Origin of the sequence: Martinezella lusitana (genome assembly GCF_900094565.1) — a bacterium.
Classification (GTDB): Bacteria; Pseudomonadota; Alphaproteobacteria; order Rhizobiales; family Rhizobiaceae; genus Rhizobium; species Rhizobium lusitanum.
The window spans coordinates 1-57,671 of sequence record NZ_FMAF01000011.1; the positions used below are offsets into that span (position 1 = coordinate 1).

General features: G+C 59.7%; 48 protein-coding genes and 2 pseudogenes (1 of these 50 running past the window's edge). 24 read left to right on the plus strand and 26 right to left on the minus strand.

Annotated features, from left to right (window positions below; genetic code table 11):
* Nucleotides 1-492 precede the first annotated feature (492 nt).
* The gene (locus GA0061101_RS39865) at nucleotides 493-669 is read left to right on the plus strand and encodes a hypothetical protein (RefSeq protein WP_179613316.1); all 177 of its coding nucleotides are present in this window, start codon (nucleotides 493-495) and stop codon (nucleotides 667-669) included.
* Nucleotides 670-676: 7 nt separating this feature from the next.
* Here the strand turns inward: GA0061101_RS39865 and GA0061101_RS21145 are convergent, their stop codons facing one another.
* The 14 genes from GA0061101_RS21145 to GA0061101_RS21205 form a co-directional block, all read right to left on the minus strand.
* Nucleotides 677-1,603 carry an ArdC family protein gene (locus GA0061101_RS21145; RefSeq protein WP_028753473.1) on the minus strand — a complete coding sequence of 309 codons (927 nt, stop codon included), beginning with the start codon at nucleotides 1,601-1,603 and terminating at the stop codon, nucleotides 677-679.
* A 300-nt stretch (nucleotides 1,604-1,903) separates the two neighbouring features.
* Complete coding sequence (locus GA0061101_RS21150; RefSeq protein WP_028753474.1) at nucleotides 1,904-2,491, minus strand: hypothetical protein; 588 nt, start codon at nucleotides 2,489-2,491, stop codon at nucleotides 1,904-1,906.
* A gap of 364 nt (nucleotides 2,492-2,855) precedes the next feature.
* The gene (locus tag GA0061101_RS39870) at nucleotides 2,856-3,263 is read right to left on the minus strand and encodes a hypothetical protein (protein WP_028753475.1); all 408 of its coding nucleotides are present in this window, start codon (nucleotides 3,261-3,263) and stop codon (nucleotides 2,856-2,858) included.
* A complete protein-coding gene (locus tag GA0061101_RS21160) occupies nucleotides 3,260-3,607 on the minus strand; it encodes a hypothetical protein (RefSeq protein WP_037135796.1) in 348 nt (115 codons plus the stop codon). Before GA0061101_RS21160 ends, GA0061101_RS39870 begins: the two co-directional genes overlap by 4 nt.
* Entirely contained in the window at nucleotides 3,607-4,491 is an 885-nt protein-coding gene (locus tag GA0061101_RS21165; RefSeq protein WP_028753476.1) for a DUF7007 domain-containing protein, read from the minus strand. Before GA0061101_RS21165 ends, GA0061101_RS21160 begins: the two co-directional genes overlap by 1 nt.
* Entirely contained in the window at nucleotides 4,488-4,964 is a 477-nt protein-coding gene (locus GA0061101_RS21170; protein WP_015341932.1) for a hypothetical protein, read from the minus strand. Before GA0061101_RS21170 ends, GA0061101_RS21165 begins: the two co-directional genes overlap by 4 nt.
* Before the next feature lie 92 nt (nucleotides 4,965-5,056).
* Entirely contained in the window at nucleotides 5,057-6,841 is a 1,785-nt protein-coding gene (locus tag GA0061101_RS21175; RefSeq protein ID WP_015341931.1) for a ParB/RepB/Spo0J family partition protein, read from the minus strand.
* Nucleotides 6,842-7,389: 548 nt separating this feature from the next.
* Nucleotides 7,390-12,483, minus strand: a complete 5,094-nt coding sequence (locus tag GA0061101_RS21180) for an N-6 DNA methylase (protein WP_028753477.1) — start codon at nucleotides 12,481-12,483, stop codon at nucleotides 7,390-7,392.
* 145 nt (nucleotides 12,484-12,628) lie between these two features.
* A complete protein-coding gene (locus tag GA0061101_RS21185) occupies nucleotides 12,629-13,201 on the minus strand; it encodes a DUF1419 domain-containing protein (protein WP_028753478.1) in 573 nt (190 codons plus the stop codon).
* Between the two features lie 63 nt (nucleotides 13,202-13,264).
* Nucleotides 13,265-14,296: a DUF3991 and toprim domain-containing protein gene (locus GA0061101_RS21190; protein WP_028753479.1), complete on the minus strand. Its 1,032-nt coding sequence runs from the start codon at nucleotides 14,294-14,296 to the stop codon at nucleotides 13,265-13,267.
* Between the two features lie 199 nt (nucleotides 14,297-14,495).
* Complete coding sequence (locus tag GA0061101_RS39500) at nucleotides 14,496-14,672, minus strand: hypothetical protein (protein WP_015341926.1); 177 nt, start codon at nucleotides 14,670-14,672, stop codon at nucleotides 14,496-14,498.
* 654 nt (nucleotides 14,673-15,326) lie between these two features.
* Nucleotides 15,327-15,968 (minus strand): dihydroxyacetone kinase subunit DhaL, encoded by a 642-nt coding sequence (gene dhaL / locus GA0061101_RS21195; protein ID WP_013984746.1) that lies wholly within the window; start codon nucleotides 15,966-15,968, stop codon nucleotides 15,327-15,329.
* 10 nt (nucleotides 15,969-15,978) lie between these two features.
* Nucleotides 15,979-16,971, minus strand: a complete 993-nt coding sequence (locus GA0061101_RS21200) for a dihydroxyacetone kinase subunit DhaK (protein ID WP_004130028.1) — start codon at nucleotides 16,969-16,971, stop codon at nucleotides 15,979-15,981.
* A 21-nt stretch (nucleotides 16,972-16,992) separates the two neighbouring features.
* The gene (locus GA0061101_RS21205) at nucleotides 16,993-17,844 is read right to left on the minus strand and encodes a sugar phosphate isomerase/epimerase family protein (protein ID WP_028753480.1); all 852 of its coding nucleotides are present in this window, start codon (nucleotides 17,842-17,844) and stop codon (nucleotides 16,993-16,995) included.
* A 230-nt stretch (nucleotides 17,845-18,074) separates the two neighbouring features.
* Here GA0061101_RS21205 and GA0061101_RS21210 point away from each other — a divergent pair, with 230 nt between their 5' ends.
* Nucleotides 18,075-19,004: a LysR substrate-binding domain-containing protein gene (locus tag GA0061101_RS21210; protein ID WP_028753481.1), complete on the plus strand. Its 930-nt coding sequence runs from the start codon at nucleotides 18,075-18,077 to the stop codon at nucleotides 19,002-19,004.
* A gap of 71 nt (nucleotides 19,005-19,075) precedes the next feature.
* Here the strand turns inward: GA0061101_RS21210 and GA0061101_RS21215 are convergent, their stop codons facing one another.
* Nucleotides 19,076-19,924, minus strand: coding sequence for an alpha/beta fold hydrolase (locus GA0061101_RS21215; RefSeq protein WP_004130049.1), 849 nt, complete (start codon nucleotides 19,922-19,924; stop codon nucleotides 19,076-19,078).
* Nucleotides 19,921-20,889: an NAD(P)-dependent oxidoreductase gene (locus GA0061101_RS21220; protein ID WP_015341921.1), complete on the minus strand. Its 969-nt coding sequence runs from the start codon at nucleotides 20,887-20,889 to the stop codon at nucleotides 19,921-19,923. The genes GA0061101_RS21215 and GA0061101_RS21220 overlap by 4 nt, the downstream gene beginning before the upstream one ends.
* A gap of 394 nt (nucleotides 20,890-21,283) precedes the next feature.
* Here GA0061101_RS21220 and GA0061101_RS21225 point away from each other — a divergent pair, with 394 nt between their 5' ends.
* The 3 genes from GA0061101_RS21225 to GA0061101_RS21240 all read left to right on the plus strand — a co-directional run bounded on the left by GA0061101_RS21225 (nucleotide 21,284) and on the right by GA0061101_RS21240 (nucleotide 25,788).
* Nucleotides 21,284-22,300, plus strand: a complete 1,017-nt coding sequence (locus GA0061101_RS21225) for a TRAP transporter substrate-binding protein (RefSeq protein WP_004130054.1) — start codon at nucleotides 21,284-21,286, stop codon at nucleotides 22,298-22,300.
* 9 nt (nucleotides 22,301-22,309) lie between these two features.
* A complete protein-coding gene (locus GA0061101_RS21230; protein ID WP_028003112.1) occupies nucleotides 22,310-24,175 on the plus strand; it encodes a TRAP transporter large permease in 1,866 nt (621 codons plus the stop codon).
* Between the two features lie 614 nt (nucleotides 24,176-24,789).
* On the plus strand, nucleotides 24,790-25,788 hold the full coding sequence (locus tag GA0061101_RS21240) for an MBL fold metallo-hydrolase (protein ID WP_004130059.1): 999 nt from the start codon (nucleotides 24,790-24,792) through the stop codon (nucleotides 25,786-25,788).
* Nucleotides 25,789-25,965: 177 nt separating this feature from the next.
* On the opposite strand, the gene GA0061101_RS21245 is transcribed toward GA0061101_RS21240, so the two are convergent.
* Nucleotides 25,966-26,223: a hypothetical protein gene (locus GA0061101_RS21245; protein ID WP_041678048.1), complete on the minus strand. Its 258-nt coding sequence runs from the start codon at nucleotides 26,221-26,223 to the stop codon at nucleotides 25,966-25,968.
* Nucleotides 26,224-26,476: 253 nt separating this feature from the next.
* Between GA0061101_RS21245 and GA0061101_RS21250 the strand changes: the two genes are divergently transcribed.
* On the plus strand, nucleotides 26,477-26,806 hold the full coding sequence (locus tag GA0061101_RS21250; protein ID WP_004130061.1) for a hypothetical protein: 330 nt from the start codon (nucleotides 26,477-26,479) through the stop codon (nucleotides 26,804-26,806).
* Between the two features lie 19 nt (nucleotides 26,807-26,825).
* Here GA0061101_RS21250 and GA0061101_RS21255 read toward each other — a convergent pair whose 3' ends face one another.
* Nucleotides 26,826-29,270 carry a beta-glucosidase gene (locus GA0061101_RS21255; protein ID WP_028753483.1) on the minus strand — a complete coding sequence of 815 codons (2,445 nt, stop codon included), beginning with the start codon at nucleotides 29,268-29,270 and terminating at the stop codon, nucleotides 26,826-26,828.
* A gap of 460 nt (nucleotides 29,271-29,730) precedes the next feature.
* On the opposite strand from GA0061101_RS21255, the gene GA0061101_RS21260 reads away from it, so the two are divergent.
* From GA0061101_RS21260 to GA0061101_RS21285, 6 genes are all read left to right on the plus strand, one after another.
* Entirely contained in the window at nucleotides 29,731-32,247 is a 2,517-nt protein-coding gene (locus GA0061101_RS21260) for a methyl-accepting chemotaxis protein (RefSeq protein ID WP_015341915.1), read from the plus strand.
* Between the two features lie 84 nt (nucleotides 32,248-32,331).
* On the plus strand, nucleotides 32,332-33,225 hold the full coding sequence (locus GA0061101_RS21265) for an MBL fold metallo-hydrolase (protein ID WP_015341914.1): 894 nt from the start codon (nucleotides 32,332-32,334) through the stop codon (nucleotides 33,223-33,225).
* 12 nt (nucleotides 33,226-33,237) lie between these two features.
* The gene (locus GA0061101_RS21270; RefSeq protein WP_013984731.1) at nucleotides 33,238-34,362 is read left to right on the plus strand and encodes a zinc-dependent alcohol dehydrogenase family protein; all 1,125 of its coding nucleotides are present in this window, start codon (nucleotides 33,238-33,240) and stop codon (nucleotides 34,360-34,362) included.
* A gap of 21 nt (nucleotides 34,363-34,383) precedes the next feature.
* A complete protein-coding gene (locus tag GA0061101_RS21275; RefSeq protein ID WP_028003113.1) occupies nucleotides 34,384-35,160 on the plus strand; it encodes an N-acyl homoserine lactonase family protein in 777 nt (258 codons plus the stop codon).
* Between the two features lie 151 nt (nucleotides 35,161-35,311).
* On the plus strand, nucleotides 35,312-36,001 hold the full coding sequence (locus GA0061101_RS21280) for a GntR family transcriptional regulator (RefSeq protein WP_004130085.1): 690 nt from the start codon (nucleotides 35,312-35,314) through the stop codon (nucleotides 35,999-36,001).
* A gap of 108 nt (nucleotides 36,002-36,109) precedes the next feature.
* Complete coding sequence (locus GA0061101_RS21285; protein WP_015341911.1) at nucleotides 36,110-37,342, plus strand: alpha/beta fold hydrolase; 1,233 nt, start codon at nucleotides 36,110-36,112, stop codon at nucleotides 37,340-37,342.
* Between the two features lie 374 nt (nucleotides 37,343-37,716).
* Here GA0061101_RS21285 and GA0061101_RS21290 read toward each other — a convergent pair whose 3' ends face one another.
* A complete protein-coding gene (locus GA0061101_RS21290) occupies nucleotides 37,717-38,484 on the minus strand; it encodes an SDR family oxidoreductase (RefSeq protein WP_004130089.1) in 768 nt (255 codons plus the stop codon).
* Between the two features lie 129 nt (nucleotides 38,485-38,613).
* Here GA0061101_RS21290 and GA0061101_RS21295 point away from each other — a divergent pair, with 129 nt between their 5' ends.
* The 12 genes and pseudogenes from GA0061101_RS21295 (at nucleotide 38,614) to GA0061101_RS40235 (ending at nucleotide 49,685) form a co-directional block, all read left to right on the plus strand.
* A complete protein-coding gene (locus GA0061101_RS21295; RefSeq protein ID WP_013984728.1) occupies nucleotides 38,614-39,123 on the plus strand; it encodes a flavin reductase family protein in 510 nt (169 codons plus the stop codon).
* Between the two features lie 89 nt (nucleotides 39,124-39,212).
* Entirely contained in the window at nucleotides 39,213-39,614 is a 402-nt protein-coding gene (locus GA0061101_RS21300) for a carboxymuconolactone decarboxylase family protein (RefSeq protein WP_018328914.1), read from the plus strand.
* A gap of 55 nt (nucleotides 39,615-39,669) precedes the next feature.
* Nucleotides 39,670-40,794, plus strand: a complete 1,125-nt coding sequence (locus GA0061101_RS21305; RefSeq protein WP_028753484.1) for an LLM class flavin-dependent oxidoreductase — start codon at nucleotides 39,670-39,672, stop codon at nucleotides 40,792-40,794.
* Nucleotides 40,795-40,922: 128 nt separating this feature from the next.
* Nucleotides 40,923-42,092 carry an ABC transporter substrate-binding protein gene (locus GA0061101_RS21310; protein WP_013984725.1) on the plus strand — a complete coding sequence of 390 codons (1,170 nt, stop codon included), beginning with the start codon at nucleotides 40,923-40,925 and terminating at the stop codon, nucleotides 42,090-42,092.
* 43 nt (nucleotides 42,093-42,135) lie between these two features.
* Nucleotides 42,136-43,386, plus strand: coding sequence for an LL-diaminopimelate aminotransferase (locus GA0061101_RS21315; protein ID WP_244441500.1), 1,251 nt, complete (start codon nucleotides 42,136-42,138; stop codon nucleotides 43,384-43,386).
* Nucleotides 43,387-43,388: 2 nt separating this feature from the next.
* Nucleotides 43,389-43,787, plus strand: coding sequence for a GFA family protein (locus GA0061101_RS21320; RefSeq protein WP_028753485.1), 399 nt, complete (start codon nucleotides 43,389-43,391; stop codon nucleotides 43,785-43,787).
* Nucleotides 43,788-44,292: 505 nt separating this feature from the next.
* A complete protein-coding gene (locus tag GA0061101_RS21325) occupies nucleotides 44,293-45,852 on the plus strand; it encodes a sugar ABC transporter ATP-binding protein (protein WP_028753486.1) in 1,560 nt (519 codons plus the stop codon).
* Nucleotides 45,852-46,820 carry an ABC transporter permease gene (locus GA0061101_RS21330; RefSeq protein WP_015341907.1) on the plus strand — a complete coding sequence of 323 codons (969 nt, stop codon included), beginning with the start codon at nucleotides 45,852-45,854 and terminating at the stop codon, nucleotides 46,818-46,820. The genes GA0061101_RS21325 and GA0061101_RS21330 overlap by 1 nt, the downstream gene beginning before the upstream one ends.
* Before the next feature lie 12 nt (nucleotides 46,821-46,832).
* Nucleotides 46,833-47,846 carry an ABC transporter permease gene (locus tag GA0061101_RS21335; RefSeq protein ID WP_015341906.1) on the plus strand — a complete coding sequence of 338 codons (1,014 nt, stop codon included), beginning with the start codon at nucleotides 46,833-46,835 and terminating at the stop codon, nucleotides 47,844-47,846.
* Nucleotides 47,847-47,862: 16 nt separating this feature from the next.
* Entirely contained in the window at nucleotides 47,863-48,372 is a 510-nt protein-coding gene (locus GA0061101_RS21340; protein ID WP_015341905.1) for an NADPH-dependent FMN reductase, read from the plus strand.
* Between the two features lie 15 nt (nucleotides 48,373-48,387).
* Nucleotides 48,388-48,987 (plus strand): annotated as a pseudogene (ribB, locus tag GA0061101_RS21345) (3,4-dihydroxy-2-butanone-4-phosphate synthase); the annotation flags it as partial.
* A gap of 219 nt (nucleotides 48,988-49,206) precedes the next feature.
* Nucleotides 49,207-49,685, plus strand: a pseudogene (locus tag GA0061101_RS40235) (hypothetical protein).
* Nucleotides 49,686-50,770: 1,085 nt separating this feature from the next.
* On the opposite strand, the gene GA0061101_RS21365 reads toward GA0061101_RS40235, so the two are convergent.
* The 7 genes from GA0061101_RS21365 to GA0061101_RS21395 all read right to left on the minus strand — a co-directional run.
* Nucleotides 50,771-52,033, minus strand: a complete 1,263-nt coding sequence (locus GA0061101_RS21365) for an NAD(P)/FAD-dependent oxidoreductase (RefSeq protein ID WP_028753487.1) — start codon at nucleotides 52,031-52,033, stop codon at nucleotides 50,771-50,773.
* A 75-nt stretch (nucleotides 52,034-52,108) separates the two neighbouring features.
* Nucleotides 52,109-52,420: a putative quinol monooxygenase gene (locus GA0061101_RS21370; protein WP_015341900.1), complete on the minus strand. Its 312-nt coding sequence runs from the start codon at nucleotides 52,418-52,420 to the stop codon at nucleotides 52,109-52,111.
* 11 nt (nucleotides 52,421-52,431) lie between these two features.
* The gene (locus GA0061101_RS21375) at nucleotides 52,432-53,532 is read right to left on the minus strand and encodes an NAD(P)-dependent alcohol dehydrogenase (RefSeq protein WP_015341899.1); all 1,101 of its coding nucleotides are present in this window, start codon (nucleotides 53,530-53,532) and stop codon (nucleotides 52,432-52,434) included.
* A gap of 62 nt (nucleotides 53,533-53,594) precedes the next feature.
* The gene (locus tag GA0061101_RS21380; RefSeq protein WP_028753488.1) at nucleotides 53,595-54,593 is read right to left on the minus strand and encodes an ABC transporter permease; all 999 of its coding nucleotides are present in this window, start codon (nucleotides 54,591-54,593) and stop codon (nucleotides 53,595-53,597) included.
* 5 nt (nucleotides 54,594-54,598) lie between these two features.
* The gene (locus GA0061101_RS21385; protein ID WP_004129665.1) at nucleotides 54,599-55,540 is read right to left on the minus strand and encodes an ABC transporter permease; all 942 of its coding nucleotides are present in this window, start codon (nucleotides 55,538-55,540) and stop codon (nucleotides 54,599-54,601) included.
* Between the two features lie 9 nt (nucleotides 55,541-55,549).
* On the minus strand, nucleotides 55,550-57,076 hold the full coding sequence (locus GA0061101_RS21390) for a sugar ABC transporter ATP-binding protein (protein ID WP_028753489.1): 1,527 nt from the start codon (nucleotides 57,074-57,076) through the stop codon (nucleotides 55,550-55,552).
* Nucleotides 57,077-57,131: 55 nt separating this feature from the next.
* Nucleotides 57,132-57,671, minus strand: partial view of an ABC transporter substrate-binding protein gene (locus GA0061101_RS21395; RefSeq protein WP_004129668.1) — the final stretch only. Its footprint extends 549 nt past the window's final position; the window shows 540 of its 1,089 coding nt (coding positions 550-1,089); its start codon lies beyond the right edge, outside the window; its stop codon occupies nucleotides 57,132-57,134.

A 57,671-nucleotide genomic window follows, 5' to 3' on the forward strand; every position in this document is an offset into this window, starting at 1 on the left:
CCGTTGAAGCCGGTTTCGGAGGTGGTGAAGGTGCCGATGGTTGCCATTGTCGTATTCCTTTGCTGTTTCGGGCCGCGCCCATCGCGGCCTCGATGGCTGTCGCAAGGATCGGGGACGATCGGACCGCACCTGAAAGGCCGGAATGAAATGGAGGGCGGCCAGGAGAAGCTTTGTTGCTTCGCGAGGAATGAGCGCATCGCGCTCAGGGGAAGAAAGTTTCGCAAGGCCGTTGCGGGAAGACGATCGAGGTGAAGCCGGTCTTCGATCAGACATGCCTCATCGAGCCCGCGAAGGTCGTGGCCTGGTGCAGTAGTCGAAGGGATATGGCAATGGCTGCCAATCCACGAATGCCCGTCCGACCGTTACAACCATCGCTCCGCTGTCCTGTCCACATGCCAGACCCAAGCCTCGCTGAACCCCCGAGCGTAGGGCGTTGCATTGCCCATCCTCCGCGCTATCGTCGCGCCTTGCGATTCGTCGCCGGGAGGATTTATGCGTCAGCAGACAAAACCGTTTATCGTTGAAATCAAGCCGTCCCGGAAGCTCAAGCCGATTGACCGGAAAACCTCGATCTGGGGCAAACTGGACCTTGCAACTGATCGTGACGCGCCCACCGCGGCTGACGACCGAGAGTTGCCGGTCGCTGGCGAGACCAACGACCGGCGCTGACAAGTCGTTACGCAGCAAGGCGCTCGTCGGCTGAGTCGGGCTGCAGCGAATGCAGGAACGTTACGGCCCGTTGCGCATGCGCTGCCGCCTGGAAGATCGCCCGTCTGTCGTCGGTCAGGACCTTGAGCCAGGAGTCAAGATAGGACGCATGATCGGGTCGTGGGTCGAGTTCGGGAACAATGCCGAGGTCGGCGCAAAGGAAGCAACTGCCGAGCTCGGCAATCAATTCCTCGCGCGCACGCTCGCTCTTGTCCTTGGCGTAGCGGCTGAGGTCGCGACCGACACGGTGGTCCGGCGCGGTCCAATGGGTGACCTCGTGACTGAGGGTTGCATAGTAGCTTGCAGCGTCCTTGAAGCTCTCGAACAGCGGCATCTGAATGAGGTCGGCGGCCGGCGAGAAGAAGGCCTGGTTGCCGCCGTGGCGAATGGAAGCGCCGGTGTTGCGGAAGAACCAATCGGCATGCTCGATGCGCTGGACCGGATCTGGAACCGGTGCGGGCCGCTGATGATTGTAGTGGTCGGGAAGTCCGTCGATCTGCTCGATGTTGAACACGCTATACGCCTTCAGGAAGGGGATTTCCCGCTCGACTTCGCCGCCGTTCCCGTCGGTTTCGGACTTGGTGAACCGGCTGGCGAAGACGACGGTCGTGCCGGTCTCGCCTTTGCGCACCGCGGCGCCCAGTTCAAGGGACTGCTTGAACGTCATCCATGTGGATGACGTATAACCCCGTGCGATGCCCTCCGACCATAAAAGCAGTACGTTGACGCCAGAATAGGGTTGCCCGTTGTAACGCAGCGGCCGGGTAATGCGGCCTGCCGTGTTCGCCGCATTCCATGGTTTCATCCAGGGCCGCACGCCCTTCGCAAGATCTTCGATGATCTTGTCGGTGATGCGGGTATAAAGATCGCCCCTCTGATTTTCTGTCCTGCTCATATCAAAACCTCCGTTTCGAGGCCGCGCCCGTCGCGGCCCGTTGCGGAGGGTCGAAGGCAGGAGCAGGTCAGTCGGCGGATGCACCGGAACGGCCGCAACAAAGTGGAGGACGGCAAGGCCGTTGCGTCCGCCGGCGGCTCCTGCAGACCCGACGAACGGAACGGGCTGCGCTGCGCGCGCCATCGGCTTCATTTCATGTTGCTCGTTTCCGCCTCCGCGACACGAAAAAAGCCGGTCCCGCCATGGAACCGGCCGTTCTTGTGTCGACTGAAAAGCCGGGCGGAGCCCCGCCCGAGCTATCTAATCGAAGGCTGAGATTTGCGCTTCGGCCGCCTTGCGGCTGAGCGACGTGCCCGGCTGCTCGACCGGCCGGTCGAAAGGCTTCCAGGTCTCGCCGATGACCTGGGCATAGGCAGCGACGGCACCTTCGGCTGCCATTCTGAGCGAATGGGCCTGTATGCCCATGTCGGCGGCAAACTCCCGCTTACGCTGGGCGGCGCTGTCATAGCCGACGGGGCCGTCGAGGTCCTCGTCACGGGCATCGTTCGCGGCCTTGGCCGTGGCATCGCGCGCTTCGGTGACGGCGCGGCTGTAGAACTGGCCGGCGCCATGGGCAGAACCGACATAGGCGCCGACGATCCGCTGCAGGTGGATCTGCATGGCCTTGTCGCCAAGGCCATCGCCGAGCGCATCGGCTGTCTCGATGATCAGGCGCTCATGCAGGTCGCGGATGCCGTCGCTGTCGATGACGGCGGTCCCGAAACTCTCGGCGATCTTCAGCGCCTGGCTGGCGTCGGGGCAGGTGAGCCGGACCATTTCGACGGTGGCGCCCTTGCGAAGTTGCACGACGCGTGGGGATTGGCGAGGAGAGGATGCGGGCTTGGCCATGGTCGTTTCCTTTCGAGGTCGTCCGAAGCGGCTGCGGCCCATGCCGGCTTGCCCTTCGGTGCGGTCAGCCCGAACCGGCGGAAAGACGGGCGCTTCAGGGTCCGGCCCCACCTGGACGAGCGGAGCCGGTTTGCGTGCGAAGAGGGCAAGCTGCCCTCGACGGAGCACGCGAGCCTGCTCCGAGAAGGACGGCGGGGTCCGGCCGCACCGCGGCGCGACAGCGGCCTTGAAGCGCACGGCCGCCGGTTCAGACCGCAGCAAAACCGAAGGGCAAGCCGGCGTGGAGAGGGAGACGACGTCCTCGAAACGAAACTGGAGGCTCCCCCGCAAACTCCGTCTTCCCCACGCGGGCGTGAATGCTCGCCTACCGCTCGGGCGGCTTGGGCAACCGGTAGGATTGCAGCCAGCTCGGACCGTGCGAGTTGCGAAGGCCCCGCAGCAGACCGCCGTCATCATGCGGCGGACCGCCCATCCACGCATTGCTGAGGATCGATTTCCAGCGGCGGCCATGCTTGGCGGCATAAGCCTGAAGCGCCGCTTGCTGATCCGCCGTCAGGGGCGGCATTACTTCATGGCGAAAACGGGCAACACGCGTCTTTGGCGAGGCCTCGGACACTGCTTCCCTGGCCGCGATCAGGCGCCTGAGTTCCGCAACCCCCGCGTTGACGCAGGCTTCGCCCTCGAGGTGATGGAACTGGCGCCAGAATGCGGTTCTCTCGGCTGGCGATGTGCCGATACCGGCTTTTCGCTCCAGTTCTCCGATCGTGCTCATAGCGACGCTCTCCGGGCGGTTGCGACGGGTGGATCGGATTCTACTCGCGCCCGAAATGCCGTGATTGCCGCATCCTGCCGGGCAAGTTTTCGGGTAAGCGCGTCGAGCTCGGGCTGGCGCTCGGCCGTCAGAGCTGCCAGGTTCGCGCGGTAGCGTTCGAGGAAGGCGCCCGGCTCCGGCGGCTTGCCCCGGCGAAAGCCAGCCTGACGTCGGCCAAGCTGCGGAATGAGCGCTGTCATGCGGCGCGTAATCTGCCGCTCGATGAGAGCGAGCTGGTGCTGTGTCTTTCGCCGCGCCGCTTCCATTCTGGCAAGCGAGCCGGCCTGTCGTTCGGAACTGGCCATTACGACGCCCTCCCACGCCAACCGGCGAAGCTGGAGGGTCCGTCATAGACGGCATGCCTCGCCTCATCGATGACAAAGCCGAAGCGGCCGATTGCATACTCATCGCTCGGCACCAGGAAGCGACGCTCTTTCACGCGCTCGCCGCGCTTGCCGCCGATCGTGGCGATCACCTCGGTCATGCCGGCGTTATGGTCTGACCGTAGCGCCGAGATGACGATCCAGTCGCCAGCGTGCTGCCGCGCGAAGGCTCGGGCATCCTTCTCGTAGCACTCGCCGGGTGCAAGGGGGCGACCGGAGATCGCCTCCCAGACATCCGGCCAACTGTCGCGGATCGTCTTGTCCGAGCACTTGCGTTCGTAGGCCGTGAACAGGTCCGGAAAGGTCAGGGCGACGACCGCCCACGCGGCATCCTCCTCGTACCAGCCGCCGTCTGCCCTCAGCATCGGATGGACCCTGGCGTTGCGAGCAGAGGAGAGTTGGAAGCCGCCATGGCCAGCCGTTGTGTGGGAGACGATGCCGTCGGCGTAGACGGTGGCGCTCTGGGACGCACCCCAAGGCGTGCTGCAGGTCATTCGCACGCTCTGTCGGGAAAGCAACCCCAACTCGCGGCTGTGTTCCGCCTGTTCGATCATACGGTCGCGAAACGCCGCTTCGTCGGCGACCGCGCCATGGTGGGAATAGAAATCATCGCGCTTCAGCGCGGCAAGCGGCCGCGACACGCGCCATGCACTGGCGAGCAAATATTGCCCGCCACCGGCAGGAACCATTGCGAAGACGAGATCGCCGATCCGCGCGACAGCCATGTCGTCGGCGGCTCTGGCGAATTCCACCCCTAAATCTTCAGGGGTGGAGGCCTCTATTTGGGGCGTGTGTGCCGGGTTCATGCCGCAGCCCTCCCTTCCATGTGATCGGCAGCAATCTCATCCTCAGTCACCTCGTCGAGAACGGCATGAGGATAGCCGTGCTGGGTGAGCCATTCCTCGGCCGCGTGCCGATCAACGGCGAGATGCACGAGCTCGGCATTGGCGCCGGCGCGATCGAAAACGCGAACCGATCCGAGCGGCGGCCGCTCGATCACTTTGAATGTCAGCGTGCTCTCGAGCGAGAAGGTGCGGTGGATGCGGATGGCGATCACGCCACTTGCGCCGAGATCGCCCTCGTGAAGCGTAAAATTGGGCGACAGGCTCGTGGCGCCGAGGCTGCGCTCGCCCTCCTTGCGGACCAGCCGGCCCTGACTGTTCCGGGTCTTCCAGGCGGCGAGCTTCTTGCTGAAACGCTCGGGCGGTCGGGGAGTGCCATCCGACCAGGCGACGATGGAACCAACAGGGGCGAGGTCATAGATCAGAGACGCGGACATTTGCGCATCCTCCTTTGAGTTTTGATGGTGGTGGAAACGAAACCGCCGCCGGGGCGGCCGGCGGCGGAGGATCATGCGGAGAAGAGGGTCTGCTATTCCGCCGCGATCGCGTAGGCGGTTTCCTCGTCGCTGGAGGGGTCATCATTTGTCGTCACCGCATCAGCGTCAGGATCCCCGTGATCCAGATCCTGTGCGTCTGAAGCGTCGGCGTCGTTGCGAGCGTCCGGCTGCGCATCGCCGCCGATATCGCCGATCGCCTCTTCGACCGGGGCATTCTCCTCGTCGAAGCAATCGCGATGTTTCAGGAGATCGGCGATGTCCTTCGGGTCAGGCGCAAACAGCGCCGCCGGATGGACGAAGGTTGCCTCAGTCGATGTGAAGTGGTCGACGAGGGCTGCGCGGGTTTCGCGGACCCGCGCCCGGGGCTGGAGGTTGGCCTCCTTTGCCGCAGTCTCCAGGGCCTGGCGCGACAGGCACAGAAGGAAGTCCTCTGTTCCCATATTCGGTAGGAAGCCTTCGGCGCCGATCGCCTCGCCGGCGATCCTGGAGACGACGCCGCTGTTCGACATACCACGGCGGCAAGAAAGCACGTCGATGAGGACCGAACGGGCGGCGACACGCACGCTGTCCATATCAACCGACAGCCTGCCATCGGCGGAATAGAGGCGCGCGGCATGACGTTGGAACCGCCTCAGTCCGAACATGGTGTCGTTGGCGCCGGAATCGACCCGGACATTGGTGCCGGCAAAGGCCATGACCAGGAGAGCCATCAACATGTCGTCCTCGATCGGCGCGCGGGCCAGCGCCTCATGCAGCGCATCGGTCCGGAAATCACCGATCATGTCGAAGCCCTTCTGCGTGACGTCGGGCCTTGTCTTTCCGGCGACCGCCGCCTCGTCGTTGGCCTCCTCCGTCCCATCGGCCGCGGTGCCGGTCTGGCCGGCGGACTTCCTGACCTCCGGCATCCGGTAGTGAACGCTCTGCACCTTGCCCTCGCGATCGAGGTACATTGCGGTGCAATCGCCTTTGCCTGGCTTGCCGTAGACGCGTTCGGCCTTCTTCGGCAGGTCCGGCTGGCCCCAATTGTTGACCTCGACGATCGCACCCTTCTTCGGCAGGTTGCTTGCCATCCACTCCTGCTGGGCGCCGAGGAACGCCTCGACATTTGTGGTGTAGCGATTGTCCTGATCGGCCGGGCCGAACAGGTCCTCGGACCACTCGATACCGTAGGCCAGGCGAAGATCATCGCCGAAGCTTGCATCGCGAGCGTACATGCGGGTTTTCGACAGCCCGTTGGCGATCTGCCACCAGGCTGCCGTATCGCCCTTCTTCGGCTTGTGGGCTTTCCAGACCTCTTTCTGCTCCTCGGACGAGGCAGCGGCGATCGTCCTCAGCTGCTGCTCGTTCGGCATATCTCCCTTCGCCATCTGGTCGAGCATCGAAGGCAGAACGTTGGCGAGCAGACGGAGCTTGCGGATCTGGCGGACGGGGAGGGCAAGCGCTACGGCGATCGCCTCCTCGGTCCAACCAAGCGCGACCAGCCGCTCGATGCCGCGCCATTGGTCGACGGGGTTCAACGGCTCACGCGCGATGTTCTCGATCATCGAGCGCATGGCGCCATTGTCGTTGGCCGCCTCGACGACGATCACGTCGATTTCCTCGAGACCGGCGGCGACCGCCATGCGTGTGCGCCGGTGACCCGCTTCAATGACGTAGCCGTTGCCACCGGCTTCCGGGAAAATGACGGGCGGCTGGATAACGCCTACAGCCTTGATGGTCGCCAGAAGCAGGGCGTCGGCCTGCGGCGTCGACTTCGACTGACGCGTGTTGTCGGGGTTGTCCTTCAGCGCACGCGGATCGACCTTCATGAGTTGCATGGGATGCTCCTTCTCGGGGATTTGGACACGGCCCTTCTGCCTGTCCTTCTCGCGTCTTCATTTTTCCGAAGACATCTCCCGGACCGCGGAGCGGGCGGCCGGGTGCAACTGCGGCCGAGCATTGCTGCCGCGAAGGACGAGCGGGGCTGACAGCCCTGCGAAGGCGAGTGGCCGGGATGCGGAGGCGGCGGTTGAGCGGAAGCGGCGACCGGCGAACTGCTCTGCGACGATTCCTCTTCCTTCCTTCCTTTCTCCCTTGCTTCCTTCTCGTGTCGGCGGCAGAAGCGGCGGCTTGCACGCGACTGGACGTCGATTTTGATAAGATGGAAAATAAAAAAATGGGCCAGCGGAAACCGCGGCCCTTGAAGTGTGAAGGTCAATAAACCTCCAGAGGGGAACAGCTGCTGCGGCGGCACTGGGAGGAGAGGCCGCCATGTGCATCAGCTGCGTGCGGTATGAACATTATTTGAGCAGACGGAAGTCATTTATTGTGCAATGCAGCTATGCACATGCTGCACCGCATCCAAAAGACCGCAATCGGCCGATGGTCAAGCTGCCTCTGGCCTGGCGGCCGCTTCCTCGCGCGCCGTAGTCGCCAATTCCTCCTCAACGTCTCGAAGCTGCCGGCGCTTGTCGGTAAGCTCATCTGCAAATGCGAATACGCCGCCTTCGCGCGAGCGATAGGCGCCAAGACGCCGCTCGGCTTCATGCAGTCGATGCCGATACCGCGCCTGTTCATCATCAAAGCCGGCAAGCGCGTGCTCCAGCCGCGAGATCGCGCCGATCGGCGTCACGGTGACGGCAAGATCGACCTCCTGGGTGGCGCCGGTACGCTGGAGGAGGGTGGCGTAGTGATAGCCGTCACCCTTACCGAACCGCTCGCCGGAATAGATCACATCGAAGCCGCCGATCGAAGCAATGGCGACATCACCCTCCTGTTGAAGCTGGACGAGGGTCAGGATTTCCTTCATCAGCGCCCGGCCGGCAAGCTTACGCTCCTCATAGGTCTCGCCCTTGACCACCATCACGAAGGCATCGCCAGCAGTCGGAATGAGCTGTTCGATGTCCCTGGCAATCTCGCCGATACGCCGGATCGAAACCTCGATGTCGCGCTCGGCATCACGGATCTGCCGGCGCACGGCATACTGATCGTCATCATGAGCGGCGCGCAACCGTTCGAGCCGGGCAATGTCGGCCTCGAGCCCCGCCTTCTGCATTAGCCGTTCGTCACCGCTCGCGATCGCCTTGGCCATGGCGAACTGGTTGACGGCTCCTTCGCCGAGGTCTTCCAAGCGGCGAATCGAAGTATCGCCTGAAAGTGCCGCGGCAATGAAGCGGGCCTTGCGCTCGTTGTTCTGCCACATAGCAGCGTCGAGCGAGCCCTGGGTGGCATAGGCGAAGATATCGACCTCGTCATGCTGATTGCCCTGGCGGACGATCCGGCCCTCGCGCTGTTCGATCTGCGAGGGCAGCCAGGGAACGTCCAGATGATGCAGCGCCTTGAGACGAAGCTGCGCGTTGACGCCGGTCCCCATGGTCTCTGAAGAGCCGATGAGGAAGCGGACCTTGCCGGCGCGCACGTCGGCGAACAGACGCTGTTTCGCGTCGCTCTTCTTGTAATCCTGCATGAAGGCGATTTCGGATGGCGGAACGCCCATCCGGACGAGTTCGTCGCGGATCCATCGATAGGCGGAAAAGCCTCTCGTCTTCTCGACATTGATGGTGCCGAGATCGGAAAAGATCATCTGCGCCGCCCCGGGCAGATCGAACTGCTTGCCGTCCGGCCGCAAAAAGGTCCGTTGTGACGTCTCCTGCCAAATACGGAAGGCGTTCTGGACCAGCAGGTTGAGCTTGTTTTCCGGCTCGTTCTCGCTGTCGGGGTCGACCAGGCGGAGGTCAATGGCGGCATGGCGCCCATCGGTGATGACGGAGAGCAGAATGTCATCGCCGGGCTGCGCCGGCCCTTCGCGCATCTCGATCGCCTTGATACGGGCGTCGAGGATGGTCTGGTAGTTCTTGAAAGCCTGCGTCGGCTTGGCGGTGAGAATTTGCCGCCGGCCGGTGGAGATATCAGGCACCCTGACGTAATCGCGCAGATCCTCGGGCATCACCACGTCAGCGAAAGACCGGAACATGGCGATCAGTTCGGGGACGTTGACGAAGGAGGCAAAGCGGCTGACAGGCTTGTATCTGCCCGACGGCTGGATCTCGAGTTCGGTCGTCGTGTCGCCGAAGGTCGAGGCCCAGGCGTCGAATTCATGCAACCCGCGCTCGCGCAACGCGTCGGATCCGAGCAGGCGCTGGACCGAGAACATTTCGCCAAGCGTATTGGTGATCGGCGTGCCGGAGGCGAGAATCAAGGCCCGGCCGGGATTCTTCGTCTCGATGAAACGGGACTTGACGTAGAGGTCCCAGGCACGCTGCGAGCCGTTCGGATCGATGCCTTTCAACGTCGACATGTTGGTGGCAAACGAAAGCTTGCGGAATTCCTGCGCCTCATCGACGATGATCTGGTCGACGCCGATTTCAGAGATCGTCAGCAGATCGTCCTTGCGGGTCGACAACGCCTCCAGCCGTTCCTTCAGACCTTCCTTGAGCCGCTCCAGCCGCTTGCGCGAGACCCGATCCTCGCTGTCGACCTTGGTCAGCAGATCCTCATATAGCTCCAGCTCGTCCTGGATCATCTGTTGCTCGAAGGCCGATGGCACGGCGATGAACCGGAATGCCGAGTGCGTGATGATGATGGCATCCCAGGTTGCTGTTGCAGCGCGGGACAGGAAGCGAGCGCGCTTGTCCTTCGAGAAATTGGTCTCGTCGGCGACGAGAATGCGGGCGTTGGGATAGAGCGCCAGGAATTCGCGGGCCGCCTGCGCCAGGCAATGGCCCGGCACCACCAGCATCGCCTTGGCGATCAGTCCGAGGCGGCGCTGCTCCATGATGGCGGCCGCCATCGTCATCGTCTTGCCGGCGCCGACGGCATGCGCCAGATAGGTCGCTCCCGACGAGATCATGCGCCAGATGCCACGCTTCTGGTGCCCATAAAGAATAAAGGCGCCAGAGGCGCCGGGAAGTTGGAGGTGGGAGCCGTCGAAGCGCCTGGGCGCGATGTTGTTGAAGCGGTCGTTATAGACCCGCGCCAGCCGGTCGGTACGATCGGGATCGGTCCAGACCCAGTTCTGGAAGGCTTGCTTGATTTTCTGCAGCTTGTCGCGGGCGGCTTCGGTATCGACGACGTTCAGTACCCGCCGCTCGCCGTCTGCGTCCTTGAACACGTCGAAGATCTGCGGCACCCGGCTGTTCAGCGCATCGGCAAGCAGCTCGCCGGCGTGACGCCGGTCGGTGCCCCATTCCGATGTGCCGGCCGCCGTCCATCCGAGCTGTCGCGCCTCGACGGTCCATGAACCGAGCTCCGGCAAGTGGTGGATCCTGATCTCGGCGCCCATGGTCTCGTGGACGAAGTCGACGATATCGGTCGCTGGGATCCAGGGTGCACCCAGCCGAGCGGTGATGTCCGAGGGGCGTAGATCGGCGGGCTGTACTGCTTCAAGCCCCCGGACATTGCGCTCGTAGACGGGATCCAACTCGGCCGCGGCTTTTGCGACCGCGAGTTTCGTGCGCACGGCGCCGGAGAGATAGGCGTCCGCGGTCTGCCAGGAGCCATCGGCGGGATCGCGAAAGATGGCATCGCCAAGCTCGTGCCGAACGTCGTCGGTGTCGCGATGCAGGAGTTCGGCGATGTGGTCGAGGTCGATACGACCGCGCTCGTTGAGGACGACGGCCAAGGCATCGGCGGCCGAGGTGATGACCGGCGGGGCAGGGGGCGCGATGACGCGTTCGGAGAAAATCGCTCCGGGCCTGGCGGTATCGGTTTCGAGGTCATAGTCCTCGATCGACGCGACCAGCCAGCAATCCGGATCGTCGAGAAACGGAGCAAGGTTCGGGCGACGGTGAGTTTCGCGAACTTCTCCGCTCCCGTCATCCTCGCTGATAGACACCGTCGTATGATTGATCGGCCCGAAATCGCGCACGAAACTCGACCAGGCGACCCTGAGTCGCACCTGGCACTCGCGCCACGGTCGATCGAGTTCCTGGGCCTTCAGCACCTCGCGCACGGCGTCTCGGATCGGAATGAGCTTCTTGATGATCCGGACATGCTTTTCCCGAATGCCGTCGGCGCTGCGGCCACTGCGAATTTTCACCGCGACCGGTGCGCCATCGATCATCTGCATCAGGCCGTGCCTGGTGTCGAGGAAGAAGCTGCCCTCCCGAATCCGGCTTTGGTCAGGCTTCAGATCGAGGATTTCCGCCAGCTCTTCTTCGAGGTCGCGATCGATTTCGGTCGGTTCGCCATCGTAGATGCCCTCCGGAAGGCGCTCGATAGCCGCAAGAAGTACCGCCTCCAGGCTTTCGCCCGGCCGCGCCACGCAGGTATAGGTCTCGCCGAAGGGGCCGGAGACCAGGGCATGATCGCCGAGCACAGTATCCGCATGCTGCGCGAACCAGCGGTTCACACGGATGGCTCCGTCCTCCGCGGTCGCCGGGCGAATTTCCTCCAAATCAAGCCAGCCGAGATCGTTTGCGGCTTCGCCCGTCTTTCGTTTGCGAAAAAAAAGAATATCGACGACCACATCGGTGCCGGCTTCCCGCCGAAAACTGCCTTCGGGAAGGCGGATGGCGCCGATAAGGTCGGCGGTTTTTGCAACATGCGCCCGGCAGGTGCGGTCGGCCTTGTCCATGGTGCCGGCGCTGGTGACGAAGGCGGCGAGCCCGCCAGGTTTCAGGAGATCGATCGCCCGCGCGATGAAATAGTCGTGCAGCCTGAGACCGAGCGCGCGATAGTGCCGGTCGGAACGAACCGTGCGATCGGAGAAGGGCGGGTTGCCGATGGCAAGATCGTAGATCGCATTGAGGTCCGTGCGCGCGAAATCGCCGTTGATGATGCGCGCCTTCGGCTGCAGCAGTTTCGCGATGCGGGCCGTGACGGGATCGAGCTCGATGCCGGTGACGTAGCTCAGTTCGCGATACTGTTTCGGCATCAGCGCCGGAAACAGGCCTGTTCCGATCCCCGGCTCCAACACTCGGCCGCCGCGCCAGCCGAGACGATGAATGCCCGTCCAGATTGCCCGAATGACGAATTCAGGGGTGAAGTGTGCATATTGGGTGCAACGGGCGAGCGACGCGTATTCGCCCTCGCTGACCACTGTTTCCAGCGAGTTGCCGAGATCATCCCAACCTGTGCGGAAGTCGGTTTCCCCAGGCCGCCGGAACATGCCGTTTGCCAGCTCGCCGGCGCCGAAACCGGTGAAGCGGATCAGCCTCGCCTGGGCGGCCGGAGTCGCCGGCAGATTTTGCCTCTCGATTTCGTTTGCGGTGAGGATGGCCGCGACATTGATGCGTGCTCGCTCCTTCCAGGTCGCGGCGAGATCGCGGTCGCCATCGTCGAGATAGAAGTTGGCGCGCTGCCCCTGCTTTCGCTGGACCGGCCGGTTGGTCGCCGGCAGAGCCCGCGCCGGAGAGGGTGGGGTCGGGTCGGGCTCGTCGTCGTTGGCGGCAAAACCGCCGAACGCCGTGACGCCAAGACCAAGTCCTGATGACAAAGCGCTGCTACCAAACATATCAAGGGTGAATGGATCGGTGCTCATCGAAAGCTCCTTGTGAGCGAGCGTCATCGATCCGCCGCAAGCGACAGTCGAGGAACGCGAAGGGGTGGAAGGGGCGCCTGCATGGGCTGCGCAGCTATCGTGGGCCGGGCGCGATTGCTTCGCGCACGGATGCAATCGGAAACTCTCAAGCCGCGATCGGCGAGGGGAGGTGGCGCAGTTGTACCGGCAGCTTGGCGGCGATCTCGTCGTCGCTGAGGCCTTCCAGCAGCTTCAGAACAGTGCCGTCTTTACCGCCGTAGATCATCACAGTGCGCTTGCCGCGCGAGGCCTCCGGCCAGCGCTCGTCCGCATAGCCGCGAAAGTCGTCCGCCGTGCTGCTCCAGATGTGCTCAAGGCGTTCCGCGCGCGTTAAAACCCGGACCGGGCGGTTCTCGCGCTCGATAATCGGAAGGCGCATGGTCTCGACGGACGCTTTTTCGGAAAGGTCGCAATAGCCGTGAAAATAGCGGATCGCCTCATCGATCCGGAGTGCGAAGAACACTGATGTCACCGAACCGGTCAGGAACTCGCGCATCGCAAACATCGAACCGCAGATCCAGAGCGGCGGCAGGATTTCGAACCATTCGCCGTCATAGAGCGGTGTTGCGTCGTCTCCCCAACGGTTGGGCCGCTGGAGATGACGGTCGAACATGCGGAACATCTGCGGTCGGCTTGGGACGCCCTGGAAGACTTTTCGGATTGCGGGGTAGGGGTTCATCTGCACTCCTTCGGAGGTTTCGGGCCGAAGCGCGGCACTGTCCTATCGACCTTGCCTTCCTCTTCAGTCCTTCATGACCCCTTGGCTGCCGCCGCCATCGCGGCCGTCAGGGTCAAGGGCCGGCTCCGCCGGGCGAAGCCTCCCTTGACGCGGACGGCGCGCATGCGGCACGCCTCCTTCTTCCATCGTTTCCCTCTTTTCCTTTTCCCTGATCTTCAGGGTTTCGTTCCAATCCTCCTCGGACGGCCGAAGTCGAAGCCAGTCGCAGCCTGCATCGTCGGCAAGCGTCCGCAGCCGTTCGGCAAACATCTCGCCCTGCGGATTGGCGTCCGTCGCCGCTACCATCTGGACGGCGGGCTTCGCCGCTAACTTCCGCAACGCTGCCTCCGTGGTCGGCGACCATCCGCCGCCAGTGCTGAGATAAAGCGTCCCCTCCCGCAAATCTTCGATCGCCGCGAGGCTCATGGCATCGATCGCCGCTTCCGTGACGGCCAGGCGCGAAGCGCTGTCCGAACCGAGACGGAAGAGAACCTTGGTTCCTCCGGATGCAAAACCCCGGTATTGCGGACCCCGCGCTTCCCAGCCGGTCAAGACCCCGGCCTGGTCCCGGTGCGCCGCCCACATGCTGCCTTGCGGGCCTTCGCGCAGAAGGTCGCCTTTGACGGTCGCTCGCAGCACGGTCGCTGGCAGATAGCGCTCGCCGTTGAGGTACCGCCACGACGAGGAACCAGGCCAGGGTCGCCTGCGGGACTGCCAACGATCGGGAAGAGAGAGGTCGGATCTCTGACCATCTTTCGCGGGCTGCCACTCCGGCCCCGTGATCTGAAACCCGACCAGAGCCGCGACCCGTTCTGCACCTTCGGGAAAACCGACCCGATCGAGATGCTCGACGAGCCGGAACACATCGCCTTTCGCGTCGGACAGGGGATCGAACCACCCACGCCCTTCATAGGTGACGATAATGATCTCGCCGCCGCGGCGGAACTTGACTGCCCGTCGCGTGCTTTCCTTCGCGTCTATTGCAAAACCGGCATGCTCAAGCACTGCCGCACAACTGACCTGATCGCGCAGCGCTTCAATCTCTCTTCTCTTCATTTTTCATTCCGATCGCCCAGCGATCGGCCTCCATAATCCTTCCTTGCCCGTCGGTTCACCGACGCCTTTCGGCAGGCCCCGAAGAGCAAAGACCGCAAGGGCGCGGCTGGCAATTGTCGGATCATGCAAGCTGACGTCGGACGCGGCGAAGCCCCCCTTGCGGCCTGCCGCTCGCAAGGGGCACCCACGCGGCGCCGGCTCAATGAGCCGGCCATGGCGTATACTCGTGCACGATCGCCAGATCGTCGTCGGCGTCGATCTCGTCAGAAGGAAGGACGCCGTATTCTCCGTCGACCTCGAAGAGGGTGACCGGGACCATCAGGTCACGGGAAAGCTGGAGGGCGTGGGACTGTGCGAGAGAGAGATCGTGCGACATTTGAGAGGCTCCTACGGGAGCGGGCCAATTCCCGCTCGATGGCTCCTCAAAAGGCACGGGGTCCGGGCGCGATCACCGCGAGGCGAAGCCGACGCGGCCGCAGCTTGCTAGCGGACCCTTTATGGGTTGATCGTGGAAGATCCGGAACCGGGCCAGGACGCCATCACAGACAAGCGGGATTGGCTTGCTTCCGTTTGGGCCACCGTTCGACGCACGATTTTCGAGCTTCGTGCCAGGTCGTCGCTGCCCGCAGGCCGATTACTCGTGTCTTCGATTTAGCGGGTCAGGTGTTGGCTGAGCGAAGGACTCTGCGTCGCCGCGTGACCGAATGTCGCGTCAGCTTCAGTCGTGGCACCGCCTAAGTTGCGATGAGTCGTGCCTTTCGCGGTTTGCGGAACCCGACCCTGCAAGCGAGAGCGATGGTGCCCGGAGACCGAATGCATAGTTCGCCGCCGACCCAATCTGTCCGCCAAATTTGATTCCCGGATGGCCGCGAAAGCGGGTGTCCACCCTCGGGCGGCACACGAGGACTGTCGCCGGATTTCTATCGCGGCGCGTTTCACATCAATAACCGAGCGGCACTCTGGATTGGCTTCCCCTTAAGCTCGGCATCACTTCGGTTCTCACTATGATCACGCTCAAGAAGCGATGACACTATTGAAGCCTATTACGGGTTCCCTCAGACAACTCCTTGAGGATCAGCGCGCAAGACGTCGCACCAGCATCCAGCACGCCGAGCGATCGTTCGCCCAGCCTGCTGGCTCGGCCGATCCGCGCGATCAAGTTCACCGTCGAATCGCGGCCACTTTCGGCTGCCGCAACGAGGAGTTCCAATGCCTCGTCGAAGGATTTCCCTTCTGATGTCGCATTGTCAAAAGCTTCAACAGCAGGCACCAACGTGTCAAGCAATGTCTTGTCGCCGACTTTGGCCGAACCAATTTGTTGAATACCCGTCAAGCCAGCATGCAGCATTCGGCTGAACGTCTTGTTGTCGATCTGGTCGACCTGATCGATCTGCTGGGCAAACTCGGTGAACATCACACCGTAAAGCGGACCCATAGATCCGCCGATCTCGGTCATCAGGACTGTTCCGAGGGTCTCAAGCGCTTTTGCGAGCGATAGCTCCTTGCCGCGTATCCGGTCGGCCACTAAACCGAAACCTTTCGCCATATTTATTCCGTGATCGCCGTCGCCAATCTTGCCGTCGATCTCGCTGAGGTAGGCGCGGTTATCGATGATCGCTCTTGCCATGGAGACTACGATTTCTCCGGCTGCCGCGTTATTCATTTTTTGCATTGTTCCCTCCTTAAAGCGTCGCCGCGCAGCGAACCTCGACCTCCAGTAGCGACTTTAGCTCTTCATCGAGCGCCATGACCGTCAAAGTCGCTCCAACCATCTCAAGAGACGTGAAGTAGTTACCAACATACGCTTTGTGGATCCTGAGGCCGCGGCCGGAGATTTCCTCCTCGACTGTGTCGAAGAGAATGTAAAGTTCGTTCAGCGGTGTCGCGCCAAGGCCAGATACCAGTACGGCCACTTCTGTCCCCGAGCCGAGATCATGATCATCCAGCACGATCTGGCACATATCCTTGGCGACCTCTGATGCGCTCTTGAGCGCTTCTACTCGCACGCCCGGCTCGCCGTGATGGCCGATACCGACTTCAATGGTGCCAGGCTCGATCTGGAAGTTCGGATGTCCGACCGCTGGAAGAGTGCACGGCCCCAATCCGACACCGACCGAGCGGCAATTGTCGATGGCCTTCTGCGCTGCGTCACGAACCTCGGATAGGCTGGCGCCCATCGACGCTTTCGCTCCGCCGACCTTCCACATGAAGATCTCTCCGGCAACGCCTCGGCGCTTCTCCCGCTCCTCGGCGGAGGCGGAGCACACGTCATCGTTCGCAACCACCGTGGCAACCTCGATGCCGTCCTTCGCGGCGAGTTTCATCGCCATTTTCACGTTCATGTTGTCTCCGGCATAATTTCCGTAGAGGACAACGACGCCGTTTCCACCATTCGCTTCGCGTATGGCATCATGAAAGCTCTTTGCCGTTGGCGACGAAAACAGCTCGCCGACCGCGACCGCGTCGAGCATGTTGCGGCCTATATAGCCAATGAAGGCAGGCTCGTGTCCGGAGCCACCTCCAGTTACGACACCCACTTTTCCTTGCGCGGGCCGGTCAATCGCCGTCACCACGCGTTGGTTTTCGGCGAGGCGCACGATGTCTCGGTGTGCCTTCACAAAGCCCCTGATGGTATCTTCCACGACCTCATCGCGGTTGTTTACAAAACGTTGCACTGCGTCCTCCTCCAGACACGGTCATTGATTGTGGTTGAGCGCTCGCCGGACGACCTTGAGCGACCGAGCCAGCGAGTCCTCGATCGTTGACAGCGGCACGGGATCTTGGCGGCGAACGGGCTGCGCCTGCCGATTGCGATGCAGTCTCAAGGGAAGTTCAATACTGACCGGGAGGCTGTCGAGCTTTGCGATTGCAGCCAGGAGGCGCTCGCACCCGACCTTGCCGTCGCCGATATCGCAGAAAAACCAACCTTCGTCGGTTTCACGGACATCCTTGATATGGGCGTGCGCCGATTCCGGCAGCGCCAGGATTCCATCACCTGCGAGATCGTCCATGTCCGGTCGATGTGACGCCGTGTTTGCAGCGTCGTAATTTAGCTTTAGAAAGGGCGATCCGAATTCCTCAACAAGAGAAATACCGTCCCGCGCGGTGTTGATCAGGCTATCGCTGCCGTCTCCTGGGTTTTCCAGGCCAACGATGATATCAAAGGCTTCCGCTCTTCTCAGTATGGTTTCGACGTTGCGACGGAATGTTGCCTCTCTTTGTCGGGCGGCCGCGTTGGTCGCAATAACTTTGGCTCCAATCGCCGCGGCGAATGCCATGCGGCCCGTGAACACTTCGACCGAATCTTCGAAACCGAGGTCGATGTGCGACGACATTGCATGACACAAGAGCCCCGAAGACCTAAGCGCGCTGCGCCAACTGGTCATCTCGGAAGGTGTGAAGGCGGTCTCATCGAAGGGTTCTGTATATCCAACGATAAAGGCCGGCTCGAAATGGGTGAACCCGAGGGTTGCCGCGCTCTCCAGTGCGGCCTCTCTGCTATGCCCGTCGTACGGCGCGCCGGACACGGAGATCACCCGTTCAGCCATGCATTCCTCCCTTAGCAAAGAACGGCGCAAAGGCCGTTCCGAAGGGCAAAGTGTTAAAAACGCTTCATCCGGACAAGCGAATTCAATCGGTCAATACATGAATGCATCTCAACAAATGCATCATTTGCGTTAAATTTCCTCATGGAATATAGAGGAAGGGCGTCCTCCAGCGTACTGAATGTCTCAAGTAAGAACGGTGGCGAGGCACGCATAAACGGGGAGGAGGGGTGATGAGCGCGTTGGAGTTTCCTTCGCTGCGATCGCTACAGGTGTTGGAAGCTGTCGCACGTCTTGGATCTTTTGGAAAAGCCGCCGAGGAACTAAGCATCAGCCCCTCGGCCGTGAGCCATCAAATGGCCGCGCTGGATTCGGAGCTCGGAATTGCTTTATTTCATCGCTCCGGGCGTTCAATCATGCTGACTGACGCGGGAAGGGCTTACGCTGAAGAGATCAGCGCCTCCTTTCGAAGGATCGAGAGCGCCACTCGCAATTTCACGAAGAAGGGCAAAAGTGACATTCTGAATATCCATTCGGTTGTCAGTCTCGCTTCGCAGTGGCTCATGCCTCGCCTCGCCCGGTTTAGCGCCCGCTATCCGGAGATCGATCTTCGACTGCACGCTTCTGGTGACCCGGCCGAGCTCAGGACCGGCAACGTCGATATAGACATCCGCTACGGAACGCAGCCCGTGGAGGTTGGCATCGCCGTCGAGCCCTTCCCGCCCGAGCCAATAGTGGTCCTGTGCGCCCCATCGTTGGTCGAGGGCGCAAACGGAATACGCTCACCGCAGGATCTCGCCAGATTTCCGCTCATCCACTCCGAAGTGAACCTCTATCGCTGGCAGGATTGGGCCGACGACCACGGTGTGAGGCTCAACATGGATCGGGGGCTGCGTTTCGATAGATCTTTCATGTCCATCAATGCGGCCGCGGATGGACTTGGCGTTTGCCTGGAAAGCCTCATACTCGTCCGCCAAGATCTGAAAAGCGGGAGGCTCGTTGCGCCGTTTGGCCTGAAAGGCCCCAGCATCAATTGCCATAGTCTCGTGTACTTACGGTCCAGGGCAAGAACGCCAAAGATCGCTCTGTTCAAACGTTGGATCGAAGAGACCCTGGCTGGCGACGCGGTTTCTGCGAGTGAGATCGACGTCGGCGGGAGGTGAGTTATGCGCAATCGGGGTCGGTGATGCGCGACTGGTGGATCAGACGCGCATCCCCGACGTCAGGCAGTGGTTTAGCCGAAGAATTTCCCGAGTTCGTTCGCTATGAATTCGGGAGCTTCTTCCGCAACCCAGTGACCCGAGCCCGGGATCAATCCGCCTCGAACGTCACTTGCCACCCGCTGCAGTGATTCCATCGTCTCCATGCCGCGGCCAAAACCACTGTCTCCGCCCAGGGCGAGGACCGGCATTTCGAGCTTGCCATCCCTCTCGAGGAATAACTCGTTGTCTTTGACGTCGGTTGGAAAGCCCCGATAATAGGCGAGAAGTGTGCGCAGGCCACCCGGTTTCAGGTAGGTACGGAAATACTCATTCTTGTCTTCCTGAGATAGCACGTTTGCCCGGCTGCCGTAATTGTCAAACAACCATTCCAGATAGATATGCTCGCGACCGCCGAACATCGCTTCCGGCAAATCCGGCGTCCTGAAGAAAGGGTGGTGCCAACGGCGGCCGCCTTGCGACATGTCCGCTCCATCGCCAGGAATGGTAACGTCCAGGATCGCGAGCTTGCTAACAGCCCCCCGGTGCTGCGCGGCCAGGGCAAACGCCACCGGGCCGCCCCAGTCGTGTCCCACAAGATTGAAGCGATCGATCTTCAGATGTTCAGAAAGAAGCTCCCACACGTCCTCGGCAATCGTTTTCTTGTCGTACCCATCGGCGGGCCGGGAAGTGTCGCCGAGGCCCCGCAGGTCCGGCGCGATGATCGCGTACTTGTCCGCGAGGAAGGGGATCACGTGCCGCCATTCGTGCGAACTCTGCGGCACCCCGTGAAGGAGAACCAGCGGCTCACCGGATCCTGCGGTCAGGTAGTGCATGGTGATGCCGGACAGTCGCGCGTAATTGCTTTTGATCTCGGCACTCACTTTTTTGCCTCCTTCTGGCCCGCGGTCATTCCCCGATACGCACGAATGACCTGACTGTCATCTGCCGAGCCTGACCCCTGCCCAGACGCGGCAAGGAAGAACTGATGCGCAACGGAGGCGAGCGGCAGGGCGGCCCTGGCAGAGGAGCCGGCGGCAAGCACGATACCGAGATCTTTCACAAAAATGTCTACCGCGCTCGTTACCTCAGGGTCTTCCAGAAGCATCCGCTGGCCACGATCGTTGAGCATCCAGCTGGCGGCCGCCGAGCCGGACACGATCTCGAGTACCGTTGAGGTGTCGAGGCCAGCCCTTTCGGCGAGCGACAGCGCCTCAGCCGCTGCCGCCAAGTGTACGCCGCACAGCAACTGGTTGACTGCTTTGGCAACCGATGCCTGGCCAGGCCGCTCTCCGAGATAATAGATCTTGGAGCCGAGCACGTCGAAAAGATTGCGGCTCATCTCATAGGTTTGCCTGTCACCAGCCACCATGATGGAGAGCGACGCGTCGCGCGCTCCGGCGACGCCGCCGGAAACAGGCGCATCCAGAAACCGGTGACCGCGAGCAATAACGGCCTCGGCGAGCTGTTCAACCTCGCCGGGAGGGCATGTTGACATCAGGACGACGACGCTGGCCCTGGTTGAATTTGCCAGGGCGCCCCGTTCGAAGAGGGCTTGGTGCGCCTGGTCGATGTTGACTACCATCAACATCAAGACGTCAGTCTCGCTGGCCGCTTCTGTAGCGTCTGGATAGGCAGTCCCGCCACTGTCAGCGAAGCTTCTTAGAGCATTCTCCGAGATGTCAAACCCCTTGACCCTGAAGCCGCTTTTTAGGAGATGCGACGCCATCGGCAATCCCATCGAGCCGAGACCGATAAAACCGATTGTCGGTTTTCCCGGTCCTCGTGCCGGGCTCGGCTTTGTTTCTAAAGCTTGGTGCAATTCCGGTCTCCTCCGCGATACTGGCACGTCATAGGCCGGCACATCCCACCGGAGTGCCATGCTCGCATGCAAAGCGGTTAGCATGGCGGCTTCCTCCACATCAAAAGAGTTTGCGCAAAAAACATGTGACCTGGATTCATGTTGCCTGGCGCGTTCTCCCAGAAAAACTTTGCCTCCATCGCGGGTCACGCCGAACTCGCCTGAGTTCAACTCACCATTGGCCGGAGGCAATTCATTTGCGGACGTTTGGCGCAAGCGCCTAATTTACGTCCAGCCGCACAGTGGGAGGCTTCCGGCTTCAGCGACATCAGTCCAAGGTCTAAGCAACCTGCACGAAACTGAGGACGCTTACGAGGAAAGCGCCTGCGCTGGAGGCTCCTAAAAACATCGACATAGATCAACACGGTTAGAGGAGGAACCAATGATCAGAATGAATCGCCGTACCCTTATTATGAGTTCCGTGGCGATGACCGCCGCGCTTGCGGCACCGCGCATCATGCGTGCGAGTTCGCCTGAATTCTCGTTTAAATTCGCCAACATCATGCCGGTTGATCATCCGCTCAACACGCGGATGACCGAGGCTTCCGACAAGATCAGCCAGCAGACAGACGGCCGCGTGAGCATTCAAGTGTTCCCCGCGAGCCAGCTCGGCACCGATGCTGATATGCTCAGCCAGCTTCGATCAGGTGGCCTGGACCTTCTTGCGCAGACAGGCCTCATCGCAGCGACACTCGTCCCGCCGGCGGCCATCACCGGTGTAGGATTTGCCTACCCCGACTACGCGCAGGTGTGGAAGTCGGTGGATGGTGAGCTCGGCCGGAGCATCCGGACGGCTTTTGAGAAGGTCAACCTGATCGCCTTCGAGAAGATGTGGGACAACGGCTTTCGGCAGACGACCTCGATCGGGAAACCGATCAAGTCGCCCGAGGACCTCAAGGGCTTCAAGATCCGCGTCCCTCCTGCGCCGCTCTGGACATCGCTTTTCAAGTCTCTCGGCGCCGCGCCGACGTCGATTCCATGGGGCGAAACTTATTCCGCACTCCAGACCCACGTCGCCGACGGTCTCGAAAACCCGCTCGCTGGCATTTACTTTGCCAAGATGTACGAGGTTCAAAAGTATCTCTCCCGGACCAACCATATGTGGGACGGCTTCTGGATTCTCGCCAATCGGGACAACTTCGAGATGCTGCCTGAGGACTTGCGTGACATTGTCGTCACCGAGATCAATCGCTCGGCTATCGTGCAACGCGCTGATGTCGAAAAGCTGAATTCCGAACTCCAGGCAGAGCTGACGAGCAAGGGTCTTGAATTTATCGACGTCGATGTTTCCAAGTTCCGCGCGACGCTGCAAGCTTCGTCGTTCTACTCCGATTGGAAGGGGCGTTTTGGCGAGGAAGCATGGGCGTTGCTGGAGTCTACCTCGGGCAAATTGATCTGAGGCGTTGACATGGCTACTTCTGAAAATGTCAGCCCCCCGGTGATCGGCGCGTGGCCAGTCCTGGCGAAAGCTGAAACGCGCCTGGTGCGCCTGATTGAATTGATCGCCGCAGCACTTGTTGTTGTCGAGGTACTCGTGCTGTCGGCGGGCGTCTTCGCCCGCTATGCATGGGGCGAGCCGCTCATCTGGTCGGATGAGCTCGCCTCCATGTTGTTCCTCTGGCTTTCGATCGTGGGCGCGGTCCTCGCTTTTCACCGCGGACAGCACATGAGGATGGGCGTTATCGCGGACGCGATGCCGCCCGTCGTAAGGGCAAGACTGGAGGTGGCTGCACTTGTCTTTTGCCTTTCGGTCTGCGTGCTTCTTCTGCCCAAGGCCACGGCCTACGCTCTTCATGAAGTTCCGGTCGTCACTCCCGCGATGGAAGTTTCGGTCGCATGGCGTTCTTTTGGTCTTCCGATCGGACTTGGCCTGATGCTTATCCTTGGCGTGACCAATGCCCTTCAGCGCATCACGCTGAGCGATTTCCTGATCGGGGTCCTTGTAGCCGCATGCTTGATAGGGTTGGCGATTGCGGCGAAACCGTTGATCATGGCGATGGGCAACTGGAACCTCGTGCTTTTCTTCGTAGTCTTCATCGCACTAGGTGTGCTGAGCGGCGTACCAATCGCGTTCGTGTTCGCTCTCGCTGCCATCAGTTATGTGGCTCTGGGTACGAGCCGTCCGATAAGCGTGATCGCGGGTCGGCTTGATGAGGGAATGTCGCATCTTCTCCTCCTAGCGGTCCCGCTGTTCGTGCTGCTGGGTATGCTGATGGAGGTTACGGGCATGGCAAAAGCGATGCTGAACTTCCTGGCGTCCTTGCTCGGACATGTCAGAGGCGGCCTGTGTTACGTCCTCGTCGCGGCAATGTATCTGGTGTCTGGGATATCGGGTTCGAAGACCGCCGACATGGCTGCTGTCGCCCCGGCACTGTTCCCGGAGATGAAAGCGAGAGGATCAAAGCCCGGCGATCTCGTGGCCCTGCTTGCGGCTACGGGTGCGCAGACGGAGACGATCCCGCCGAGCCTCGTATTGATCACCATCGGATCGGTTACGAGCGTATCGATTTCGGCCCTGTTCATAGGCGGTCTTTTGCCGGCGTTCGTCTGCGGATTGATGCTTTGCGTTGTCGTCTGGTGGCGCTATCGCAACGAGGACATGTCGGGTTTTCGCAAGCCGCCAGCCAGGGAGATCTTTCGCACATTCCTGATTGCGCTTCCGGCTTTGGCCCTACCTTTTATCATCCGTACAGCGGTTGTCGAAGGCGTTGCTACCGCCACGGAAGTCTCGACAATCGGCATTGCCTACTCGCTGCTGGCAGGCCTCCTCATTTACCGCCGGTTCGACTGGAAGCGGGTGGGTCCGATGCTGGTGGAAACGGCGGTCTTGTCCGGAGCCATCCTTTTCATCATCGCGGCGGCAACGGCTGTGGCCTGGTGCCTGACTCAATCGGGTTTTTCGCGTGGGCTGGTTCAGACGATGGCGGGTCTACCCGGAGGAGCGCCGATCTTTATGATCGTGTCGATCGTCGCGTTCATTGTGCTCGGTAGCGTGCTGGAAGGCATTCCCGCGGTGGTTCTGTTCGCACCCCTGGTATTTCCGATCGCCAAGGGATTAGGGATCCACGACGTGCACTATTCGATCGTGGTCATTCTCGCCATGGGAGTGGGCTTGTTCCTCCCGCCGTTCGGCGTCGGTTATTATGCCGCCTGTGCAATCGGCCGTGTGAACCCAGTGGAAGGCATAAAGCCGCTGTGGGGGTACATGATCGCCCTGCTTCTCGGGCTTGCGATCGTCGCAGCGGTGCCCTGGATCTCGATCGGCTTCCTATGACGTGCGACCGTAGGCGGCCGGTAGAGAAGTCGGCCATTCTACGGTCGTAACCATGTCGGATAAGGCGGAATGCCGGGCTGGCAACGCGCTTCAGAAGCATGCTGCTGGCTCCGCAATATGCCCGGGAAGAAATGTAGCGCCCACCCGAAGATCGTTACGTCCTCGCGGTTTTCCGTGGCTTCTTCCTCAGGAGCGGTGCGCTCTTCGAGGGAAGAGGTAACATCTATCCTCCGACCGCTTAATGAACACCGTTGGCGACCTGACGCAGAGCCACTCACATAACAATGAGGCAGCCAAGGCGATCCACGATAATCTTGCCGATATTCGGATGCGAGCCGCGTCCCGCAGTCAGGGAGCCAAGAGTTCTTTCGAACTCACCGAAAGCCAACGAGATCTGATGGCCGGACCAACGCGGTACCCCGAAACCGGTTGTTTCGATTGATGAATCGCAGGTCCGAGCGAGATCATTTGTTGAGCGATGCTCATTGAAATGGACTCGCAATTCAATTGTCCTAGACCTGCCACTTGATACCTTTCCGATGCAGACAAAGCCGAAATCCGTCGCAAGACAAGCGCGGTCTGCAGACGCATTTTTACAAATGGGGAGGAGTGAAATGGGAAATGAACGTTTCGAGATCGACCGCCGCAACTTACTATTGGCAGGGGGAGCTGCTTTGAGTGGAGCCGTTTTGGGTGCGAACAGTGTAGCGGCTCACGCTGGGGCGAGCCCCGTTTCCGGGGCACAAGCTCCGGACTTTTATCGATTTGCCATTGGGGACGCCCAGGTAACCATCGTATCAGACGGCCCACTTCCGCTCGGCGACCCGACACAAAGTTTTCTCGGCGTCCCGGCCGACGAGATAAGATCCATGCTAAACCACAGCTTCCTGCCCACGGATGAGGTCGTTCTCGCTCAGAACGCACCTGTCGTAAACATCGGTGGCAAGCTGATTTTGTTCGACACGGGGATGGGATCGCTTAAGCAATTTGGCCCGACGACTGGCCGTCTCAAGTCTTGCTTGGCCGCCGCGAATATTGCGCTGGAAGATATTGACGCTGTCGTCTGTTCGCATGCTCATTGGGACCACGTCGGCGGAATCTGGGGCGACGACGGGAAACCAACGTTTCCAAATGCCCAGGTGTACATCAGCCAAACCGACTACGATTTCTGGACCGACGAGAAAAAACTTGGAGGCGATCTCAACGGTCTAGTTAAAGCCGCGATCCACAACCTCAAACCCGTGCGGGACCGCATGGTTTTTTTCCAGGACGAACAAGAGTTTCTTCCTGGTATTCATGCCATTAGCGCTCCTGGACACACACTCGGCCATAGCTGCTTTATGATTGAGTCAGCAGGAAAGACAATGTGCTATGGCGGCGACCTCACTCATCATCCTGTGCTTCTGTTCGAAAAGCCTTTGATGGAATTTGCGTTCGATACCGATCCCAAACTGTCAGCTCAATCGCGTGTGCGCATTCTGAAAATGCTGGCCTCCAATAGAATACCCTTCATGTCCTACCACTTCCCATGGCCGGGCTACGGGCACGTTGGCATAGCGGGAGAGGGCTTCGCGTATTTTCCTGAGCCACTACATCTTAGCCTGTTGGACTGAGTGGTAGAGAAGGGCGCGAGGGCAATGCCTTCGCGTCAATCCTATCCGGAGGGCAGTCGAACGAAATCATCACATGGCGGAAGTTACGCAACAAGCAATGTGCGCCTTCATCGCGTTGCTAGACATCAAGTCACGCGGGAACGCCAACTGAAATCAAGAGCGATCGGCGGACCGCACCTAAAGGCCATTCCTGATCGGAAACATATCCTCGCCGTAGTGGTGAAGCCTTGTGTGATGCCGTCGGCATAACCAGCGCACCTTTAAAGGGTCGTCGTATTGATCATGATGGGCGTCGACCGTTTCAATCCCGCAGACCTCACATGTTTGCTTTTCCAGCTCGCCTGCCTTTACGGCTCGCTGTACAGCAAGATGAGCATCATATTTCGCTGGATTAGCACGGCGCCAATTTGCTTGGCGGGTGTCGGTTTTCAGCATCGCCGCATCCTGTGCCTGTAATTTTGCGCTCTCGACCGATAGATACCTGGAGAGGGCTGCAGGCTCAAGTTTCCGCACAGAGCGACGGCGTCTGTCCGTGGCTCCGCGTCCGAAAACAAGATTTCGCATTGCCAGGAATGATCAGGGTTGGGCCATCGAGATCCAAGTTTGCTGCCCGCAATCTTCGCACGGTGGATACGATATCGCTCGTGTCGATCGGTGCTCCCGATCGTAGCGCGCTGGATGACTAAGCTTGAAATTTCTGCTCGATACATATGTCCTGAAGGAGATCGGTCGAGCCGAACTGCACGAGAATGTGGCAGCCCTCGATACGATTGACGATTCCGATCTCGCGACAAGCGTGAGCTCAGTTCGAGAGACTGCGAAAGGCATCAAAAAAATTGTAGGACCGACGCTGTCGCGAACGTGTCCGCCAACGCTTCCGACGCCATCTTCGCCGCCTATGAAGGTCGGTATCCTTCCTGTCGATGACAATATCGCCCGTCTTGAGCCATTCTTTCACTCATTCACCGAGCTTCACCGCACTGCGCTCATTTTAGGACTCAACCACCACCAAACGTAGTCTTTGATTCTCTGCACGATTAGAGCGCTAAGACAGCGCCCTTTTGCGTGACAGTTCCACTCAAACGGATGTCGGTGGCCGAGAACCCAGCCATAACTGCAAATTCCCCCGTCTCTATCCGCCAGCACCGCTCGGTCGTGTCGAAGAAGGCAAATGTTCGGGCGTCAAGAATGAAACTGAGCCTTCGTTTCTCACCGGGTTCCAGGGCGATTTTCGAGAAGGCTTTCAGTTCTTTGACCGGTCTGGGTACAGATGCTTCAACATCGCCGACATAGATTTGCACCACTGCCGAACCTGGCCGCTCGCTGACGTTGGTCAATCCCAGTGTCGCTGTCACCGCGCCGGCAGCATCCGGCAGCCCTACCGTCAGCTCTGACATCGCAAAGCTTGAATAACCAAGACCATGACCGAAGGGGAACAGTGGCTTAATGTCCTGGCGATCGTAGTGCCGATATCCAACGAACACACCTTCGTCATATCGCACATGGCCATTCTTGCCTGGATAGACCGCGTCATCCTCGGTATGTGTGGGATTGTCAGCCCAGCGCACGGGGAAGGTCTGTGCCAGTCGGCCCGAAGGCTCGGCCTTGCCGAGGAGGACATCGGCGATCGCGTTGCCAGCTTCCTGGCCGGGATACCAGCATTGCAGTACTGCACGAGCACTGGAAAGCCAGGGCATTTCCACCGGTCCACCAGTTTGCAGGACGACAATCGTGTTCGGATTGGCCGCAATTACCGCCTCAACAAGCTGGTCCTGCAGACCGGGAAGCGCAATGCCGCGGAGATCGGAGCCCTCGGTATCCCAGTCGCCCGTTCTGCCCACGAAGACTACCGCATGATCAGCCTTCGCGGCGACGGCTGCTGCCTCGGCAATCTCCGCTTCGGCCGAAAACCTGCCTATTCCTACCCGAATTGCGGCGATATAGAGGTTGACGTGATCGTGCCGGGCGTACTCGGCGACGACCTCGTATTTACGGCCGGCTTCGAGCGTGATTTCACCCACGACCTCCTCGCAGCCTTCTTCAAAGAATGTGGTACCACGTGTCCAGGAAGCCCAGGCGTCCACCACAAGCCTGCCGTCCACATAGACACGGCCAAGCCCCGCCGAGGTCAGGCCGACGCGATAGCCGCCGGCTTCTGAGGCTGTGAAGACGGTGCGCATTCGGGCGGAAAAGCGATGCGGATCGACGGTGCCCCCGGCCACGGGGGGCAACCATACACCGAGGCTCGACGGTTCCTCGATAACATTCACGGGCTCGCCAGCAAGCTCCCTCCCTTGGAAAAATTCGAAGGTTGTCGGGTTTTCGATCAGCGGCTGAAACCGATAGTTGCTGCAACCTTGAGCGTAGAACACGTTCTCCTCACCCAGGGCGTCCGCCAGCCCCTGCCACGGACTGACGACATAGTGGGGGTTCAACTGCGCCGAGCCGCCTCCCATAATCTGCGCGATCTTGGCATTGGGTCCAATGATGGCGACCGTACCTTGCTGAGCCAATGGCAGGATGCCGTCATTCTGTAGCAGAACTGCGCTTTCCGCTCCCGCGCGCCTGATGAGTGCCCTATGTTCCGGCCGATTAGTGGCGTACTCCTTAAACTCGCGATGATCGTTGATTGCGCCGGTGCGTTCCATCAGGGTCAGGATATTGTGCACACAGGCGCGGACGGTCTCGACACTTACCTCGCCCGCGTCGATCGCCGCCAGAAGCTTGGAGCCGCGGTCGCGGGTCGGGCCCGGCATCTCCAAATCCAGCCCAGCATTCACGGTGGGTGCGGTCGAACGCGAGCCGAACCAGTCCGACATCACCACGCCGTTAAAACCCCAGCCACCGCGCAGTACCTCGTTCAACAGCCAATGGCTTTCCGCCGTGTAAGTACCGTTTAGTTTGTTATATGAAGACATCACGGCCCAGACCTTTGCCCGCTTCACCGCCGCCTCAAAGGGTATTAGGTAGACTTCGCGCAGAGTGCGTTCATCGATATCTGAAGAGATGGTTGTACGTTCGATCTCGGACTCGTTGCCAGCGAAATGTTTTATCGTGGCACCCACTTTCTTGGACTGCAGACCTTCGATATAGCCGACGGCAAGTTCCGCCGTCAGTATCGGATCCTCAGAGAAACACTCAAAGTTTCGGCCGTTTGTGACGCTGCGCTGGATGTTAACGGTCGGCGCCAGCGAGACATGGGCCCCTTTGGAAAGAACCTCGTCACCTAGCGCACTGCCGATTTCCCTGGCTAGGTCCGGGTTCCAACTCGCTCCGATGGCAATGCCTACCGGGAAAGCCGCTGCAGTCACACCCCCGACAAAAGACCCCGCCCCGCGGGCGCCGTTGGGGCCGTCCGTCAAGCGCAATCTCCCTACCCCTAGGCGGTCGATGGGCGGTAAAGACCAGAACGTATCGCCGGAAAGTAGCGAGACCTGCTCGGCCAAGGTCATATTATCGAGCAATGCTCTCGTATCAGTCATCTTCTCTGCTTCCTCAATCTCAACACTTACCGTTCCCAGATCGGGCATCTCGATATGCATATTGGGAAAGCTGGTGAGGTCGGCGTCATCCGTGGAGCCGTCCATCCATGAGAAGGACCCGTTTGTTCCCCAAGGCGCCGTCACCACGACGACGACATGTTCGCAGTCTTCACATGGCCGAGATGCCGTCACCGCTTTCCACTGAAAACAAGGACATCGCGGTTTGATCGATGTAAGCGGTGAAAGTTGTGCCGGCTGCGGCAGCGCCGGTTCTGGAGTTATTCCTGCGCAAGTTCGCGAGACAATTTGATAAACCTAAACATGCTTTATCAGACAATCTGTTGACAGACAATCCTCAGTCGCGCAGCCTCGTGTCGTCATTGATGATTCGATGCTTCCATCGGAGGCGGATCCCGATTGATGAAGCTTCTTCACCGCCTATGGACAAGGATGGACCACAATGGACAGGCTGTTGTCCCGTTTCCGGCTACAGACAAAAGTAATCATTTTCGTACTGCCTTTCATAATCAGTATTTGCGCGGTGGGGTTTTTGGGGCACTACGCCGCGGGTCTCCTACAAAGCCGCCTGGAAACCTCAAGCCAGGTGATGCAGGTGCTCTCGGGTTTCCGTGACGTCTCCGCCTCGATGAGAGAGTTTCTCGACGAGGCGTCGGAAGAAAGGCGCGATCGCGTGAAGGCTGACCTGCTCGCGCAGCAATCGCATCTGCAGGCTTTGGTGACGAATGCCGGAGCTACGGCGGAAAGCGAAGGCCTCCAGTCGGCAAACGCGATTATGCTGGACGTGGTGAACAATTTTGGTTCTCTCTGGAGCATCCATGAAAGCGAAGAGAAACTGATAAGCTCGATCGCCAATCATTCTGAATCGCTGGTTTGGTCGCAGAATGAAATGCTCAGGCTAGCAGACGAGTTAAGGAAGTCCGGCGAGCAGTCCGAGGGCGCCGCCAAATCGATGTTGCGCGATGCCGACAGGGTGACAGGCTATGCAACCTTCTTCCTTGATCTTGCCGCGGGCTACCAATCCGCCGGAACGACCGAGCTGAAACTCAAATATTTGGGCGGCAAAGTGGGCGAGTTGCGTCGGAGCGCCCGAAATCTGCGGGCTTCCTTGCCATCGGACGCCACAAAACTGTCGAGCTCGGTCGATGGCGCGGTGAAAAGCGTAACACAACTTCTGTCGCAGGGCGCTTCATCGGACAACACCGTAGGCCTCGACACCGCAATGTCCGCGTTCAAGGAAATCTCCGTCGCGATTAACGCGGTAGCGAACCAGCAAACAAAGAAAGCAATCGTCGAGTTCGCAGGTCTCGACCAACATTTGGCGAAGATCAGCAGCGCCTTGGACGGCAGCCGAAGACTTTCAGACTCCAGCTATCTCATCAGGATAAACCTTGCGCGCTTCATAGCCGACCCTACCGAACAAAACCGTGCGCAGCTCGTCCAGAACTTTGACAGAACGAAGAAGGAGATATTGGACATCTGGAGTGCCGCTTCCGACCTCGACCTTTTCAAGGCAGTCCAGAATACGGTGCCGCCGGCGGTAGAGGGTATGACGCAGGACAGTGCGAAGCTCGTCGAGATCTCGGAAGTGAGGCGTGCGCAATATAGGCAAACGACAGACCAGTTGAACACCATATGGGGCCACCTCACGACGTTTGCCGACGCCCAGCGCGCAAGAGCCATTGAAGAGACGGCTTACGCGAATGGCATTGGCCTCATCACGACATTTGCCGGCGTCCTCGTCGCACTTCTCGCTGGCTTCGGGATGATTGCGACTTTCAAAAAACCTGTTGTCCAGTTGACCGACGACATGCGGCGTTTGGCGGAAGGGGACCTTGACATTGAGATCGGCGGTTCTGAGCGCGCTGATGAGCTCGGAGAAATGGCCCGGGCGCTCTGTGTCTTCAGGGAGAATGCCGCGAGGAAGATCGAGATCGAGAACGACGCGGATCGTCAACGATCGGCTTCCGAAGCTGAACGTCGGCACAACGAGGCGGAGAAAGCCGAGATCGACAAACAGATCGGCGACGCCGTCGACAGTCTTGCCGCTGGGCTGGAGAGGTTATCCAACGGTGATGTTTCGAGCACGATCGATCAACCGTTCTCCGGGCGGCTGGAACAATTGCGACGGGACTTCAACAATTCGTTGCTGCGTTTGCAGGCGACGATGTCGGAACTTCGCGGCAACATCGTGCTCATTCGGCAAAATGCAGACAACCTCAGCAGTGGCGCCGATGATCTCTCCCGCCGCAGCGAGCGTCAAGCCGCGTCGTTGGAGGAGACCGCGGCCGCTGTTCATCAACTCACCGCGACGGTGCGTTCCTCGACAGAGCAGGCACAAGCCGCAGCCCAGCTGGTAAAAGAAACCAAGCAGGCCGCGGATGCGTCTGCTTCAGTGGTCACGAACGCGGTTGACGCTATGGGACGAATAGAAGCGGCTTCCGGGCGCATTTCGCAAATCATCGGCGTCATCGACGAGATTGCCTTCCAGACCAATCTCCTGGCACTCAATGCCGGTGTCGAGGCCGCGAGAGCTGGAGAAGCGGGGCAGGGCTTCGCTGTCGTGGCCCAGGAAGTCAGGGAACTTGCCCAGCGGTCGGCTCTAGCCGCCCAGGAAATCAAGGAACTCATAGCAAGATCAAGCGAGGAAGTCGCCTCGGGATCGCGATTGGTGAACGAGGCGGGCAAGGTGCTGATTGCGATATCGTCGAATGTTGCCGGAATTTCCGAAAGGGTTGAGCTTATCGCTGCGGCGAGCAGGGACCAGGCGGCTTCGCTTATCGAAGTGAACCAGGCCGTTGGCGAGATCGATGACAGCACCCAGCGAAACGCTGCCATCGCCGAGCAAGCCCACGCCGCCACCCAGGAACTCACAAAAGAGACCCAGCGGCTGATGCAGCAGATCGAACAGTTCAACATCGGCAGGCCAAGGGGTCACGTGCTTTCGATCGTTTCCTGACTTCGTAGACAATCACCACTATTGTGTTGACAGATTTTCATACAATCTGTCAAATGGTGCAGCCAATCTGGGAGGATAAGCGGCGTGCTCAATGACCAAGCGCATCAGACTAAGTTGCCCTATTTCTATCCGTTCAAGTTCGGAAGCGGCGAAATAACGGTACTTTCGGACGGACCGTTGGAATTGGGCGACCCACGGGAGAATTTCCTCGGGGTCGACGCAGCCACGGTGACGGAAATGCTCGACAGGAACTTCCTGTCCAGTTCGTCGGTGACCCTCGAGCAGAACATCCCGCTGGTCAAAATCAACGGAAAGACCATCCTGTTCGACACCGGGATGGGGACGTCGAAGATTTTCGGGCCGACGACCGGTCGCCTGCTGAAGAGCATGCAGGAGGCAGGGATCGACACTTTGGAAGTCGATGCCGTGGTGTTGTCCCACGCACACATCGACCACACCGGCGGACTTTGCGATCAGGACGGCAAGCTTAATTTTCCCAACGCGGAGATCTTCATAAGCGAAAGCGACTTCGATGACTGGACCGACGGAGGCAAGCTTGATGACGGTTTCAAGGCCCAGGTGGAAAATGCCCGGAGGAACCTTCTTCCACACCGTGATCGGATAACGCATTTCGTGGACGGTCAGGAGTTTCTGCCGGGCGTGCAGGCAGTGCACGCTCCAGGCCACACCTTGGGCCACTTCTGCTTCCTCATGCAGTCGGGCAACGATCGGCTCTGCTTCCTCGGCGATCTGACCCATCATCATATCCTGCTGATGGAACGCCCGTGGATGGAGTTCAAGTACGACACCGATCCCAAGCTCTCGGCGCGGTCGCGCACACGGGTGCTGGATATGCTCGCGACAGACCGCATACCAGTGATGTCCTATCACTTTGCGTGGCCCGGGCTCGGCAATGTCGCCCGGGAGGGGGAAGGCTTCCGCTACGTACCCGCCGCCATGCAGATGCTCTCGAGATAGGAATACGCGACAATGCAGATGAAATCAGTCATTCTCCGAGAGTCAGGGCTTCCCAAGCCGTATGCAAGTTCGCGGCCTCTCAGTGTCGAGACCGTCGACCTGGCGCCTCCGGGCAATCTTGAGGTCCTGGTCAAAATCAAGGCCGCTGGTGTGTGCCACTCCGACCTGTCGGCGATAAATGGCGACCGCCCCCGTCCATTGCCTGTCGCGTTGGGGCATGAAGCGTCCGGCATTGTCGAAGAAATCGGACCCGGTGTGGATACAGTGAAGGTTGGCGATCACGTCGTGATGTCGTTCCTGCCCATCTGCGGACACTGCGATTACTGCGCGGGAGGACGCGCAAGCCTCTGTGAGCCGGGCTATCGCGCAAACGCCGCCGGGACATTGTTGAACGGTAGCAAGCATATCCGTCTTCGGGGCTACGATATCAACCATCACAGCGGCGTATCGGCGTTTTCGGAATACGCGGTCGTGTCGGCGCACTCGGTCGTCAAGATCACCAAAGACGTGGACGTCACCATGGCGGCCTTGTTCGGATGCGCCGTGATGACAGGCGTCGGTGCCGTCGTAAATACATGTGGCGTGAAGCCGGGGCAGTCGGTCGCCGTCATCGGCCTGGGAGGCGTGGGGTTGTCGGCCGTCCTCGGAGCGGTGGCTAGCGGGGCAAGCGAGATCGTCGCCATCGATTTGATGCCGGAGAAGCTTGAGTTGGCTAAGGCGCTGGGCGCGACGCGTACCTTCCTGGCAACCACGCCGGATGTCATCGGCGAGGTCAAGGAAGCGACCCGCGGGGGAGTGGACTACGCCATCGAGATGGCAGGGTCGAGCAAAGCGTTCGAAACCGCGTATGGCATTACGCGGCGCGGCGGCACGACGGCCACAGCGGGTCTGGCGAACGTGAACACCAAATTCGAGATCTCGCCGCTTCCTCTTGTCGGGGAAGAACGCGTCATCAAAGGCAGCTACATGGGGTCCTGCGTACCTTCGCGCGATGTTCCCCGCTATATCGACCTGTTCCTCAAGGGTAGGTTGCCCGTGGAGAGACTGTTGTCCAGCACTGGCCCGCTTGAGGAAATCAACGAGGCCTTCGACCGGTTAGACCGTGGCGAGGTGATCCGGCATCTGCTGGTTCCTTAAGCCTGCGGAAGGAGCGAGAATTTGACCGACTGGAAAGTCCTGGCGATACATTACGGCACTGCGGTTCGGCCCGTTGGCGAACTCGGCCTGGAAGCAGGAGATCCCCACGACGCCCCGGGCAGGATCGAGTATTTCGTTTGGTTGATCCGCCATGGTGAACGTCTGATCCTGGTTGACACCGGGTTTAGCCCGCAGGAGGCTGAAAGGCGCGGGAGGACCATGTTGATCCATCCGGTCGAGGCGCTTCGCCAGCTCGGGATTTCCGCATCGTCCATTACCGACGTCGTCATCACGCATCTTCACTATGATCACGCGGGAAACCTTGCGGACTTCCCCGAAGCCCTGTTCCACTTGCAGGATCGGGAGATGGCCTACGGTACAGGACGATGCATGTGCCATGATCGTCTTCGGCGTCCCTTTGCGGTGGACGCCGTAGTCGATGCAGTCCGCCTGACGTTTTCCGGCAGGGTGTGCTTCCACGACGGGAACGGCGAGATTATGGAGGGGCTCACTATCCATCTCGTCGGCGGTCATTCTAGGGGCCTTCAGGTCGTGAGGCTGGACGATGGCAATGACGTCGTCGTTATCGCATCGGACGCACTCCATTTTCAACGCTATCTAGAGCATGACGACGTCTTTCCGCTTTTCGCCGATTACGCCGACGTACTGGAGGGATACCGAACTCTCCGTGAGCTTTCAGGACCGTCCGGAGTACTCGTTCCAGGCCACGATCCCGCAGTCCTGACGAGTTTCCCATCGCTGTCACCGGATCTCGCATTTGCAAAGGTTCTACGGTAATGGGGACGCATGGAATGTCCGGTAAGAGGCCAGGCGTGGGTGTTCTTCGTTTTCGTCAGACAATCGGGTTGTCTCATCGGGATAACCCACCATATAGTACCATGACTTGCGCGGCCGGTTCCGGCCTTGGTAAAACGGACTTTTGGATCCTATGGGTGATATGGATTTACAGATTGCACGGCAGAGTGCCACTTTGCGCACTCAGGTAGAGGATAAACTGCGGCAGGCGATATCCAGCGGCCGTTTCAAGCCGGGTCAGCGCCTCGTTGAGCGAGAACTCTGCGAGTCGATCGGTGTCGGACGAACATCAATCCGCGAGGCGCTTCGACAACTCGAGGCCGAGGGCCTCATTACCAGCTATCCGCACCGCGGCCCCGTCGTCAGCACTATCACTTACGAAGAAGCCGCTCAGCTTTACAGCGTCAGGGCTTTGCTCGAGAGCTATGCTGGAAAGGAATTCGCTGAAAACGGAACCGCCCAGGATATCCACACACTCAATGAGGCGGTTGCTGAGTTTGCGGAAGCCGCGGCAAACGGCGCCGGTAGCAGGCTCATCAAGGCGAAAACCGCGTTTTACGACTGCCTGATGCAAGGGAGCGGAAACGTCTTCGTCAAGCAAATGCTGACATCGCTCCACAATCGGGTGACGCTGCTGCGCATGACGTCGATGACGCAGCCGGGGCGCTTGAACCACAGTGTGGAAGAGATAAAGGAGATCGCTGCGGCCATTACCGACCGAAACGGACCGAAAGCCGCCGCAGCCTGCAAGTACCACATCGATATGGCGGCTAAGGTCGCGTTGGACTACCTGCGTAAAACCTCTGAAAACCACGGCGATTGAAGAAGCGGCATTAGCCGGTATTGACAGATTGTCTGATAATCTGCTTATTCGAAGTCATGGCGCTGCCGACGCGTGCGGCCTGGCGCTCGCTCGAACAGGGAGGTTGCTTTGGGCATTTTTAATGAATTGCGGTCCCGCATGTCGGAGGCTCTTGGGGATCAGGAATTGCCCCGGCTCACTCCGGACCTGACGATAAAGATCGCCTTCTACGTCGGCGATCAGGTGATCGCCCTCGATTTCGCTGAAGGCGGCGCGGAGATCTCGGGGGAAAGCAGTGCCCCCCAGGTGACAGTGAGGGCCACCACGGACGCCTGGGATCAGGTTCTGATGACGCCGCCGCCGGCGACCTTTCACTCCTTCACGGCGTTGCAGCTTGCAAATCCTCTCTTCGAGATCGCCGGCTCACCGCTCGACCTCGCGAAAGCACGCCCGGCTCTCGAACGGGTGTTCGAGCTCGTCGTCACGTCCCCCGAGATGACAGCGGAGCGTGCGCAACGCGACCTGCGTCAAATTCGGGGGCAGTATGCCGTCGTCAATATCGATGACGTCCCCCATGAAATATATTACGAAGAAGCAGGTGAGGGGGTGCCGGTCCTGTTTCTTCACACCGCCGGAGCAGATAGCCGCCAATTCATGCCTCAGCTGGCGGACACCGAGCTTGCGAAAAGCTACAGGCTGATCGCGGTTGACCTACCATTCCACGGTCGGTCCATGCCGCCGCTGACGTGGGACGGAGCACCCTACAAGCTCACGGCATCGCTCTACCTGAAATGGTGCACGGCCATTCTCGAACAGGTGGTTCGCGAAAAGGCGATTGTCGCGGGTGGGTCCATGGGCGCGGCAATGTCGCTGGTTCTCGCGGCGGAACGGCCGGAGCATATCCTCGGGATCGTAGCGATCGAGCCACCTTTCCGCTCCAAGGGACGACGGAACCCATACCAGCACAACGTAAACGTACACGGCTCACTTCATAACTCGGCATATGTCAGAGGGATCATGAGCCCACTGAGCCCCGCAGGGGAGCGCAGGAGGTCAAGCTGGATCTATTCGCAGGGAGCACCCGGAGTTTACCCAGGCGATCTTTCCTTCTACAGCGACGAGTTCGACGGAGCAGTGACAGCTCCCCGTATTGACCCATCACGCACCCCGGTGGCGCTGCTCTCGGGCGACTATGACTACTCAGCCACGCCGGCCGACGGTGCCAAGCTCGCCGAACTTATTCCAGGATGCCTCCACCTCGTTATGGGCGGACTAGGTCACTTTCCAATGTGCGAACACCCGAACTTCTTCCGGAGCTATCTTGTCAAAGGGCTCGATTTCGTACGGCACGCCGCTCGCTGAGCGGTTGGATTGACTCTCGTCGCCCGGTGCAGCCGCCGGGCGATCGCATGCGAAGCGGGCGGGCGCATACCGAGGCTTTGCAACTGGCGTCCCGGCGATGACACGGCCGGCATCGCAGGCGGCATCCCTCACGCGCTCCCGAGAAGTTCCGGTGTGGATTGGGAAAATTCCCGCGATATCTGGGGGAAGGATCAGGCGCGGCGATGCGACTATAAAGCGCCGTAGCGACGTCTCATCGCAGGGTCTTGATCACGCAGCTTTGCGCGTGATCTCTATCTTTTCCCACTGCGGGTCTCTGTGTTTCCGACACGTAGTACCACAGTAAAAATGCCTCCCGTGGTCAAGAAGGAGGCACCTGCTAGCACCTATGTGCTTCAGCGCACCAAGTGGTTACCGATCGACGATCCTCCGTCGACTGTGAGAATGCTTCCGGTCGCAAACCGCGAGCGGTCCGAAGCGAGAAAGAGCATCGCCTCGGCGATCTCTTCCGGGTTGCCCATCCGGTGCAAGGCTGCACGGGCGTTGAAGTCTTCCCGCAAGGCTTGTGGGTCCGCCGCTTCCGCAAAAATCTTGGTGAAATAGGGCGAGTCGATCGTCCCGGGGGCGACAGCGTTGACGCGGATCCCGTCTTTTGCGTGGTCCAGTGCCATGGCTCTCGTGAGTGCCGAGATCGCGCCTTTCGACGCCACGTAGGCCGTGCGGTTGGCGATGGCTGACACGGCGGTGTATGAGGTCGTGTTAATAATCGATCCGTTGCCCTGTTCCGCCATAATCGGAACCACGTATTTCGAGCAGAGGAAGATCCCCTTCACGTTCACCGCCATGATCCGGTCCCAGTCGGATTCGGCGATGGTGGTGACGTTTCCCGTCATTCCGAACCCCGCGTTGTTGACGAGAACGTCAATACGCCCCCATTTTTCCTTAACTGACCTGACCAACGCCTCGACTTCGGCGGAGGAAGACACATCGGCTTTTAACGCGATCGCATCCGTCCCAATTTCTCGGGCGACGTCTCGTGCTGCATCGATGTTGACGTCGACGACGCCAACCTTAGCGCCCTGGCGCGCAAACAGTTCAGCTGTTGCGCGCCCGATCCCGCTGCCAGCCCCGGTCACCACACAGACTTTCGATTCCAGATCCATAATCGTCTCCTCTTTCACTGCCCAAGAAAACATTTTCGCAGACAATCTGTCAATGACTAACAAAACGTGTTGACAGATTGTCTGCCAATCTGCTTATCTTAGGTCACGAATGACTTGGGGGAGGTAACGATGGCTGGTGCTGAAATAGCAGCGCAAGCGGCGTTCAAGACTGCTTTACGCCGGTTCACATCAACAATTTGCCTGATCACGACGGAATGGGAAGGTGCCCGTTACGGCATGGCTGCAACCGCCGTCCAGTCAGTGACGGCGGACCCTCCGACCCTCCTGGTTTGCATCAACCAATCGGCTTCGATCAGCGGCCCGCTCAAGCTGGCGGGGAAATTCGCAGTGAACATGCTGCATCTTAGCCATGCGCCTTTGGTTCCGCTGTTCAGTGGAAAACTGAAGGGAGAGGAGAGGTTCGCTCACGGTGAGTGGATCGGGGCTGGCGGAGTTCCCGTCCTCGGCGACGCCCAGGCCGCATTCGTTTGCAGCCTCAACTCCGCAGTCTCCGTTGGCACCCATGACGTCGTTCTCGGGGAAGTCATCGAGGCCCGGTTTATCGAGAATATTGCCCCGCTCCTCTACGAGGACGGGAAATTGGTTAGATCGGCAGCGCTGATCGATGCTGCCGCCTGAAACGTTTGGCCGAGCATTCGGCTTATGACATCCACCAAATGCCTTTCGGCCGATAATGAGGAGTTTGATCCGTGACTATTGCCACCGATATGAAATCGCAAGTGAATGGGCGTCCCGTCAGTGAACGGTTCGAAAAGGGTCTGCAGACCCGTCGGGAGGTTCTCGGCGGTGCATATGTGGACGCTTCGGTAAACAAGGCGACCGAGTTCAACTGGCCGATGCAGGAGCTTGTCACCGAGTATTGCTGGAACGAGATCTGGAACAGGCCCGGCCTCGACCGCCGTTCGCGCAGCCTTCTCAATCTTGGCATGATTTCCGCCCTTAACCGCCCCCACGAGTTGAAGCTGCACGTTCGCGGCGCGATCAATAACGGCCTCAGCAAGGACGAGCTTCGCGAAGTTTTCCTTCAGGTCGCGATCTATTGCGGCGTGCCCGCGGCGATCGACAGCTTCCGCGTCGCGCAGGAAGTCTTCGAGGACATGGGTATCTAATCGGTGCCCGGCTTTCGGGCCGGGAACAGACTAACTCTGTGGAGGACACTTCAATATGACGACCAGCGATGATTTCCGCGCCACCGGAAACCCGATGTTTAACGGCAACAAGCTGAAGCTTGGCGTATTCGGAACGAATTGTTCCAGCGCTTGCGCCATCACCACCGCGGAATCAACGTTCGAACCGACCTTCGAACACAATGTCGAAATTGCCAAAAAGCTCGAAGCGGCCGGCTGGGAATGCATGGTGCCGATCGCCCGGTGGCGCGGTTTCGGCGGGCCGACGAACTTCAACGGCGTGAACATGGACACGTTCACGTGGGCCGCGGCCCTGGCTGCCGTGACCACGAAGCTGCAGTTTTTCTCGACGACGCATATCCCGACCCTGAACCCGATCGTCGCGACGAAGATGGCGACGACGATCGACAACATTTCGAAGGGCCGATACGGCCTGAACCTGGTGACGGGTTGGTTTACCCCGGAAATGGAGATGTTCGGCGTTCCGATGATGGAACACGACACCCGCTACGAATATGCCACGGAATGGATGGAAATCGTCGAATCTCTGTGGACGAAGAACGGCGTCACCTTTGACGGCCAGTTCCTCAAGGTGAAAGACGCGTTCAGCGAGCCGAAGCCCTATAACAAAGAGACGGGTCGCCCGGTCCTCATCTGCGCCGGTTCGTCGGGCAAGGGCCTGCACTTCACGGCCAAGTTCTGCGACTTCAACTTCGGCTTCATGCAGGACATGGAATCGGGCGCAGCGTGGGTGAAGAAGGTGAAGGAGCTGGCTCGCGAGGAATACAAGCGCGAACTCGGAACCTTCACCGCGTGCCCGGTCGTCGTTCGCGAGACCGAAAAGGAAGCCCGGGATTACTACGACTACTACGTGAACCAGAAGGGCGATTGGGAAGCCTGCGAAAACATCTGCGAGGTTCTTCAGGTTCAGTCACAGAACCACTCGGCAGAGATGTACCAGAAGTTCAAGGAGCGCTTCATCGCTGGCTGGGGCGGCTACCCGATCGTCGGAACGCCGGAACAGGTCGCCGACAAGCTCGTCGCATTGAGCAACACGGGCGTCGACGGCGCGCTTCTCACAATGGTCGACTACAACGAAGAGCTGCCGTTCTTCAACGACCGCGTCATGCCTCTGCTGAAACAGGCTGGCCTCAGGAACTGACCGTTCCGCGGGCGGCGCAAGTCGCCCGCCACCAATCCGAAATCGAAACACTTTTAACCAATTCCGTGGCTCGACGCCAACGGCGTCAACTGCTGTAGCGGATGTACAGAGGGGAGGAGACCCTACACATGCTAAAGAAGGTTTACACCGCATTGAGCGTGATCACCGGGCTAGGCCTGATGACCACCGCCGCATTCGCGGACGGCTTAGACTCGCTACCACCGGACCAGAAGCAGCTTTACGAGCTCGTGGACCCGGCAATTCCCCTCGGTGGTACGCCGCTCAAGGATTTTGTGGCGAAGCGGCCGCCGCCATGGAAAATCGGCTACGCATCCACTTATGCAGGCAACACGTGGCGTGCCCAGATCCTCACTGAATTGAACGAGGTTCTGCTTCCGAAATACAAGGAGGCTGGACTGGTATCTGAGCTTGTCGTCACGCAGTCCGACCTGAAGGACGCGACGCAAATCCAGCAGATGCGCCAGATGGTCGACGACGGCGTCGATGCTATCATCATCTGCTGCTCGAACGTAACGGCCATCAACCAGACCATCGAATACGCGCACTCCAAGGGCGTTCCGGTGTTCTCGTTCTCGGGTTACGTGACATCGCCCTACGCGATCAATGCGACCGAAAACAACACCCAGGGCGGTTATACGGCCGCGAAATGGCTGGCCGAGGAAATCGGCGGCAAGGGCAACGTACTGACGGTTTCGGGCATCCCGGGCTTCGCATCATCCGACAGCTTCAATGTCGGTGCCAAGAAGGCGTTCGACGAGTATAAGGACATCACCGTCGTGGGCGATGTCGCCGGCAAGTGGACCGATCAGGTCGCCCAGGTCGAAGTCCAGAAATTCCTCGCGACCAACCCTACCGAAATCGCTGGTATCCTCGTCCAGTCGGCCTCGGAAAACGGTGTCGTCAACGCGGTCCAGCAGTCCGGGCGCGACATGATGCCAATCGTCCTCGGCGGCGAGGCGTCGGCGGCGTGCTACTGGCGCAATAATCCCGACTTCATCAGCCAGAGCTTCCATTTCTGGCCGCCGCGGGCTGACGCCCGACTGGTGTGGGACGTGATGATGAGGACGCTCCAAGGCCAGGGGCCGAAGATCCAGTCGATCCTGCGACCGGCTCTTCCCTACACGATCGACGATGTGAAGGAAGCAATTCCGGAAGATTGCGATCCGAACTCCACGGCGTGGATCGAGCCCAAGGGCGATGCATGGTGGCCCGCGGACGTAGCAGCACAGTACTTCGAGCGCCCGGAAGATCCGCTGGCCTGGCGGCCGAAGAAGTAATCGACGACCTCCCAAGTTGTCCCGCGACCTCCGCGCCGGCTTCATCCGTCGGCGCGGAGGACCCACGATAAGGAACCAGAAGTTGGAATTCCACAAGATACAGCGTTTGCCCCCTTACGTCTTCGAGCAGGTGAACCGTCTCAAGTCCAGCGCGCGCGCGGCCGGAGTCGACATCATCGATCTTGGAATGGGCAATCCCGATCTTCCCACGCCAAGCTGGGTTGTGGACAAGCTATGCGAAGCGGTGCAGCATCCGCGCACGCACCGCTATTCGGCTTCCAAGGGCATTATCGGGCTTCGCCGCGCCAAGGCTGCGTATTACGCCCGCCGGTTTAATGTGAAGCTTGATCCGGATACCCAGGTTGTTGCGACGCTCGGGTCCAAGGAGGGGTTTGCGAACATGGCACAGGCCATAACCGCCCCCGGGGATGTCATTCTCTGTCCGAACCCTTCCTATCCGATTCATACGTTCGGATTTCTCATGGCAGGGGGCGTGATAAGGTCGGTACCGGTCGAGCCGGATGAGACCTTCTTCCAAGCTCTCGAAATGGCGGTGCGGCATTCGGTACCGAAGCCTCTGGCGCTCATCATAAGCTACCCGTCAAACCCCACCGCTCGCGTCGCGACGCTCGATTTCTATAAGGACGTCATCGCCTTCGCGAAGAAGCACGATCTCATCGTTCTGTCGGATATCGCCTACGCTGAAATCTACTTCGACGGTCCCCCGCCGCCGTCTGTTCTCGAAGTCCCCGGCGCGATCGACGTGGCCGTCGAATTCTCCTCGATGTCGAAGACATTCTCGATGCCCGGTTGGCGCGTTGGGTTTGCGGTGGGTAACGAACGGCTCATCCGAGCGTTGACGCGCGTGAAATCGTACCTGGACTACGGAGCATTTACGCCGATACAGGTCGCCGCCGCTCATGCCCTAAACTCGGACGGGGAGGACGCCGCGCGGGCAAGAGACATCTACAGGACGCGCAGAGATACACTGGTGAAGACCTTTGCCGATGCCGGCTTCGACGTTCCAGCTCCTGCGGCGACGATGTTCGCATGGGCGAAGATACCCCCGCATTTCCGACACCTTGGCTCGCTGGAGTTTTCGAAACTCGTGCTCGAGAAGGCACAGGTCGCGATTTCGCCGGGTATCGGTTTCGGTGAGATGGGTGACGAATACGTACGGCTGGCTTTCGTGGAGAATGAAGACAGGATCCGGCAGGCCGCACGGAACTTGAAGCGGTGGCTTTCTGCAAGCGCGCGACAGCCACAACTCGATAAAGCGATGAAAGGATTTTGAAGATGCCGATCCTCGGATCTTGCCAATGTAAAGCGGTACAGTATGAAGTGTCGGAACTGGACGGCCCGATGTGGAACTGCTTCTGCCAGACGTGCAGAAAGTCCCATGCGGCCGATCATAACACTGCCGCCAAGGTGAAGAGTGAGAACTTCAAGCTGATTTCCGGCGAGGACGTCCTTCACAGCTTTGAGTCGACCCCTGGAAAACTGAGGTGGTTCTGCTCACGGTGTGGTTCGCACGTTTATGCCGAACGGCCTGCCAACCCTGAGATGAAGGTGCTGCGGGCAGGCACTTTTGACACTGATCCTGGTTCGGTTCCTATGTCCAACGTCTGGCTGTCCCACGCCAGGCCGTGGCTTGCTCACGACCCCGCGAAGGAAAACTTCGAAGAGTTCCCGTGATCTCCACGGTTGCGCGCGCCAAGGGCCGATCGACGATGAGTTCGATCTGCCCGCTTCCCCAGCGGGGAAGGCTGGATGATCGAATGGCACTTGCCGCGTTCGACGCGCGGAGGTTGGGATGTTCCGTATGCCCCAATCAAAACGGTTGCCTCTTCGGATTACCGGACACCCTCAATAGTGCTTTGGTCCTGTCCTGATCGCGATGGCTGCCACATCGCTTCAGATCGGGCGGAACTCCGCTCGAGAACCTCCGACCGACGTCAGTTGCGTGACAACATGCTTTTGGAACTTTGAGGGCGTCGAGCGACCAACCGGTTTCATCGAAATCAACCCGACATCCCGATATGGGCATGGCGGCACTATTGACAGATTATCAGACAATCTGTCATTCTGTAGTTCACTGAGCGAGTTCTCGGAGCGTTCAAAGACGGCAGTCACAATCGGCAAGAGGCCCGGGCATCGGATGTCCTGGCGCGATCTGCTGCTGCCTAAAGGGAGGATGGGCATGACGAAAGACGTCGCCGTAAGCATGACGGCCGTTGCCAAATCGTTTGGCGAAACGAAGGCATTGAAGAAATGCGATTTTGCCGCCAAGGCAGGGGAGGTGCACGCGATCGTTGGCGAGAATGGCAGCGGCAAGAGCACCATGGCAAAGATCATGTCCGGCGTTATCGCTGCCGATGCAGGATCTGTCCTGATCCTTGGCAAGTCCATCACCTCGCCAGTCGATGCCAAAGGGGTTGGTCTCGCTACGATCTTCCAGGAAGTCCTTGTCGCCGATGAAGCGAGTGTCCTCGACAACCTTTTCGTAGGAAGCGAGGACCTGTTCTCGCTTCGGAAAGCCTCCAGTGAACGTGAAAGCGCTGCGCAAAGCCTCCTCGACCGCCTGGTGGGAAAGCCTGTCGATCTCCGGCAGAACGTCGGTGATCTTCCGCTCAGCATCAAGCAATGGATCGTTATCGCCCGGGCCGTTCTGAGGAAACCCAAGGTCTTGATCCTAGACGAGTCCTCGGCGGCACTCGATCTCGACGCGACCGTCCGCCTCCACGAAGAGATCGATCGACTCCGGTCCGAGGGGTGCGCGGTAATCATCGTTACGCACCGCATCGCCGAGCTCGTCCGGATCGCCGATCGGGCGACAATACTGAGAGACGGTTTCACTGTCGGTGTCCTTGAGAAATCCGAGATCACCGAGGCCAATCTCCTGCGCATGATGACCCCTCAAGACCGCCAGATTTCCGCCGCTGCTTCAACGTCTGCACCGGGCCTGCCGGGTGATCGCAAGGAAGCTCTTTCCGTCCATGGCGCGCGCCCCCAGGAGGCATCGCAACCGTTCGACTTCGTCCTTCCGCAGGGTTCTATCGTGGGCGTCGCGGGACTGGACGGCCAGGGCCAGGACGCCTTCGTGCGACTGGTCGCAAGGATTATCTCGCCCTTCGGAGGGGAGGTCCGGATCCTGAACAGGGAAAGCACCGGTCTCGTCAAAGTCAGCACGCTCGACGACGCCGCGAACAAGGGCATTGTGTACGTATCCGGAGACCGGAAGCGGGAAGGAATTTTCCCGCAGCAGAGCATTTTCGAGAACCTCGCCATCGGTATCTATCAGAAGAACCTGGGGCCGTTCGGTGTCATCAGGCGGAAAAAGCTGAAGCAGACGTTTGCCCGGGAGGTCGAGCGGCTCCGCGTCAAGATCGGCCACCCGGACAACCGGATTACGTCCCTTTCCGGTGGTAACCAGCAGAAGGTCCTGATCGGCCGCGCCTTCGCCAATGATCCCAGAGTGATCGTTCTTAACGACCCTGCTCGGGGCGTGGACCTCAACACCAAACGCGACCTGTATCGCGAGCTTCGGCTGTTTGCCGAAGGTGGCGGCTCGGTAATCTACCTTTCGAGCGAGATCGAGGAGTTTCTTGGTTTCGCCGATCGCGTCGATGTCTTTCACAAAGGGAGCATCCATCGCTCCCTCGACGGCCCCGACATCAACGAAGAAACCATTCTCGCTGCAATGTTCGGCCGCTCGGTTGCCGACACCATGGAATTCTCCAAAGAGAGAAAGGCACACTGATGTCGCAACGTTTTGGATTTCCTGCGCTCGACAGGTCGCTGACCGTACCGTTCGTTCTTTTCGGAGTGTTGCTCGTCGCTGCAGCCTTGCTGTCGCCGCGGCTGTTCACCGCAACCGGAATAGGCGGAGCAATCATCGTCGCAGCACCTTTGATCCTCACAACGCTCGCCCTGACACCGATCGTGATGGCAGGACGCGGTTCGGTTGATCTTTCCGTTGGCCCCTTGATGGGTTTCGTGAACGTCACCCTGATCGGCTGGCTCTCGGCAAGTGGTTACACGTCGCCACTCGCGGTGGTTTGCTGGGTGGTAGCAGTCGGCGCGCTGTACCAGTTGCTGCAGGCGCTCATCATCATCTACGTCCGGGTCGCCCCCATCATCGTCACGCTTTCCAGCTTCCTCGTCCTTTCAGGCGTGAACCTCATGGTCATGTCAAGGCCCGGCGGCGTCGCGCCGGACTGGATGATGACGTGGGGAGCAGGAACCACGATCTTATCTCCGGTGCTGATTATCGTCCTGGCGGCGTTCGCTCTTTGGGCCGTTATGCGCCGGACCACCTTTTACTCCCACCTCCGCATGACAGGCGCCGACGAACGGATGGCCTACACGAGCGGAGTGAAAGTCGACACCGTACGCATCTGCGCCCATCTCCTCGGCGGCGTCTTCGTTGGCCTTGCCGCGCTCAGCTATACGGCATTGATCTCTTCGGGCGATCCTACCCAGGGAAGCAGCTACACGCTCCAGGCAGTTACCGCCCTGGTGCTCGGTGGCGCAAACCTGGCTGGCGGGAGAGGGGGGGCTTTGGGGTCGACGCTTGGTGCGCTGAACATGTTCCTCATCTCGTACCTGCTTTCCGCCTTCAGTTTCGGAAGCGTGACAGGGTTCGTGACGCAAATGGCTTTCGGCCTGATCCTCGTGGCATCGCTCCTCGTCAACGTATTCATGACGGCCCGGCGCCCGGCTTTCTAGGGAGGACTTGTAATGACTTTACTCGCAACGGAACAGACGATGAGCCAAACAGGACGATCGGTAAAACTGCAGCGCAGCATCGTGATTGGCTTTGGTCTGCTTGCCGCACTTCTCGTGCTGGGTACGATCCTTGTTCCGGGGTTCATCTCCCCCCGTAACGCGCGTTCGATATTGCTGCTTGCCGCTTTCCTGGGGCTTGCATCGTTGGGACAGACGCTATGTGCCATGGTCGGCGCGCTTGATCTCTCCATTCCCTATGTCATCGGGGGAGCGAACATTCTCTTCCCAAGCCTGTTGGTCACCGGCATGCCTGCCTGGCTGGCCGCAATAGTGGTCGTTATCCTGGGAGCAGCAATCGGGGTCGCGAACGGCTTTTTGAGCTTCAGGCTGCAGGGCCAGGCTCTCATCATGTCCCTGGGGGTCGGCTTCGCATTTGTCGGTGCGGTACAGCTGTACACCTCCATCGGTTCCGACTACGGCGGCACGGTTTTCGCGCCCGTACCGAACTGGCTCCGGAATTTCGCCGCGTTCAACGGGAAGACCTTCGGGCTTTCCCTGCCGCCGGTGGTGCTGGTTTGGCTGCTCATAACGCTTGCGACCATCTGGGCTCTGTACAACACCTGGTTTGGCCGCTCCATCTACGCGGTGGGGGGCAGCAGGACTGCAGCGGCACGGCTTGGCATTTCCGAAACCAAGGTCTGGACCAGCATTCACGGTATCAGTGGAGCGATGTCGGCACTGACGGGCGTATTGCTGCTCGGGTTTTCCGGCGGCGGATTCGTTGGCGTCGGAGATCCATATCTCTTCACCACCGTTGCGGCCGTTGTGATCGGCGGCACCTCGTTGCTTGGAGGCGCAGGCGGATACGGGGCAACCGTTCTCGGCGTACTCGTATTGACGGTAATGACGTCCCTGCTGGTTGGGCTGGGCCTGAGTTTTGCCGCGCAACAGGCGATCGTGGGTCTGCTGATCGTGCCGATGGTGGCCGTCTACGCTCGTACCCCGCATATCCGCAACCAGATCTGATCGAAAGGCCGGCAAATTGAAGATTGTCGCGATAACTGGCAATGTCTCGCGCCCCTCGAAGACGCGGGCGCTCGGGGAATACGCACTCTCGAGCGTCTCGCCCGGTCACACACGGTATCTGTTTGACCTGGTCGATGTTCTCCCGGTGTTGGGAACCACCCTGTGGCGTTCGGAGGCTCCTGTTGGACTCGCGAACGTTCTTGACGCAATCCAGTCTTCAGATGTCCTCATCGTGGGCACGCCGGTCTTCAAGTCCTCGATGACCGGCCTTCTCAAGCATCTTTTCGACCTCTTCGAAATGACAGCCCTGCAGGGGAAACCCGTGTTGATATTCGCAACGGGTAAAGCCGAAGCCCATGGTCAGCACGTCGAGGCTCACCTGCGCTCATTGATGGGCTTCTTCAAAGCCGAGGTTCGCGGTGACTTCATCTATGCGATGGACGGCGACTTTCCAGATTCGGCACCGTCTGCGGAACTCCGGGAGCGGGTCGACCGCCAACTCGCTCGCACTCTGGGCCATGTTTAGTTCAAGGAGAAGACCATGAAGTTTGCTCCCATCGAGAGCGCAGTTAAAGCAATCGCCGCCGGAGAGATGATCATCGTCGTGGACGACGAAGACCGGGAAAACGAAGGCGACATCCTGGTTGCCGCGGACAAGGTGACGAACGATCATGTTGCCTTCATGATGCGTTATGCGCGCGGCCTGATCTGCGTTCCGATGACCGGGGACCGGCTGGACGAACTGGATATCCCGCTCATGGTGGAGCGTAACTCGGATTCCATGCAGACAGCGTTCACTGTCTCAGTGGACCTGATACAAGGCGTATCGACCGGCATTTCCGCAGAAGACCGCGCCAAGACCATCAGGGCGCTCGCTGACGCATCGACGGTGCCGGAGGACCTGTCCCGGCCGGGCCACATATTCCCCCTGCGGGCAAACCCGTCCGGTGTCCTCGGCCGCCCCGGCCATACGGAAGCCGCGGTGGATTTCGCGCGGCTGGCCGGGCTCGAGCCAGCGGGTGTCATCTGCGAAATCGCCAACGACGACGGCACTATGGCGCGTCTTCCCGAGCTCAGCGAATTCGCTGAGCGGCATGGCCTCCTCATGGTGACCATCGAAGCCCTGATCGAATATTGCCGCGAGATCGATAAAAGCGGCCTTTGTGCAGATCACGCAGCCAGGGAGGCGGCGATGGCCAATGTTTCGTATCTGACAAGCAGACTTTCCCCGTGCCCTCAGACGGAGAGCGAACTCCTGCGTTGGTGGCCTCCGATACACGCGAAGGAAAGCGCGTTTGAAGGTGCCCACGGGGAGCCTCGTGACGCTAACTGACCATGGTTAGCTGCGCGATGATCGGGCATAACAAACCGTGAGCCACTTTATCGTCGCCACTGCTTTCCTGCTGAATTATCGGCCCACGCGATGTCGCTTTAGTTCCGTTTCCCTTTTCAGTCTCCGGATGGTCGAGGATATGCTGGCCGCTCTTGGGATCATTGTCTCGCACCCTACGATCCGCCGGGCAGAGAATTTGGTCGTTCGCCAACGACAAGCTTCAATCCTACAACACCGAACGAGACATCACGCCGGCTGTCGCGCATCGGCATCACAAGGGCTTGAACAATCGAGCGGAGAATTCGCACCAGCCAATCCGACGGCAACAGCGGATCAAGTAGCCTTTCAGGTCACAACGACTCTTGCGGCGCTTCGTCTCCATCCATGACCCGATTGCTAACATGTTCCACATCCCCCCATCACCTCACCGCGAGCCATGTCGCGAACTGGGGGCAGCAGCGATGAACCTATGGGCGCAAATCGTTTGCGCATGGCTGACAAAATAGCCCCGCGTCACGGGCTCGACCCTTTGCCGTTGAGTTCACGATGCCCCGTCGAAACCACGGCGAGGGCTGGCCTCGCCAGTCAATTGCCCCGTCCATGCGTCACGGAATATGATGTTCCACCGAGAGGGACTCGCCAGGACGTTCAGTTCTCTATGCGGATTTATTCTTTTAAATCAATCTCGTAACAAAAATCAGATAAGTTCTATTATGGAACTCAACGCCCCCGGGCAATTCCAAATAGTGTCAATTGCATGCTAAAATCCCTTTAAGTTCTGTCACAGCGAGCTATTTCGATTTTTCGAAAAGCATCGTCGAGAGTCTCCACTTCGAGCAGTAGCAAGGCATCGTTCAAGCAGCGCTCGATATCGTCCACTCTCCTGCCCTCTATTTGGGCAATCATAGGAATCGTCTTCCCTCGTGCCAGCCATCGCAAGGATGCCATCTGGAGAGGACAAAGGTTCGATATTGTCATTCTAGAACTACCATCTCGTACTCGATCGAGGCGTTAGGAATTTAGTTGATGCTCATGGACGAAGGCCAAAATTCCCTGCTTGAACTCAACTGACCACCGGCCGATCGGCTCTGGGTTGCGCTTCAGGGCGGTAGTGATGGGCAGCCGTCGCCTTGGACCGCCGGCTGTACAAGCCGGGTTCTAAGCTGAAGAATATCGTTTGCAGCCTCAACGAAGCTCTCCATCGAAGTCTTGTGCTCCGGCAGCAGTCGCTTGACCAAACGTAATTCCAAGAGCAGCTTGGTCTTGTTGTTTTCGTAGTAGAGTGGAAATTTTTTGATGTTGAGGCCTTTGATGTCGTAGGACAGGTCTGGTAGGCATTATAGCTCACTGCCGTAAAATGCTGGTTGGCGCGCGCTATGTGAATCGCATCGGCCCCATCCTCTGCGATGAAATTCACGTAGCTTTGGGAGGCGCCCCGGTGCTTGAGTGAATCAAACGTCAGTCCGGCGATCCCGATCACACAAATGGGAACGACCAAAAGCAGCATTTTCGTTTTGATACTGATATGTGCCATGAACGAGATAATTGCCCACCCTTCTTCAATATGTGGTTCAGCGCGTTGCCCATGCTGCTAGACCTCCTCCTTCAGCGTCTCCTTCTGGGTAATAAGGCGCGCAGAGTGGTGGCCGGAGGCAAATGCCCAAAGCCAGCTCAGCGCAACCGCCATGCGGCTCCTTGTTCCGATCAAGAAGTAGATGTGAGCAAGGCCCCAGATCCACCAGGCGATGGAGCCCTTGAGCCGCAGCCTGCCGAAATCGATCACCGCGGAGCTTGGTCCAATGGTCGCAAGATTACCAAGATGCCTGTACTTGAAAGGAGGCGGCGCTGAGCGCTGCTTGAGGCGGGCCTTGATCACTTGGGCGACGTATTTTCCCTGCTGCTTTGCTGCGGGCGCGATACCAGGAACCAGCATTCCCTCGCCGGTCTTAACGCTAGCGGTATCGCCGACAACGAAGATGTCCGGGTGTTCGAAGACCGTAAGGTCGGGCTGCACGATAGCACGCCCCGCTCGATCCGTCTCCGCCCCCACCCACACGGCGGCCTTGGATGCCTGCACGCCCGCCGCCCATATGACCGTGCGGCTCGGGACAAACTCGTCCCCAATCGATATGCCTTCCTCGGTGCAGTCGGTCACGGGCCTTCCCGTGCGAACCTCGACGCCCATCGACGCAAGGGATCGCTCGGCGTATTGCGATAACGCCTCATGAAAAACAGGCAGAATACGCGGCCCTGCCTCTACAAGAAGAATGCGCGCCGAAGTCGTATCGATGTTTCTGAATTCCTCGACAAGCGTCCTTCGAGCCAGTTCGGCGATGATCCCGGCCATTTCGACGCCTGTCGGCCCGGCGCCGATTATCGAGAAGGTCAGCAGCCCCGCCCGCGCTTGGGGATCGGTTTCCAGCTCCGCTTTTTCGAACGCCAGGAGAAGGCGACGGCGGATCGTGGTGGCGTCTTCCAACGCCTTCAGTCCGGGCGCGAAGGGCTCCCATTCATCCCGGCCGAAATACGCGTGACGGGCCCCCGTTGCGAGAACAAGGGTATCGTAGGGAATGGCATGGCCGCCCTTGAGCGAGACGAGCCGCTTCTCGACATCGACGCCTACGACCTCGCCAAGAAGCGTCGTGACATCTTTCCTTCCACGAAATACTGCGCGAATGGGCCAGGCAATCTCGGAGGTCGCCAGGACGGTCGTGGCGACCTGATAGAGCAGCGGCTGGAACAGGTGATGATTGCGTCTGTCGATGATCGTGATCGAGAGGTTTGGACATTTGAGATCCTTGGCCAATTGGAGGCCGGCGAAACCACCTCCCACGATGACAACTCGATGCTCCATTTCGTCCTCCCGCGAGCCTTTGGAAAAAACCCGCCTCGGATCAAGCGCGTCTTTCGGTGTTGCACAATCGCAAGCTCAGTCGCTGATGCGACTGCTCACAATGATGGAAGGGGGGCTTACCAGCAACGGAAGCAACGGTTCGAGAACACGCTTGACGTTCGGAGATTCTCCGTGACGCGCGGCTGCCTCCTCGTTTGCCCAACCATCGAGAATGAAGAACGTATTCGGCTCGTCGGAGCGCTGGTAGAGATTGTAGTAGAGGCAGCCCTCTTCCTCGCGGGCAGGGCCGACAAACTCCTGGAGCAGTGTGTTGACACGGTCCCGGTTACGCGTCGATGTTTTAAACTCAACAATGAGATGCTGTTCGTCGGACTTGCTCGATGGCATGTGGGAAGCTCCTAATTGAAGACGATGACGGGCTTGATCACGCGGCCAGCTTCGGCATCGGCGATGGCCTCGTTGATTTTCTCGAACGGATACTTTGTGATCAGCTTCTGGAACGGGAATAGGCCGGCCTGGTTCAGCTCGACCAGTTGGGGAATGAAGAGCTGGGGGATCTGGTCTCCGAGAATGGCACCCTGAATTTTCCGGTTGAAGACCATGAGGTCCAGCGGGATTGGAATATCCTTGCCGAGCGCGTCGAGCCCGAGGAGGACGACATGGCCCCCTGCCCGCGTGCATTTGATCGTATTCAGGATGACGGGAATGATACCCACGGCATCGATCGCAAAATCGGCACCGCCGCCCGTCAAGGCGTGGATCTGCTCCACGACGTCTGGGTCCCTGCCGTTGATAGCATGGGTCGCGCCCAACGTCTTGGCCATCGCCAAACGCTGCTCGTTCAGGTCGATGATGATGATCTTGCTGCACCGCCGGACCTTGGCGGCCATCACCGCAGCCATGCCCACTGCTCCGGCGCCGAACACGGCAATGGTTTGTCCGATCTCCGGCTTCATGGCGTTGATGACGGTACCTGCCCCCGTTGCCATGCCGCAACCGAGCGGGGCCGCATTCGTCAGGTCGAAATCCTTGGGAAGCTGCGCGGCGTTGTTCTCAGTCGCCAGGATGTGGGTCGCGAAGGATGACTGGCCGACAAAGTTGCTGCCGATGCCGACTTCATCACAAAGCAAGGCCTTTTTGCCGTTCGGACGAAGCCCCGTCAGATTGTACTGGGTGTAGTTCTGGCAGTTCATCGGGTGAGAGCGCCGGCAATCGCCGCAGAAGCCACATGAACTCTGGCTGAGCGCAACGTGGTCGCCCACCCTTAAACCCTGGACGTCCGCCCCGATGGCTTCGACGATGCCAACACCTTCATGTCCCGGTATGACCGGGGCGGGAGGCCCAAAAATCCCATCACGGAGCAACAGGTCCGTATGGCAGATGCCCGTCGCGACCGTTCGCACAAGAATTTCATTGCCTTCGGGATCCGCCAGCTCAAGTTCACGAAACTCCAGCGGAGCTTTCGGTTTTACGGCCACAGCCGCCGTTATCTTCACCATGCTTTTCTCCTGCATTCTCCCGCGTTGACACCGGGAATGACCTGTCTGGCATCCTGTGCGGGCTAGACGCGACCGACGCGTGCGCCGTAAATGATCGCCGCAAGAGCGATGATCCCGCCCTGGACGATAAGCTTGCCGGGCTCCTGGATGCCGAACACGGTCAACATCGCAAATAGGAAACTGAAGGCGACGACCGCCACGAAAGGCCCCGCGACGCCGCCGCGGTCGACGCCGAACGTCACCCCACCGAGAATCGTCGCGGCGAGAGCGTTCATGAAGGTGTCGAAGCCGGGCTTGATCGTTCCAACGGCCAGCGCAGACACCTGAACCAGGGCGGCGATGCCCGTCAGCGTGCCCGCCAGCGTATGCGAGAAAAAAATCGTTCGAGCCAGAGGTATGCCTGTTATCTCCGCCGCCCTCGGATTGTCGCCGACAGCGCGGAAGTAGCGCCCGAGGATCAGGAAGCGGAACGCTAGTGCGACGACCACGGAAATCCCGATCCAGACGATAACGGAGTAAGACAGGCCGTAGATGTTCCCGCTCGTCAGGACGCGAAGCCAGCTTGGTGTCGAACCCGGTGCACGGCCGGAACTCATGAACTGGACGATCCCGATGAGGATCGCCGATACGCTCAGCGTCGCGATGACCGCGGAGGCGCGGACATAGGCCACGAGGGCGCCGTTGATCAGACCGACGGCAAGGCCGATGACGATCGTCATCAGGACCGTGACGAAGGGCGGGTAACTGTTGAGGAGCCCGGAGCTGGCGAGATAGATCGAAAAAGCAAACACGCCACTGACCGAGAGATCAATCGAACGCACCCGCATGACAAGAGATTGCGCCAGCACCGCGATCCCGAGCGGCGCTGACTGTTTCAGGATCACGAACCAATAGTTCGGATTGATCAGCGTCGCACTTACCGCGGGGGCCAAAGCGATCAGGATTGCGAGCACGTAATATGCCGGGGGCAAGCCGAGCACCCAGGAAAGTGTGCGCTTGGCGGTGAGAGTGCGGGATGGCGTCTCAATTTTCGCATCTGCTGTGGTCATCGAGAGGTCCATCTCTTTCAAAGTCCGATCGTTTTGCGACGCTGCGAAACGACGAGTGCCAGCAGCAGAAGGCCCTTCACGACCGACTGGAGGAATGCCGAGACGTTGGCGAGGTTCATCACGTTGTTGACGATGCCGAGGATAGCCGCGCCGGCGACAGTGCCGAGGATGCTACCGATACCGCCAGCTAGGTGAACACCCCCGAGCGCTGCTGCGGTAACGGATTCAATTCCGAAGGTGGCACCCCCCTTGGGATCGCCTGAGGCAAGGCGGCCCGCGAGGAACATCCCGGCAGCACAAGCAAATAGCGCCGACAGGATGTAGGCTTTGATGACTGTGCGCTCGACCGGGACGCCATTCATGCGGGCATTGAAATCGTTACCCCCCGAAGCGAACAGGTAAAGGCCAAACGGCCTGCGATAAAGCATCCAGGCAGCAACGACGGTGGCGGCGATCAGCCAGAGCAGCGAGTTCGGCACGGGCCCGACCGAACCCGCGACTGACGCCGACAGCCAATCAGGCACCTTCCCGCCGGGGATCGGGAGAATGATAAGCGCCAGTCCCTGGCCGATCCCCATGGTTGCCAGGGTCATGATGATCGGGTGGACGTTAAGCCTGGCTACGCCGTATCCGTTGGCCAGTCCGAATGCGATCGCAACCGCAATGCAAAGCACGACACGGACAACCTCTGGCATGTCGAGTGTCATGATCGTGGTCGTCACGCTGATGATCGAACCAACGGAAACGTCCAGGCCGCCCGTCAGGATCACAAAGGTCTGGCCGAGCGCAGAAATGACAAGAACAGTAGATTGGGCCAGCAGGTTCGACAGATTCTCCGGCGCCAGAAATTCTGGAAGCAGGATGACCGAGGCGACCACCAGCACGAATAGCGTCCCGATCGACAGCCGGATCGCACCCGCCCGGTAAGGAGTCTTCAGGAAGTTTGCGATGGTATTCATGTATCCTCCTCAATGAACAGCGGCGCGCGGATCGTGCGCGAAGTTCGAACCTAGTGCGGTTCCCAGGATGGTTTCCTCTGTGGCATCGAGCGCGGGCATCTGCCCGACGATCTTTTTGTCGTGAACGACCAGGATGTTGTCACACAGCCCGATCAGTTCGGCGTGCTCGCGCGACGAGACGATCACTGCACCGCCACGATCGGCAAAATCGCGAAGCAGCTTGTAGATTTCCGCTTTCGCGCCGACATCGACGCCCCGTGTCGGCTCCTCGATGACAAGGATATCGACCCCCGAAAGCAGCCAGCGGCACAGAAGCACCTTTTGCTGGTTTCCGCCCGAAAGTTTGCCGACGGGCGAGGCGGGGTCGGCAGCCGCAACACGGAGCGACTTTATGACATCGTGAACCCTGGAGATGGAACGCCATGCAACGCTCGCCATGTTCCGGTTCAATTGCTTGCCAAGTGCGATGTTGTCGTAGATCGGAAGCCGAAGAAACAGGCCTTCCTGCTTGCGGTCTTCAGGAATGAAACCAATGCCCGCTGAGATGGCACTCGAAAAGCCTGAGGATACGTTCACATCGATCATGCTGTCGTCGCGGCGACGCTGGACGCTCGCAGCTGCGGCGGGTTCGACCCCGACGACCGCACGCATGATTTCACGCTGCCCCTGGCCCTCCAGCCCGGCGAGCCCGATGATCTCGCCCGTGCGTACGGAAAAACCGACTGGCGGGCCATGGTCATTGAGACGAAGCCCTGCCACGACGAGCATCGGCGATCCAATGGCCTGTGCCCTCGGCGGAAAGAAACTCTGAAGTTCGCGTCCAACCATGGTTGCCACGAGCGTTTGGAGATTAAAGTCTTCTGCCCTGGCTGTCTTTACCCAAGCCCCGTCCTTCATGACGGTGATGGTGTCGCACAGTTCGAACACCTCGTTCATCCGATGCGAGATGTAGACGACAGCCTTGTTTTGCGCCTTCAGATCGCGGATGACCTTGAAGAGATGAGCGACGTCCGTTGAGTTTAGTGCCGCGGTCGGTTCATCGAAAATGAAGACATCGGCATTGGATGTCAGGCCTTTGGCGATTTCCACTGCCTGCTGCTGGGCAACCGTCAGCGTTTCCACAATCGCCGTCGCGTCCAGTTGAGGGAAAACGTCGGCAAGCAGCTTGCGGGATCGCTCGACGACCTCGGCGGTGTCTATCGACCCATCGGCACGCCGCGGTTCGTGTCCAAGAAACATGTTTTCGGCGACCGTGAGATTGGGGATCAGGGTGAACTCCTGAAACACTGTCGACACCCCGGCGAGACGCGCTTCCTTGGGGGACCGGAAGGTCACCTCTTCTCCTCGCAGACGGATGCGTCCAGCGGTCTGTTGATAGACGCCGGCCAGAATTCGCATCAGCGTGGATTTTCCCGCCCCGTTCTCGCCCATCAACGCGTGGACGGAGCCGCGTTCAAGCGAAAATTGAACATTCGACAGGACTTTGGTCGCACCAAAGGACTTGTTGATGCTGACCATCTCGACAAGCATACTCATGAACACTTCCATCTGCGAGGGTGAAGAGGGCGCGCTTGTCCGCGCCCTCAATGCGTCAGGCCTTGAAGTACTCGAGGAGCTTCTCATTCGGCATTTCTGTCGGGGCCCAGTAAGCGTCCGTGAGATCGGAGCGGTAAAACTGTGCAAGATTTTCGTCGACGATCGGCTTGGGCCGGTTGGTCCAGTTGCGCTGGATCGGCTTGCCTTCGAGAAGCGCGAAGGACGCACGCAGGGCTGCCGTCGAAAGAGCCGGAGGGCAAATGGGCCCGATCGAAGAGAGCTTTTCATCATTCCAACGACGCATCCATCCGTTCAGGGCTTCTCCCGTGATCGGTGGAATGGTGGAAGCCCCGGCTTCCTGCAGCGCGTCCAGGACCCCGAGCGACATATTTGCGCCGTCAGTCCAGACCCCGGCGACATCGGGATCAGAGAGATAGAGGCTTTCGGCGATCTTCTTTGAGTCCTCGTAGGACCAGCTGCCGTGCTGGGTTGAGGTGATTTGGAGACCGGACTTGCTGAAGACTTCCATCGCCCCGGCGTAACGATCAGCATCGATCGGATGCCCGGCGACGCCGCGCAGCACCCACACTTTTCC

What these genes read in the sequence shown, in the direction of transcription:
- GA0061101_RS21260 (WP_015341915.1), top strand. Translation starts at nt 29,731, where the DNA reads ATGGACAGGCTGTTGTCCCGTTTCCGGCTACAGACAAAAGTAATCATT.
- GA0061101_RS21325 (WP_028753486.1), top strand. Translation starts at nt 44,293, where the DNA reads ATGACGAAAGACGTCGCCGTAAGCATGACGGCCGTTGCCAAATCGTTT.
- GA0061101_RS21310 (WP_013984725.1), top strand. Translation starts at nt 40,923, where the DNA reads ATGCTAAAGAAGGTTTACACCGCATTGAGCGTGATCACCGGGCTAGGC.
- GA0061101_RS21205 (WP_028753480.1), bottom strand. Translation starts at nt 17,844, where the DNA reads ATGGCTGAACGGGTGATCTCCGTGTCCGGCGCGCCGTACGACGGGCAT.
- GA0061101_RS21255 (WP_028753483.1), bottom strand. Translation starts at nt 29,270, where the DNA reads ATGACTGATACGAGAGCATTGCTCGATAATATGACCTTGGCCGAGCAG.
- GA0061101_RS21175 (WP_015341931.1), bottom strand. Translation starts at nt 6,841, where the DNA reads ATGCAACTCATGAAGGTCGATCCGCGTGCGCTGAAGGACAACCCCGAC.
- GA0061101_RS21270 (WP_013984731.1), top strand. Translation starts at nt 33,238, where the DNA reads ATGCAGATGAAATCAGTCATTCTCCGAGAGTCAGGGCTTCCCAAGCCG.
- GA0061101_RS21375 (WP_015341899.1), bottom strand. Translation starts at nt 53,532, where the DNA reads ATGGTGAAGATAACGGCGGCTGTGGCCGTAAAACCGAAAGCTCCGCTG.
- GA0061101_RS21240 (WP_004130059.1), top strand. Translation starts at nt 24,790, where the DNA reads ATGGGAAATGAACGTTTCGAGATCGACCGCCGCAACTTACTATTGGCA.
- GA0061101_RS21210 (WP_028753481.1), top strand. Translation starts at nt 18,075, where the DNA reads ATGAGCGCGTTGGAGTTTCCTTCGCTGCGATCGCTACAGGTGTTGGAA.
- dhaL (WP_013984746.1), bottom strand. Translation starts at nt 15,968, where the DNA reads ATGCAAAAAATGAATAACGCGGCAGCCGGAGAAATCGTAGTCTCCATG.
- GA0061101_RS21145 (WP_028753473.1), bottom strand. Translation starts at nt 1,603, where the DNA reads ATGAGCAGGACAGAAAATCAGAGGGGCGATCTTTATACCCGCATCACC.
- GA0061101_RS21295 (WP_013984728.1), top strand. Translation starts at nt 38,614, where the DNA reads ATGGCTGGTGCTGAAATAGCAGCGCAAGCGGCGTTCAAGACTGCTTTA.
- GA0061101_RS21365 (WP_028753487.1), bottom strand. Translation starts at nt 52,033, where the DNA reads ATGGAGCATCGAGTTGTCATCGTGGGAGGTGGTTTCGCCGGCCTCCAA.
- GA0061101_RS21170 (WP_015341932.1), bottom strand. Translation starts at nt 4,964, where the DNA reads ATGTCCGCGTCTCTGATCTATGACCTCGCCCCTGTTGGTTCCATCGTC.
- GA0061101_RS21190 (WP_028753479.1), bottom strand. Translation starts at nt 14,296, where the DNA reads ATGAAGAGAAGAGAGATTGAAGCGCTGCGCGATCAGGTCAGTTGTGCG.
- GA0061101_RS21160 (WP_037135796.1), bottom strand. Translation starts at nt 3,607, where the DNA reads ATGGCCAGTTCCGAACGACAGGCCGGCTCGCTTGCCAGAATGGAAGCG.
- GA0061101_RS39870 (WP_028753475.1), bottom strand. Translation starts at nt 3,263, where the DNA reads ATGAGCACGATCGGAGAACTGGAGCGAAAAGCCGGTATCGGCACATCG.
- GA0061101_RS21390 (WP_028753489.1), bottom strand. Translation starts at nt 57,076, where the DNA reads ATGAGTATGCTTGTCGAGATGGTCAGCATCAACAAGTCCTTTGGTGCG.
- GA0061101_RS21385 (WP_004129665.1), bottom strand. Translation starts at nt 55,540, where the DNA reads ATGAATACCATCGCAAACTTCCTGAAGACTCCTTACCGGGCGGGTGCG.
- GA0061101_RS21230 (WP_028003112.1), top strand. Translation starts at nt 22,310, where the DNA reads ATGGCTACTTCTGAAAATGTCAGCCCCCCGGTGATCGGCGCGTGGCCA.
- GA0061101_RS39500 (WP_015341926.1), bottom strand. Translation starts at nt 14,672, where the DNA reads ATGTCGCACGATCTCTCTCTCGCACAGTCCCACGCCCTCCAGCTTTCC.
- GA0061101_RS21185 (WP_028753478.1), bottom strand. Translation starts at nt 13,201, where the DNA reads ATGAACCCCTACCCCGCAATCCGAAAAGTCTTCCAGGGCGTCCCAAGC.
- GA0061101_RS21245 (WP_041678048.1), bottom strand. Translation starts at nt 26,223, where the DNA reads ATGCTGAAAACCGACACCCGCCAAGCAAATTGGCGCCGTGCTAATCCA.
- GA0061101_RS21180 (WP_028753477.1), bottom strand. Translation starts at nt 12,483, where the DNA reads ATGAGCACCGATCCATTCACCCTTGATATGTTTGGTAGCAGCGCTTTG.
- GA0061101_RS21305 (WP_028753484.1), top strand. Translation starts at nt 39,670, where the DNA reads ATGACGACCAGCGATGATTTCCGCGCCACCGGAAACCCGATGTTTAAC.
- GA0061101_RS21320 (WP_028753485.1), top strand. Translation starts at nt 43,389, where the DNA reads ATGCCGATCCTCGGATCTTGCCAATGTAAAGCGGTACAGTATGAAGTG.
- GA0061101_RS21330 (WP_015341907.1), top strand. Translation starts at nt 45,852, where the DNA reads ATGTCGCAACGTTTTGGATTTCCTGCGCTCGACAGGTCGCTGACCGTA.
- GA0061101_RS21280 (WP_004130085.1), top strand. Translation starts at nt 35,312, where the DNA reads ATGGGTGATATGGATTTACAGATTGCACGGCAGAGTGCCACTTTGCGC.
- GA0061101_RS21150 (WP_028753474.1), bottom strand. Translation starts at nt 2,491, where the DNA reads ATGGCCAAGCCCGCATCCTCTCCTCGCCAATCCCCACGCGTCGTGCAA.
- GA0061101_RS21165 (WP_028753476.1), bottom strand. Translation starts at nt 4,491, where the DNA reads ATGAACCCGGCACACACGCCCCAAATAGAGGCCTCCACCCCTGAAGAT.
- GA0061101_RS21290 (WP_004130089.1), bottom strand. Translation starts at nt 38,484, where the DNA reads ATGGATCTGGAATCGAAAGTCTGTGTGGTGACCGGGGCTGGCAGCGGG.
- GA0061101_RS21380 (WP_028753488.1), bottom strand. Translation starts at nt 54,593, where the DNA reads ATGGACCTCTCGATGACCACAGCAGATGCGAAAATTGAGACGCCATCC.
- GA0061101_RS21300 (WP_018328914.1), top strand. Translation starts at nt 39,213, where the DNA reads ATGAAATCGCAAGTGAATGGGCGTCCCGTCAGTGAACGGTTCGAAAAG.
- GA0061101_RS21370 (WP_015341900.1), bottom strand. Translation starts at nt 52,420, where the DNA reads ATGCCATCGAGCAAGTCCGACGAACAGCATCTCATTGTTGAGTTTAAA.
- GA0061101_RS21225 (WP_004130054.1), top strand. Translation starts at nt 21,284, where the DNA reads ATGATCAGAATGAATCGCCGTACCCTTATTATGAGTTCCGTGGCGATG.
- GA0061101_RS21335 (WP_015341906.1), top strand. Translation starts at nt 46,833, where the DNA reads ATGACTTTACTCGCAACGGAACAGACGATGAGCCAAACAGGACGATCG.
- GA0061101_RS39865 (WP_179613316.1), top strand. Translation starts at nt 493, where the DNA reads ATGCGTCAGCAGACAAAACCGTTTATCGTTGAAATCAAGCCGTCCCGG.